General features: G+C 45.5%; 48 protein-coding genes and 1 tRNA gene (2 of these 49 only partly in view). 35 read left to right on the top strand and 14 right to left on the bottom strand.

Annotated features, from left to right (window positions below; all coding sequences use genetic code 11):
- From E0E47_RS13735 to E0E47_RS13720, 4 genes are all read right to left on the bottom strand, one after another.
- A protein-coding gene (locus E0E47_RS13735; protein WP_130893997.1) for a DUF362 domain-containing protein crosses the window boundary here: on the bottom strand, positions 1-113 show its beginning. Its footprint begins 907 nt before the window's first position; 113 of the gene's 1020 nt are visible here — the first part of the coding sequence; it begins with the start codon at positions 111-113; its stop codon lies beyond the left edge, outside the window.
- Positions 98-1186, bottom strand: coding sequence for an MBL fold metallo-hydrolase (locus E0E47_RS13730; RefSeq protein ID WP_130893996.1), 1089 nt, complete (start codon positions 1184-1186; stop codon positions 98-100). Before E0E47_RS13730 ends, E0E47_RS13735 begins: the two co-directional genes overlap by 16 nt.
- Positions 1187-1314: 128 nt before the next feature.
- Positions 1315-2043, bottom strand: coding sequence for an SDR family NAD(P)-dependent oxidoreductase (locus E0E47_RS13725; protein WP_130893995.1), 729 nt, complete (start codon positions 2041-2043; stop codon positions 1315-1317).
- A 77-nt stretch (positions 2044-2120) separates the two neighbouring features.
- Complete coding sequence (locus E0E47_RS13720) at positions 2121-2702, bottom strand: Crp/Fnr family transcriptional regulator (RefSeq protein WP_130893994.1); 582 nt, start codon at positions 2700-2702, stop codon at positions 2121-2123.
- Between the two features lie 800 nt (positions 2703-3502).
- On the opposite strand from E0E47_RS13720, the gene E0E47_RS13710 reads away from it, so the two are divergent.
- The gene (locus tag E0E47_RS13710; RefSeq protein WP_130893993.1) at positions 3503-4939 is read left to right on the top strand and encodes an alpha/beta hydrolase family protein; all 1437 of its coding nucleotides are present in this window, start codon (positions 3503-3505) and stop codon (positions 4937-4939) included.
- A gap of 33 nt (positions 4940-4972) precedes the next feature.
- Here E0E47_RS13710 and E0E47_RS13705 read toward each other — a convergent pair whose 3' ends face one another.
- Positions 4973-7195, bottom strand: coding sequence for a GH25 family lysozyme (locus tag E0E47_RS13705; RefSeq protein ID WP_232038452.1), 2223 nt, complete (start codon positions 7193-7195; stop codon positions 4973-4975).
- 152 nt (positions 7196-7347) lie between these two features.
- Here E0E47_RS13705 and E0E47_RS13700 point away from each other — a divergent pair, with 152 nt between their 5' ends.
- From E0E47_RS13700 to E0E47_RS13660, 10 genes are all read left to right on the top strand, one after another.
- Positions 7348-9345 (top strand): alpha-L-arabinofuranosidase C-terminal domain-containing protein, encoded by a 1998-nt coding sequence (locus tag E0E47_RS13700; RefSeq protein ID WP_008629648.1) that lies wholly within the window; start codon positions 7348-7350, stop codon positions 9343-9345.
- A gap of 222 nt (positions 9346-9567) precedes the next feature.
- On the top strand, positions 9568-10356 hold the full coding sequence (locus tag E0E47_RS17685; RefSeq protein WP_232038451.1) for a hypothetical protein: 789 nt from the start codon (positions 9568-9570) through the stop codon (positions 10354-10356).
- Entirely contained in the window at positions 10350-10811 is a 462-nt protein-coding gene (locus E0E47_RS17680; RefSeq protein WP_232038450.1) for a T9SS type A sorting domain-containing protein, read from the top strand. The genes E0E47_RS17685 and E0E47_RS17680 overlap by 7 nt, the downstream gene beginning before the upstream one ends.
- A 65-nt stretch (positions 10812-10876) precedes the next feature.
- Positions 10877-12007 carry a hypothetical protein gene (locus E0E47_RS13690; RefSeq protein ID WP_008629645.1) on the top strand — a complete coding sequence of 377 codons (1131 nt, stop codon included), beginning with the start codon at positions 10877-10879 and terminating at the stop codon, positions 12005-12007.
- 4 nt (positions 12008-12011) lie between these two features.
- Positions 12012-13199 (top strand): leucine-rich repeat domain-containing protein, encoded by a 1188-nt coding sequence (locus E0E47_RS13685; protein WP_008629644.1) that lies wholly within the window; start codon positions 12012-12014, stop codon positions 13197-13199.
- 4 nt (positions 13200-13203) lie between these two features.
- Positions 13204-17946 (top strand): C25 family cysteine peptidase, encoded by a 4743-nt coding sequence (locus E0E47_RS13680; RefSeq protein WP_130893992.1) that lies wholly within the window; start codon positions 13204-13206, stop codon positions 17944-17946.
- Between the two features lie 143 nt (positions 17947-18089).
- Positions 18090-19043: a methylenetetrahydrofolate reductase [NAD(P)H] gene (gene metF, locus E0E47_RS13675; protein WP_008629640.1), complete on the top strand. Its 954-nt coding sequence runs from the start codon at positions 18090-18092 to the stop codon at positions 19041-19043.
- Positions 19044-19047: 4 nt separating this feature from the next.
- Entirely contained in the window at positions 19048-20163 is a 1116-nt protein-coding gene (locus E0E47_RS13670; RefSeq protein WP_130893991.1) for a DNA polymerase III subunit, read from the top strand.
- A gap of 23 nt (positions 20164-20186) precedes the next feature.
- Positions 20187-21509, top strand: coding sequence for a PSP1 domain-containing protein (locus E0E47_RS13665; protein ID WP_008629631.1), 1323 nt, complete (start codon positions 20187-20189; stop codon positions 21507-21509).
- Positions 21510-21511: 2 nt separating this feature from the next.
- Positions 21512-21979, top strand: a complete 468-nt coding sequence (locus E0E47_RS13660; RefSeq protein WP_130894392.1) for a gliding motility lipoprotein GldH — start codon at positions 21512-21514, stop codon at positions 21977-21979.
- A 4-nt stretch (positions 21980-21983) separates the two neighbouring features.
- Here the strand turns inward: E0E47_RS13660 and rodA are convergent, their stop codons facing one another.
- Genes rodA through E0E47_RS13630 form a run of 6 tightly spaced genes read right to left on the bottom strand, consistent with a single transcriptional unit; the run spans position 21984 to position 28351 of the window.
- On the bottom strand, positions 21984-23462 hold the full coding sequence (gene rodA, locus E0E47_RS13655; protein WP_008629627.1) for a rod shape-determining protein RodA: 1479 nt from the start codon (positions 23460-23462) through the stop codon (positions 21984-21986).
- On the bottom strand, positions 23443-25290 hold the full coding sequence (gene mrdA / locus E0E47_RS13650; protein WP_008629625.1) for a penicillin-binding protein 2: 1848 nt from the start codon (positions 25288-25290) through the stop codon (positions 23443-23445). The genes rodA and mrdA overlap by 20 nt, the downstream gene beginning before the upstream one ends.
- 21 nt (positions 25291-25311) lie before the next feature.
- The gene (gene mreD / locus E0E47_RS13645; RefSeq protein WP_130893990.1) at positions 25312-25815 is read right to left on the bottom strand and encodes a rod shape-determining protein MreD; all 504 of its coding nucleotides are present in this window, start codon (positions 25813-25815) and stop codon (positions 25312-25314) included.
- Between the two features lie 9 nt (positions 25816-25824).
- Entirely contained in the window at positions 25825-26673 is an 849-nt protein-coding gene (gene mreC / locus E0E47_RS13640) for a rod shape-determining protein MreC (RefSeq protein WP_130893989.1), read from the bottom strand.
- A 3-nt stretch (positions 26674-26676) separates the two neighbouring features.
- On the bottom strand, positions 26677-27696 hold the full coding sequence (locus E0E47_RS13635; RefSeq protein WP_008629620.1) for a rod shape-determining protein: 1020 nt from the start codon (positions 27694-27696) through the stop codon (positions 26677-26679).
- Positions 27697-27751: 55 nt separating this feature from the next.
- On the bottom strand, positions 27752-28351 hold the full coding sequence (locus E0E47_RS13630; RefSeq protein ID WP_130893988.1) for an IMP cyclohydrolase: 600 nt from the start codon (positions 28349-28351) through the stop codon (positions 27752-27754).
- Between the two features lie 158 nt (positions 28352-28509).
- Between E0E47_RS13630 and E0E47_RS13625 the strand changes: the two genes are divergently transcribed.
- From E0E47_RS13625 to E0E47_RS13515, 22 genes are all read left to right on the top strand, one after another.
- On the top strand, positions 28510-29724 hold the full coding sequence (locus tag E0E47_RS13625; protein WP_130893987.1) for a site-specific integrase: 1215 nt from the start codon (positions 28510-28512) through the stop codon (positions 29722-29724).
- Between the two features lie 441 nt (positions 29725-30165).
- Positions 30166-31674, top strand: a complete 1509-nt coding sequence (locus E0E47_RS13620) for a transcription termination/antitermination NusG family protein (protein WP_130893986.1) — start codon at positions 30166-30168, stop codon at positions 31672-31674.
- 94 nt (positions 31675-31768) lie between these two features.
- Positions 31769-33331, top strand: a complete 1563-nt coding sequence (locus E0E47_RS13615) for an ATP-binding protein (protein ID WP_130893985.1) — start codon at positions 31769-31771, stop codon at positions 33329-33331.
- Positions 33332-33791: 460 nt separating this feature from the next.
- A complete protein-coding gene (locus E0E47_RS13605; RefSeq protein ID WP_130893984.1) occupies positions 33792-35042 on the top strand; it encodes a nucleotide sugar dehydrogenase in 1251 nt (416 codons plus the stop codon).
- Positions 35043-35138: 96 nt separating this feature from the next.
- Entirely contained in the window at positions 35139-35816 is a 678-nt protein-coding gene (locus tag E0E47_RS13600) for a lipopolysaccharide biosynthesis protein (RefSeq protein WP_130893983.1), read from the top strand.
- Positions 35792-36658, top strand: a complete 867-nt coding sequence (locus tag E0E47_RS13595; RefSeq protein ID WP_130893982.1) for a lipopolysaccharide biosynthesis protein — start codon at positions 35792-35794, stop codon at positions 36656-36658. The genes E0E47_RS13600 and E0E47_RS13595 overlap by 25 nt, the downstream gene beginning before the upstream one ends.
- Entirely contained in the window at positions 36646-37809 is a 1164-nt protein-coding gene (locus tag E0E47_RS13590; RefSeq protein WP_008628418.1) for a Coenzyme F420 hydrogenase/dehydrogenase, beta subunit C-terminal domain, read from the top strand. The genes E0E47_RS13595 and E0E47_RS13590 overlap by 13 nt, the downstream gene beginning before the upstream one ends.
- Entirely contained in the window at positions 37806-38954 is a 1149-nt protein-coding gene (locus tag E0E47_RS13585) for a polysaccharide pyruvyl transferase family protein (RefSeq protein WP_008628415.1), read from the top strand. The genes E0E47_RS13590 and E0E47_RS13585 overlap by 4 nt, the downstream gene beginning before the upstream one ends.
- Positions 38951-39916 carry an acyltransferase family protein gene (locus tag E0E47_RS17855; protein ID WP_008628414.1) on the top strand — a complete coding sequence of 322 codons (966 nt, stop codon included), beginning with the start codon at positions 38951-38953 and terminating at the stop codon, positions 39914-39916. The genes E0E47_RS13585 and E0E47_RS17855 overlap by 4 nt, the downstream gene beginning before the upstream one ends.
- 37 nt (positions 39917-39953) lie before the next feature.
- Positions 39954-41159 carry an O-antigen ligase family protein gene (locus tag E0E47_RS17820; protein WP_130893981.1) on the top strand — a complete coding sequence of 402 codons (1206 nt, stop codon included), beginning with the start codon at positions 39954-39956 and terminating at the stop codon, positions 41157-41159.
- Positions 41156-42175 carry a glycosyltransferase family 4 protein gene (locus E0E47_RS13570; RefSeq protein WP_008628412.1) on the top strand — a complete coding sequence of 340 codons (1020 nt, stop codon included), beginning with the start codon at positions 41156-41158 and terminating at the stop codon, positions 42173-42175. The genes E0E47_RS17820 and E0E47_RS13570 overlap by 4 nt, the downstream gene beginning before the upstream one ends.
- 5 nt (positions 42176-42180) lie before the next feature.
- Positions 42181-43095, top strand: a complete 915-nt coding sequence (locus tag E0E47_RS13565) for a glycosyltransferase family 2 protein (RefSeq protein WP_008628411.1) — start codon at positions 42181-42183, stop codon at positions 43093-43095.
- Between the two features lie 20 nt (positions 43096-43115).
- A complete protein-coding gene (locus E0E47_RS13560; protein WP_130893980.1) occupies positions 43116-44159 on the top strand; it encodes a glycosyltransferase in 1044 nt (347 codons plus the stop codon).
- A complete protein-coding gene (locus E0E47_RS13555; RefSeq protein WP_130893979.1) occupies positions 44156-45217 on the top strand; it encodes an acyltransferase family protein in 1062 nt (353 codons plus the stop codon). Before E0E47_RS13560 ends, E0E47_RS13555 begins: the two co-directional genes overlap by 4 nt.
- 28 nt (positions 45218-45245) lie before the next feature.
- On the top strand, positions 45246-46070 hold the full coding sequence (gene rfbF / locus E0E47_RS13550; protein ID WP_130893978.1) for a glucose-1-phosphate cytidylyltransferase: 825 nt from the start codon (positions 45246-45248) through the stop codon (positions 46068-46070).
- Between the two features lie 6 nt (positions 46071-46076).
- Positions 46077-46481: a polysaccharide biosynthesis C-terminal domain-containing protein gene (locus E0E47_RS13545; RefSeq protein ID WP_040602991.1), complete on the top strand. Its 405-nt coding sequence runs from the start codon at positions 46077-46079 to the stop codon at positions 46479-46481.
- 8 nt (positions 46482-46489) lie between these two features.
- Positions 46490-47569, top strand: a complete 1080-nt coding sequence (gene rfbG / locus E0E47_RS13540; RefSeq protein ID WP_130893977.1) for a CDP-glucose 4,6-dehydratase — start codon at positions 46490-46492, stop codon at positions 47567-47569.
- A 1-nt stretch (position 47570) separates the two neighbouring features.
- Entirely contained in the window at positions 47571-48461 is an 891-nt protein-coding gene (locus E0E47_RS13535; protein WP_130893976.1) for an NAD-dependent epimerase/dehydratase family protein, read from the top strand.
- 9 nt (positions 48462-48470) lie between these two features.
- The gene (locus tag E0E47_RS13530; RefSeq protein ID WP_130893975.1) at positions 48471-49454 is read left to right on the top strand and encodes a glycosyltransferase family 2 protein; all 984 of its coding nucleotides are present in this window, start codon (positions 48471-48473) and stop codon (positions 49452-49454) included.
- Between the two features lie 148 nt (positions 49455-49602).
- Positions 49603-50328 carry a WecB/TagA/CpsF family glycosyltransferase gene (locus E0E47_RS13525; RefSeq protein ID WP_130893974.1) on the top strand — a complete coding sequence of 242 codons (726 nt, stop codon included), beginning with the start codon at positions 49603-49605 and terminating at the stop codon, positions 50326-50328.
- 80 nt (positions 50329-50408) lie between these two features.
- Positions 50409-51320: an Rpn family recombination-promoting nuclease/putative transposase gene (locus tag E0E47_RS13520; protein ID WP_130893973.1), complete on the top strand. Its 912-nt coding sequence runs from the start codon at positions 50409-50411 to the stop codon at positions 51318-51320.
- 158 nt (positions 51321-51478) lie between these two features.
- Positions 51479-53797 carry a DEAD/DEAH box helicase gene (locus tag E0E47_RS13515; RefSeq protein ID WP_130893972.1) on the top strand — a complete coding sequence of 773 codons (2319 nt, stop codon included), beginning with the start codon at positions 51479-51481 and terminating at the stop codon, positions 53795-53797.
- 108 nt (positions 53798-53905) lie between these two features.
- Here E0E47_RS13515 and E0E47_RS13510 read toward each other — a convergent pair whose 3' ends face one another.
- The 3 genes from E0E47_RS13510 to E0E47_RS13500 form a co-directional block, all read right to left on the bottom strand.
- Positions 53906-54271 carry a helix-turn-helix domain-containing protein gene (locus E0E47_RS13510; RefSeq protein ID WP_130893971.1) on the bottom strand — a complete coding sequence of 122 codons (366 nt, stop codon included), beginning with the start codon at positions 54269-54271 and terminating at the stop codon, positions 53906-53908.
- A 4-nt stretch (positions 54272-54275) separates the two neighbouring features.
- Complete coding sequence (locus E0E47_RS13505; protein ID WP_008628396.1) at positions 54276-54569, bottom strand: type II toxin-antitoxin system HigB family toxin; 294 nt, start codon at positions 54567-54569, stop codon at positions 54276-54278.
- Between the two features lie 244 nt (positions 54570-54813).
- Positions 54814-54887, bottom strand: a tRNA-Met gene (locus tag E0E47_RS13500).
- A gap of 278 nt (positions 54888-55165) precedes the next feature.
- Here E0E47_RS13500 and E0E47_RS13495 point away from each other — a divergent pair.
- Together E0E47_RS13495 and E0E47_RS13490 are read left to right on the top strand one after the other, a co-directional pair.
- On the top strand, positions 55166-57067 hold the full coding sequence (locus tag E0E47_RS13495; protein WP_130893970.1) for an LptF/LptG family permease: 1902 nt from the start codon (positions 55166-55168) through the stop codon (positions 57065-57067).
- 14 nt (positions 57068-57081) lie between these two features.
- On the top strand, positions 57082-57671 hold the 5' portion of the coding sequence (locus tag E0E47_RS13490) for a bifunctional 3,4-dihydroxy-2-butanone-4-phosphate synthase/GTP cyclohydrolase II (protein ID WP_008628388.1). 625 nt of this gene lie beyond the right edge of the window; 590 of the gene's 1215 nt are visible here — the first part of the coding sequence; it begins with the start codon at positions 57082-57084; its stop codon lies off the right edge, out of view.

The raw sequence follows: 57671 nt of genomic DNA, 5'->3' as shown, positions 1-57671 counted from the left end.
CCCTGTCCCTTCACACTGGAAGCCCACAGGGAAAGACCTGCCCACGCGCAAACCGCGAATAAAAACAAACGTTTCATGACCCTATATTTTAAAAAACTCATTTCACACTCCATTCCACCACTTCTCCAATCATCGGACACAAGACTTCCAGCGTGCTGTCCTCGGCCAGTCTGCGTGCGTTCTCCAACGGTTCGTCCCAACGATGTCGTGCCAACGCGTACTTGGAATGGTGCACCGTGAGCACCCGTCGGGCACCCAAAGCTTCGGCTTCCGCATGCTGGTATTTGGGCAACGTGTGGATATAACGCCAGTCTACGTTGTACTGCCCGTTCTCCAACACGGCCAGATCTATCCCCGGAAAACGTTTCCCGATGTCAGCATAGTGCGCTCCGTAGCCGCCATCACCACCGATGTACACCTTACGCCCCGACGCTTCTACCAGAAAAGACGCCCACAGGGTACGGTTCGACCGCAAACCACGGCCGGAGAAATGACGGGCAGGCAAGCAATGTACCGTCACACCGCCGCCCAACGTAGCCGTCTCGTTCCAATCCAACTCCACCAACCGTTCCGGTTCGTAACCCCAGTACTCGAAATGTTCGCCCACACCCAAAGGGCACACCACCTTACGGACACGCCCCTTCAGGCGCGTCACCGTCCCGTAATCCAAATGGTCCCAATGGTCATGCGTAATCACCAGACAATCTATATCTGGCATATCTTCCGGACGGTAGATATCCGTCCCCGGAAAAGGCTTATTCAGGAAAGATACCGGAGCGGCACCGCAAAACACGGGGTCTACCAAAATACGCTTGCCGCCCAGTTGAAACAAATAGGAAGAATGCCCGAACCATACCAAAAACTCCCTATCCGAGTCGAGTGCACGCAAATCCGTCTTCACCGACGGAACCGGATGTTCCGGACGCAATCCTTCCGGCGACTTTTTGAAAACGAAATCCAGCATGGCCCCCCATTTCCCCTTTTCCGAAGTCATCAGGACGGTAGGTTCCATGTTACGGAACTCCCCGTCCCTGAAATTCGGTGACCGCTTGATACGTTCCAACCGTTCGCCACGCGGCAAACGCCCGAACGACGGCGTCTGAAGGAAAAGGACCACAGCCACAATCGCCACGGCAACGACACACAATATGACGAGCAATATCTTTATCATTTTCTTCCGATACATGTCTTTTTTTAACTTTATCTCCTAATGTCCCGACAAAGATAAGCGTTCGCCCGGAAATATCCTATACCTTTTTTACTTGATTTACAACCGGAATTACTTCCCGGCCTTCCGAATGCGGATTCCGGTCCTCATCCTTTCATCATCCTGACATACAGCCACCCCGGTATATGACGATACACCCAAGCAGCCAGCCTCCAGCGTCGGGTGACATATACGACCTTACGCCGCCGGTCGATACCTCGTGCGATTTGCCGACAAGCCTTGTCCACCGGAGCGACCCAAAACAGCCCCTCCCCCTTGGCCATGGCCGTATCCACAAAACCGGGACGGATGTCTGTCACCTCTATCGGCAGCCGCCGCGCGACCACACGCTGACGCAACCCTTCCAAATAATTCATCTGGAAAGATTTTGTGGCATTATAGGCCGGTGCCGCCCCACTGCCGCGCAGGCCGCCCACCGAGGTGACAGTTGCCAGATGCCCCTGTCCCCTGTTTTCAAAATACCGTATGGCCCAGTCCGCCACGCAAGTCCACCCCGTCACGTTCGTATCCAACGTGCAACGCTCTACGGCATAATCCAGCTCCGGATTCAAGTCTCCCGTCCCGGAAGAAAGTACCAGAATATCCACTCCTCCCAAGCGGGACGCCAAACGCTCCAATGCCACCGGAAGCGCCTCTGTGTCCGTCACATCACACACCTCTGCTTCAAACACATCCGGACGCGACGCACACAAGTCTTTCAAACGGCCCGACCGACGCCCCATCACTCCGATTTTCACCTCTCCGCGTTCCGCATACAAACGAGCCAATCCCTCACCGATACCGGACGTGGCTCCCACAATCAAAATTCTCTTCATTGTCGTTTACGTTTTATTTCCACTTTCGATTTTCGGGCAAAGTTAAAAGGGAGCCGCCGGATTTTCCTTGAAGTATTTCAAGAAATTCCGGACTTCAACAATTTTTTCCGGATGGCACTCACCGTTTCGGGCGTCACCCCGATAAACGAAGCGATTTCTTTCAGCGGACGCTGTTCTTTCAGTTCGGGATAACGCCTCATCAAGTCCATATAACGCTCTTCGGGCGTACAACAATAACTGTCCATTAAACGGCGGTAAGTCATGACGAACAGTTGCTCGGCCACGACGCGCCCCAAACGCTGATGTTCAGAAGACATTTCCCAGTAACGCCTCAGCTTTTCGTAAGGCAAGACGTAAAGCGTGCTTCTCACGATAGCCTGCACGTCCGCCAACGCCGGACGGCTACAAAGGCACGAGGTGTATTCGGCCACGAAACTGTCGCGGAAGCTATACCCGACGATATGCTCCCCACCTTTCGTGTCCGTCCGCACGAAACGGAACATGCCGTCTTCCACATAGGCCACACGCCCCGACCGTTCGCCTTGCCGCACAAAATAATCCTGCTTTTCCAATATCCGCCGCTCCCCTTGTTCCAAAAAAAACCGTTTCATAGCCGAAAGGTCCAGCTCTTCCATATAATAGTCATTTATCGCATCCATGCCGCAAAATTAATATTTTCCGCGTATACCCGCACATTTACCCCACCCGACCTATCAATTTGTCAGATTGTCAACATCTCCCGCACAAGACTGCGCCATTCAGGCACAAAGGAAGGCACGGACGGAAATACGCGATTCTCGCACGGCAGGGAGGAAGCCGGTGTGTCAGCATTTGCTTTTTTAGGCTTACTTTCTGACCACCGGGACATTCCGTCCTACGCACAAGTAAAAGGCTCGCGTCAACGAAACAGGGTATTTCCATGACATCATGCTTCCCCTTTTTTGTCCTCCGAAAGCCACCAATCAGTATCCAATAGGGTATCCTGCACACGTTTGTACGTTGCTTTCACCCCGTCTGTACACCGTCATGCGCAGTTTTCCGAAAAGTCCTGCGGAGAAAAAAAGTGTTTTTTCAGCCAAATGAAAAATGAATCGACTGAAATTGATTCTTAATTTTGCTTCAGGAAAGTGAAAAACAAGCCTAAAACCTTAAAAAGCGTGTATAAGTAGGACTGAAATCCTTCCTGAAAGTACTTTTCCATGCGCTCCCGTTCTTCTAAAAATTGCCACTTTACTTTCCTTTCGTCACCCATTTCCCACATTTCCCTTTCATTTATCCAAAAAGCACAAATCCACACGACCGACGGAAAACTGCGGGACATGCCGCATGAGACCTGCCTCAACATGCAGGGTAGCCTACTGGAAAGCCCTTATTCTAAAAAGGATTTTTTAACGCGAGCGGATTGCATATATTTCCCCAATACCTTAACTTTGAATATCGACTTTAAAACCTTTTCGCCATGAAAAAGATGATATTGGGATGGTTTTTGTATGGGACGGCCGTAGGATTATGTGCACAAGCCCCACAAGGAGACTTCAAAGGCTCAATACAAATAGGGCAAACGACAATGCCTATCGTGTTCCATTTCGGACAGCAGAACGGCCAACCGACAACCACCATGGACAGTCCTGCACAAGGCGTTTTCGGTTTCCCAGTACAATCGTCTGAATGTCTTTCCGACGGAGAATTAACCCTGAAAATCCCACAAATACAGTTCCGCTATGTGGGCAAAGTACGCAGCGACTCCCTGATAGAGGGGACGGTGACGCAAGCCGGGCAATCCCTTCCGCTGAATTTGGTACGCACGGCCCGGAAAAGCGGTGTGTCGTCTGAACCGGAAAGGCCCGGCACCCCAAAACCGCCCTTCCCCTACCGGGAAGAAGAGGTAAGCGTCACGACAAAAGACGGCATAAAATTATCGGGTTCACTGACTTTGCCCGAAGGGGAAGGGCCATTCCCTGCCGTGCTCCTTATTTCCGGCAGCGGGCCGCAAGACCGGAATGAAGAGGCATGGAAGTACAAACCGTTTCTCATGATAGCCGACCGCCTGACCCGGCAAGGCATCGCCGTACTCCGCATGGACGACCGCGGGACCGGCAAGTCCGGAGGCCGCTATGCCGACGCCACCTTGCAACTCGCTGCCACGGATGCGGAATGTGCCTTGGATTATCTTCTCCGACGGAAAGACATCCGATGCGATAAGACCGGACTGGCCGGACACAGCATGGGCGGCACCATCGCTTTCCGTATGGCCGCGCAACGTCCGCAAGACGTGGCTTTCGTACTTTCATTGGCCGGAGCCGCCATTCCGGGAAAAGACCTGATGATGCACCAATGCGAGAAGACCATCCTTTCGCAACTCCCCGCCGCCGCAAGCGACAGCCTGCGCACCCTGTACGAGGAACTGTACGGCACCATGGCGCTCCCCCTTCCGCTCGACTCCATACGCCACAGGAGCACTCCTCTCATGGTCTCCATTTGGCAGCATCTCGGCATAAACGAAGACACCTACCGGGAAAACCTCACGGACAGCATCCGCCGACGCAAGGCCCGCCAACTCACCGGACAAGCCATAAGTCCGGAAATAGCCAGTATCATACAATATGACCCGAGCCATGACTTAAGCCGGGTGCAATGCCCCGTATGGGCCGTCAATGGAGCAAAAGACCTGCAAGTATTGCCCGAAGAAAACCTGAAAGCCATCGAAACGCTCGCAAAAGGAAGCCCACAAGTCGTCACGCACATTTATCCCGGCCTGAACCACCTGTTCATGGAAGCCCCCACCGGGCATCCCTCGGAATACGGACTTCTACAAGGGAATTTCAGTCAGGAAGTGCTGCAAGACATGGCGGAATGGATCAGGAAAACCGTAGGGGCACCCCAAACGGTCTTCTGACACATCCCACAACCGTAAAGGCAAAAGCCCTGTTCACTTCACGGTTTGCGTCCGCAAATACCTCTTGAACTGTTCCTCCGAACCATTGAATACGTCGATGTCCACATCACCCTGGATACCGCGGACCCGGCCGTCGGGCGAGAGCTGCCAGTAGAGCAAATGCACGTATGGCTTGTATTCCCCGTAACGGGCCACCCATACGGGATAGGCTTTCAACTCTTCCGACGCGAACGGCATATAACGATTGACAAAATCCTGGCTCACATATATAATAGGTGTGGTGCCGCTCCGGCGACCTACCTCTTTCAACCATACTAGCATTTCACGGAACAGCACGTCACGGCCTCCCATCGCCGCAATCCGCCTGTCGGACAGCTCCACGTCGAGCATCGGCGGAAGGTCGCCTTTCCGCAAGCGGGACTTCTTCAGGAAATAGTCTGCCTGGCTCATCGCCGGACGGGTGGAAAAGAAGTGATAGGCTCCGACCGGAAATCCATACCGGCGTGCGGCACGCACATCCTGCGTATAATAAGGATTAAACACCGTCAGCCCCTCCGTGGATTTGATGTACACGAAAGAGACCGGATAGTCCACCGCTCCCAACGCATTCCGGTCTGCCGTATGCCCCAAACGTGTAATGCGTAGGTTCCTCCAGTCTATACCGTACACCCGCCGCTTGTACACATGCTGGTATTTGGAAATGTCGATGCCGTATATCCGTTCCGAATGGTACAGCATTTGTTCGCCCCGGAACCGTCCCTTCGCCCACACTCCGCACTTGACCACCTCGTGAGGAGCTACTGAAAAGCCGAAGCCGTCACGCCGCCCGTCCTTCCATTTCCCGACATAGTACCCTCCGTCGTTCGCCGTGAACTCTCCCTCGCCATGCTCTTCCATCCGTCGGTTGAAGAGACCTTCATACGTCCCCTCTTTTGCTCGAAGACGTCCGCGCCGCAAAGAATCCCCGCGCCAATATCCGCTGTACGTGCGCCCCAAGGAGTCGGTATACTCCCCGTATCCTTTCCGGATGCCCGCATGCCAACTGCCACGGTACACCCCGCCATCGGGATAACGCATCACCCCCTCACCTTCCGGGAAGCCACCGGCCAACTGTCCGTAGAACAGCGTATCCCGACGCGTATAAGTACCGTAGACCGGTCCTGTTTCCGACACGTCTTTTTCTCCGGTAAAGTCAAAACGGAACCCTGTGCGCCAACCGGAAACCCAAGCTTTCAAATCTTCCCATACACACTCCGGCCAAGACGCATGGGACAAACTCAAGGCATACAACCCGACAGCCGGATAAAAACGGCCACCGACCCACATACCGTTCAGATTCCTCCAAGACCCGAACACAGGAGCACCCTCAGCCCCCTGAATTAAAGGAATTTCCGGACAACCGTCTTTCATCCGGATGCTCACCGGCGAAGCTTCAGCTTTTTGCCTACGGGACGCTGCACCCGGCCATCCCCAATGCCCCCACCATGTATAATACGGCGAAAGGATATGAAACCAACCATACGGAAACGGATTCAACCGGAAACGACGGCAACCGTCGGGCAACTTACCGCCTGCCGCCTGCCACACGGACGGACCTCCCGGCCTTTGCGCCAACCGTCGGCAAACGACCGTCCCGCCACCCGCTGCACGGCCTGTTTCCGCATGGATGCGCAACGTCCGCTCCTCACGCAAATACCCATCTTCTCCCCCTGCGGCCAGCAACCTGTCCAAAGCTTGCTTGCAACGTGCCAGTTCTCCACACTGCGCCTTCACCCATTCGTTATGAGCCATGACTTCATGAAATCCTTCGTCCACCACCGAATGCGTCCGGCCATAATACTCCATTTCCTCCAACATTCTCCGAAAACCGGCCAAACGCACAGACAACAGCCGTGCCTCTTTCTGCAAGGCAGGGAGCAAGTCCTCACGGTTCAACCGCTCCGGTCTCGCCACGGAATCAGCAGCCGTCAGCAAACGGCCGGAATAGGAAATGAAAAAGGCATTGGCCCGAAATTCACACTTTGCCGTTTCACGCTCCGTAGAAAGCCCCGTTAACGTGGAATCGGCGCGCAAGGCATTAAAATACAAGGTGTCTCCTCCGGGTACTCCCAATTCATACCAAGACACCGTGACGGCTTCTGCCACGCCATCCCGGCATGCCTTTTCCGAAACAGGCCAAAAAAGCAGGCATCCGCACAAAATGATGCCTACCGTCGCCGCCCACGCCGTTCTCCTTTTATCCCATTTCCATTTCATACATTTTCCCACACGAAAAAGCCTCAGCACTTTTCTGTCTAATTAAAAACAAAAATACAAAAAGCATTTAAAAGATGTTGCGGTTTTAAAAGAATATAAGTATTTTCGCATCGACAAATCATTTATTAATTTAACTAACGTTCCATTGTATCATGAAAATCAACTCTCTGCTTGCAGGTGTAGCACTCATGGCAACTTCGTACACGGTTCACGCACAAGACAACACCGTGACCGTACAGACCAAGAAAATCGGGGCTGAAATACAACCCACGATGTACGGCGTGTTCTTTGAAGACATCAACTTCGGAGCCGACGGCGGCTTGTATGCCGAACTCGTCAAGAACCGTTCTTTTGAATTTGCTCCCGACCATTACATGGGTTGGAAAATGTTCGGCAACGTCACGTTGCAGGATGACGGCCCCTTCGACAAGAACCCGCATTACGTGCGTTTGGGATGTGCCGGACATGGCGACATGTGGACGGGCATACAGAACGAAGGTTTCTTCGGCATCGGCCTGAAGAAAGATGCCGAATACCGTTTTTCCGTATGGGCACGCGTGCCGGACGGCAAGCCGGTGACGCTGATGGTCCAGTTCATCGACCAGAACACGATGGATGACGCACAGCAATTTGTCAGCCAGGACTTGGTCATCAACTCGAAAGAATGGAAAAAATACACGATGGTCATGAAATCCAACCGTACCATCGCCAAAGCCAACCTGCGTATCTTCCTTTCCAATCCACAGCACCGTTCGGGCACAGGCACCGTGGATTTGGAACATGTGTCCCTCTTCCCCGTAGACACTTGGATGGGACATGAGAACGGCATGCGCAAGGATTTGGCACAAGCCTTGTATGACATGCGTCCGGGCGTGTTCCGTTTCCCCGGCGGCTGTATCGTGGAAGGTTCCAACCTGGAAACGCGCTACCAGTGGAAAAACACCGTAGGACCGGTGGAAAACCGGCCGCTCAACAAGAACCGCTGGGAGTCGACCTTTACCAACCGTTACTATCCGGACTATTTCCAAAGCTACGGTTTGGGATTCTATGAATACTTCCTGCTGAGCGAGGAAATCGGTGCGGCCCCGCTTCCCGTATTGAATGTGGGCATGGCTTGCCAGTACCAGAATTGGGACAATGAGAAAGCCCACGTGGCCTGCAATGCCGATGACCTGAAACCTTACATCGACGATGCCCTCGACCTGATCGAGTTCGCCAACGGTCCGACCGACACGAAATGGGGAAAGCTGCGCGCGGAAATGGGACATCCGGAACCGTTTAACATGAAATACTTAGGCATCGGAAACGAACAGTGGGACAAGTTCTATTTCGACCGCCTGAAATTCTTCGTGGAGGCTGTCCGCAAAGCCCATCCGGAAATCCTCATCATCGGTTCGTCCGGTCCCGACTCGGAAGGCAAGATGTTCGACCTCGGTTGGGAAGACATGAAGAAACAGAAAGTAGACCTTGTGGACGAACATTTCTACCGTCCGGTGGACTGGTTCAAGAACAGCATGAACCGCTATGACGACTACGACCGTAACGGCCCGAAAGTGTTTGCCGGCGAATATGCCTGCCACGACCATGGCAACCGCATGAAATGGAACCACGCAGGTGCTTCCATTTACGAAGCCGCCTTCATGACCACATTGGAACGCAATGCCGACATCGTGCACATGGCCACATACGCCCCGCTCTTTGCCCACGTGGAAGGTTGGCAATGGCGTCCCGACCTGATTTGGTTCGACAATCTCCGCAGCGTGAAGTCCGTAAGCTACTACGTACAGCAGATGTATGCCAAGAACATGGGGACGAATGTCGTACCGGCCACGCTCGCCACTCCCACTCCCAAAGGTGAGGACGGCTTGTTCACCAGTGCCGTGTTCGACAAGAACACCGGCGAATATATCGTGAAGGTCATCAACACGACGGATAAGGCGCAAACCGTGGACATTAAATTCGACGGCTTGAAGAAGATAGAAGGCAACGCCTCAACCCTTACTTTGGATTGCAGTGACTACACCTTAGACAACACATTGGACCATCCGAACGCCATCATTCCTCAGGACGGATGGGCAGCCGTAGAAGGCAACGTCATCAAAACCACCGTCCAAGGCAAGAACTTCGTCATCTTCAAGGTGAAGAAATAAAGCCTCGGTCACGAACCTCTATAACGTTTTTTTGCGGGTACTTCCTTTACCACGAAGGAAGTACCCGCAAACTTTTCACCCTACGCTATAAGAAAAATATCGGAAAACCTTGCATTTGTCTCCTCCGATTAACTTAGTTTAATACAGAATATTTGTATACCTGATAGAACCATCTTAAATTTCGAAAAATTTAATTGTATAACCTTTTAACACCTTATGAACATGAAAAAGTCAGTTACATTAATCGGTGTGTGTTTTGTATTTTCCGGGTTGCAGGCGCAAATCAAGATGTATTCCAATGGCAATGTAGGCATCCAATCCTCGGCGGTACCGGAGGCTGCGTTGGTCGTGGGAGGAAATGCAAGTAATAAAGGGACGGGATATAAGACTTACATCCGTTCTAACAATCATGCCCTGTACGTAAGACGCGAAGGCGTCCCTACGAACAATTCTACTTGGCTTATAGCCAATGAAGGTAATAATTGGGTAGATGGAGGGCAATTCTATATAGGGATAAAAGGCTACTCTATATATGGCAGTCCTTTGGGACGCGGTAGGGCATGGGGAGTATTTGGTGAAGCCGGAAATTCCACCAGTGGCTACAATTATGCCGTACACGGTAATTTGAGAGGCAACCAAAGAGGAGCTGCCATAGTCGGGACATTAGACAATGTAGATATAAATGTACCCGGTCGCTATGTCGGTTATTTTATGGGCGACATCCGTACCACAGGAAATATTTACGGTACGGTGCTGACCCCCTCGGCTTCCCGTTCCGCCTTGATGGGGCGTTCGGCGGTAATGCCCCTGTCGGCTGAAAGCGATGCCACGAACAGCATGTCAGTGGTAGAGAAACTTTCGCAGTTGACCGCCGTGCAATACAACCTGTCCGAACCACAGGCGGCACAGGCTTTTGCGGCATCGGGGGATACCGTGGCAGCAGCTCCCCGTTCCGTGACAGACGCGCAGGCATTGGAGAAAACACATTACGGACTGGATGCCGAATGCTGAAAGAGATCTACCCGGACCTGGTCTATGAAAGTCAGGAGGGAGACCTTTGCATCAACTACACGGAGATGATTCCGCTTTTGGTGCAGTCCGTCAGTGAACTCCGCGCACAAGTGGTATCGTTGCAAGGGGCGCAGACCTATAATGTACGTGCCCGGAACGGAAATGAAACGGGCATCGGCGGCAACGCATTGGATGTCCCGGCATTGGAGCAAAACGACCCGACCCCCTTCACGCAAACGACAGTGGTGCGCTACACGTTGCCGGAAAGCGTGAAGTCCGCATTCCTGTACATTTATGACTTGAACGGCACGCAGATAGACCAAAAGACGTTGCAGGACAGGGGTAAATCTTCCGTGACGCTTGAAGCCGGAAGCCTCGCCCCCGGAATGTACCTTTATGCTTTGGTGGCCGACGGCAAGGTGATTGACACCAAGCGGATGATTATCACTAAATAAGTAGGGAGGAGCTTATGAAAACGTTATTGATAATATGGACGTGCTGCTTGTGCACAGGATTGTGCATGGCACAGGCACCTGAAAGCAACGGTACGCATGTGACCGTACATGCCGGTGAAAACGCCTTGGAAACGTTGTTAACGGAGGAACAGAAACAATCGGTGAAATACCTGACGGTCACGGGAACGTTATTGGATGCAGACTATACCTTTCTTCGGGAAAGGTTGTACGGACAGTTGGATACATTGAACTTACGAGCTGCAAATATTGATACGTTGCCGGATATAAGGACGGAAGATATATGGGCATCGAGTCCTAACAAGATTCATCTTGTTCTACCCATGAACATAGAGCATATAGGAGCAAATTTCTTATCTCAATTTTCTAAGTATTACAGTTTAGAAGTGACAGAAAAATTTCCTACATTTGGAAACTCTACTCGATTTCCATCTTCTTATAACACAAAAGTCACATTAAGTGATGATAATTATTCTTATAGGACAGAAACATTTAGATTTCCAGAAGAATGGCAACCAAATACCTATACTTCTATATATTCATGGGATGGAAATATCTTTTATTATATGAATATAGGAGTTGAAGGGAAATATACGATTAAGGAAGGAACGAAAATTATTCATGGAACTGCTTTCAGGAATCTTCACCTTCCGACATTTACACTTATACTTCCGGCATCTTTGGATTCCGTTGGAGACAGTGCATTTGAACAAACAGAATGTCCAGCCCCAACAGGTTATGGCAGTGGAGCCGAAATAATATGTTATGCTATTGAACCGCCCAAATTAGGAAAAGATGTTTTTAAAAATAGTGTATTGGAAATTTCTGATTTATACGTGCACGAAGTAAGCATCGAGAAATACAAACAAGCAGACGGTTGGAACTGGGCATTAGATATTCGTGCCATAGAAACAATGGGGCAACCTCCCAGTCACGTCTATGAACAAATCCTTAAAAAGAATATATCTGTCGTAGCCATGCCGGATTCTTATGAATTGACTTTTACCCAAAAGCCGATCTATATGGAAATGTACAGTACAAATGGGATATTATTTACCAAACAAACTATTGATTCATACACTTTGTCCATAAGCCGAAACCAATTGATAAATCCCTATACTATTGCACGTGTGTACTTTGACAATTGCACCACTGAAACTATTAAACTAATACCATAGAGTTATGAAACGAAATGTAGAACAAAAACAAACAGCTATGAAAAGGATATTATTGCCTGCCTTGTTCATCATGGCAATGCTATGCAGGCTGCAAGCCCAAAACACAGAAACACATGTGACTGTACATGCCGGTGAAAACGCCTTGGAAACGTTGTTGACGGAAGAACAAAAACAATCACTGAAACATCTGACGGTTACGGGCACTTTATTGGACGAGGATTATGCTTTCCTGCGTGGCGGGCTGTTGGAGCTGCTCGATACGTTGGATTTGCGGGATGCGGAGATAGATACTATCCCGGCGGGTGCGTTGGGAGCGATGGAACTCTATTTGGTTTTGCCGAAAATGATAGAATGTATCGGGGACTATGCCTTTAAGGGAGTGTGTGAAGTAACCGGAAACTTTCCTTTTTTGGGAATATGTGAATATGAGAACACCAAACCAAAATTTATCATAACCCAAAATCATCCGGAACTTTTTTATGTACAGAATGAGACAACCTCTTTAATATGTTCTAAGGATAAGGAAACTGTTTTTTATTTCACCTATAAAGCTCCAATGTTTGCTGATAAAGAGCTTGTCATACCTGATGGTACAAAAATTATTGGTTCTTCTGCCTATAGAGGCGAGCATTTGTATTTAGAAAATAATATTGTGCTTCCAAAAAGTCTTGATTCTGTTGGGAGTTATGCTTTTTCAAATATTTTTCCGGAGATAAAGACAGAATATGCTATAAATAAAATGTATCCCAATGGCTGTGAGTATAACATAGGTTCTGTTATTTGTGAGGCCAAAACCCCACCGGCTTTTGCTAAAATTGGTGATGGAAATTTTATAGGAGATTTTTGCAACCTTTACGTACCGGAAGAGAGTATCGAAAAATATAAAACAGCTAATGGTTGGAAACGGTTTAGAGATATAAAAAGCCTTGAACGATTAAAAGGCTCATCCGTATCTTTTAGTTCGGCAAAATCATGCGTGATTATTTCCGAATTACCGGAGAGTTACATAATGGAATTTCCACGTCGTGTAAAAGACATGGCTCTTTTTGATATACAAGGACGTAAGTTCTTATGTTGTTCTGCAATAGATGTTAAATTTTCCATAAAGAAAAATCTCCTTCTTTTACCCTATACCATTGCTCATATTAAATATGCAGACGGAACGAATGAAACTGTCAAACTAATACCATAGAGTTATGAAACGAATAATACCTTTAATATTTCTGCTTTTGGCAGGATATATGGCTGTCCGGGCACAAATTAGTGGACAAGCCGAAGTGAATGTGAATGACCTGTCTTTTTCTAAACAAGACGGTTATGATGTGATCCGTTGGAACGGAGGAGATTATAAAATCCAACAAGCCGGCGCTCCTGAACTTCCTGTCATTCTCAAAACATACGTAGTTCCTTTAGAAGCTAAACTGACTAGGGTAGAGGCCTCAGTATCAAATCGCATGGCTGTAAATGGCAACTTTATGCCTTATCCCGTACAACCACCTATTCCCATAACCGAAAAACAGGATGAAGTGAAGTTCACACAACCGGATGCCTCTATTTATCAAGGTACGGAAGTTTATCCTAAAATCAAAGCTCAAATTGTGGCAGATTATAATGAGATGGGATACCATTTGGTCACCGTGCAACTCCATCCGGTAGAATATGACCCGGTTTCACAAAAGCTATTTGTTAGCCATTTGAATTTTGTTTTACGATACGATATGGTAGGTGTAGATGGTGTTCAATCACAAAAACAGAGTGTACGTCGAGCCAATGCCATTAAAAAAGTAATTCGTTCCATGGTGGATAATCCAGAGGATGTGGATGTTTTTACGAGCTCAAAAGTAAAATTGGTCGGGGAAGCAGTAATGGACGTACAAACTCGTGTTGCATCTGCTTCCATGCCAATAGATGTGATACAAGAGCAAATTCCGGACTATATAATCATTACCAATAATAAGTTGAAAGGTGAGTTCCAACGTCTTGCAGATTGGAAAACGCAGAAAGGTGTACCTACATTGGTTAAAGATGTGGAAAGCATTGGGAAAGAATACCAAGGTTCGGATTTGGCAGAGAAGATACATACCTATTTACAGGAATGTTATCATAAGTGGGGAGCCGGACTTTTTGTATTATTAGGAGGGGATACCAATATCATTCCGGCAAGATGTTACATCTATTCAAATGTAGAATATCCATCAGACGCTTATTATACAGACTTAGAAAGTGATTGGAATGCCAATAAAAATCATATTTATAAGGAAACGGGCGATGGTATGAATATGGATAGGCTTTGTTATTTGGGACGTGCGTCTGTAGAGGATATAGAGGAAGCCAAGACTTTTATTAACAAAGTACTTATGTATGAGAAAATGGAAAATGTGAGCACAGAATATTTAATGAATCATTTGGCTATTTCCGCATATATAAGCAAGGATGAATCTAAAGATTCGCTCTATAATGACGGAAAAGAAAGCATCAATGGTTATCTTTCCCATTATCCTCAAATCACCAAGTGGTATCTTTTTGACCATTACAATTGCACTTGCCCCCGTCATCATGATAAGACAATGTATCATTCCGGACAGGAACTGAATAAAGAGCATTTTCTTTCTGCCCTTCAGGACGGAGGTGACTCCGGACTGGATCATTTCCATATTGTCTACCACATGGATCACAGCCATCCCCGTGCATTGGGAGCTTCTTCCAAAGACAAACATGAAAGTATTTACATTCAGGATGTGAATAATTTGATCAATGGAGATTATCCATTAATAATGATTTCAGGAGGATGTAAGCCTGCAAAATTTACAGAAGATTGTATTGCAGAGCATTTCCTAACGAATCCTTTGGGAGGTGCTGTGGCTTTTATTGGAAATGCAAATGATGGTTATGCTGATGAAACTTATCAATATAATAACTTTTTAGCGGCACTATATAGGAAACATATTTATCATATAGGAACAATTCTTAACCAAATGATTAATTACAATGACTTTTCCACCATACATGAATATTACCGCCTCCACCTTTTAGGCGACCCGGAAATGCCGGTATGGTCTGCCGTGCCCCAAAAGTTAGAAGTCTACGTGACACCCACGCAGATAGCAGCCGGAACAAACACCATCACAGTGCAAATCACGAACCTTCCGGCAGGAGAAGAAGCCACAGTCTGCCTCATGAAAGACGCGGAAGCATACACCGTGGTGACGATAAACGACACAAAACCGCACAGCTTCACTTTCAACCCGAAGACTTCGGGAGAAATGAAAGTGACGGTGACCGCACGCAATTATATTCCCTTTGAGAAATCAATTCCGGTTTCACGACCGGAAGAGAACTTGATCACGATAGCAGAAATCCGAAACTTTTCAGGAACTTTAAGAACTGGAGGAACAGCGAATTTGGACATCTGCCTGAAGAATGACGGAAAAGACAGGGCTTTCGACGTGACGGCAAAGTTATCCACATCTTCCCCTTACATCACGATGATTAACGACTCCGTATATTATGGGGAAGTAAGCGGAACATATTATCCGGTACCGGGACAAACACAATTCAGTTTCAAGATTGCCGAGGATGCCCCGGAAATAGGACGCTATGAATGGAATGCCGTATGTTTCTACCTGACCATCAGCAGGCGGGGAACTGATGCCGTGAATGTGGATACGTTCAAGGTGGATTTGAAACAGAACAAGCAAAAACTGTTCCGTATTATGATCCGAAGGACTTCCGATGGGGATTTGATTCCCGAAGCAGGGGAAAAAGTAACCTTGTCCGTAGCCAAACGTACAGAAGGCATAACTTCGGACATGACATGTTCCGTCGTTTCTTTAGACACTACGACAGCCACGGTAAACAAAAGAAATGCCACGAGCACCACAGCCTTTATAAATATTTCCAACAAATACAAGACGGGGAATCCCATCCCTTTAAAAATCGTTCTTTACACGGCAGGCGTGGCACAAGACAGTGTCATAACGGACATCGCGGAAAAAGCCGTTCCCATAGACCTGTCCAAAGTACATACAGAATTGGGAAACAACTCCATCAGCCTGTATTGGGACAAGATGGGAAGTGAAGAACTGTACAATATATACCGGAGCAACCGGGAAGATGGTGGCTTTGTGCTACAGAACAAATATCCCGTGTCGACTCGTTATTATAAGGATGAGGGATTAGACCCTTTGACCACATATTATTACAAGTTAAACACATTGACTTCCGGCTATATAGAGGGGGAGAAGTCCGAAGCCGTCAGGGCGTGGACCATTTACCCCACCATGGGCATGTTCCCGCTTTCCATGGGGAAAAGCCTGCATTACACTTGTGAGGCGCACACGGCTGATTTCGACTATGACGGCCAGAAGGAGATATTCCTCACGGGATACACGGACGAGGGTACAGAAGGAATGGTGGTGGCTATCCGTCCGGACGGCACAGAGCCTTACGACCTCGATGGAAACGCCACTTCGTACAGCGGTTATGCCGAAATCCCATGGAAAGCGGAAGCCACTCCGGTGGTGGCCGACCTGTTGGGAAATGGGGAGCAATACATTATCTTATTGACTCGCAATTATAATAAGTGCGATGACTACGTAACATGTTATTCTTCATTAGACAAAGACGGAGACAAATTGCCTGACATGCTTTGGAGGACAAACATAGGAATGATGTCTTGCTACCGTCCACCTGTCGTGACAGACGTGGATGCACCGGACGGAAAAGGTGAAAAGGAAATTGTATTCAGAAGTGAATTCGAAAAGAAGCCTATCGTTATCATGGATGCCCATGGGAACATAAAGGCAAGTTTCGGCAATCTGTCAGGCGACTTTTTCGGAGAACCGGCCGTAGCCGACCTTGACGGTGACGGCTACAAGGAAATCATTTGCGGCTCTAGCGACGGACATGTATACGTATGGCAGCATGACGGTAAGCCTTATCTCCGTTCCCCGTTCTTCTCCCGTCCGGGACAGATGCTGAACTGCTCCCCCACGATTTGCGATTTGGACGGCGACGGTGAGAAAGAAATACTCGTCACTACGAGAAACACTAATTTGAGTTACATTTACGCCATCAGACAAGACGGTTCTTGCGTAGGGAATTTCGACAGTAATGCTTCCACTCCTGCTTGTATCCCTTATGTAAGCAACGGCATAGAGCATCCCTTGAGTGTGGGAGATGTGAACGGCGACGGCCGATTGGAAGTCGTGGCGTTAGGATATGATTGCGTCCGAATATGGTCTGATGCCGGCGAATTGTTAATAAACCGTTCTCTGCCGGGCTTGTTGACAGAATCTTATATCAACCTTACTTGTCCCCTTTTGGCTGACGTGGATGGCGACGATGCCATTGACATCGTGTTCCATCAGGACAATTTGATATACGCCCTGCATAATGACGGTACGGACATAACAGGGTTTCCTTTATCCACTGCGGACAAGATGGACAATGGCGTTTGCGTGTCGGACGTGGATGGTGACGGAAAAAACGAAATCATTGCGGCCGACAAAAGCGGCAATATCTATGCTTGGAAAACGAACGGTAAATCTACAGCCATAGAATGGGGTCGTTCCCGTTTCGACACGGGATTCACGGGGGAATACATTCCCCATTATGAAGATCCGAAAGTGCTCACCTCATCCACCGAATGGGGAGGTGGCGCGTTCACCAACGATATCATCGTACGCTCCGGCACATTCAAAATCCCGTCGGGCAAGACCTTGCAGATGCGCGACGGATACCGGATTTATGTACTCGAAGGCGGAACGCTGGAGGTGGACGGCGGCACCATCCAAAATGCCGATGTATTGGTGAAATCCGGAGGCACGCTGAACATTAAAAACAACGGCGGCATACACCTCAACCGGTACGGGAAACTCAATGCCGAGAAAGGTGCCATCGTGAACGCCTTGTACGGAGAAGTGCAAACCGCCCGTTAACTTGCAAGCCGATATGGGGAAGACGCATTTTTCCTGCCTTCGCGTCAACCCCATATCGGCTTTTGAAAAAAACATATTATTCCTTTCCCCTTTTTACCTGCATATTAAGATTCTTTGCGTATCTTTGTACAAACGAAGAAAGGATGAACGTCATTGATTTGATTCAGAACCATAAAGGAACGGCTTTTTCTTTTGAAGTACTGCCCCCGCTGAAGGGAGCAGGCATAGAGCGGCTATTCCATACCATAGATACGCTCCGGGAATTCAACCCGGCATACATCAACATTACCAACCACCGCAGCGAGTATGTGTACAAAGACTTAGGAGGAGGCATCATGCAACGCCTCCGCATCCGCCGCCGTCCCGGCACCATAGCCGTGGCTGCTGCCATCCAACGGCATTATGACATACACGTCGTGCCGCACATCCTGTGCAGCGGATATACCCGTGAGGATACAGAGTACATGCTGCTCGACCTGCAGTTTTTGGGCATCAGCGACTTGTTGGTGTTGCGCGGCGACAAGGCCAAGGAAGACCCGGCATTCCGTCCTACAGGCGACGGTTATTCACATGCCACGGAACTTATCGGGCACATCAACCGTTTCAATGACGGTTTCTTCGTCGACGGTTCGCCCATCAAGTCTCCCGGCACACCGTTTTCATACGGTGTGGCTTGCTATCCGGAAAAACATGAGGAAGCACCCAATCCGGAAGCCGACTTGGCCGTGCTCAAGCAAAAAGCCGACATGGGTGCCGCATACGCCGTCACCCAGTTGTTCTACGACAATGCGAAGTATTTCGACTTTGTGGACCGTGCACGCGGAGCCGGCATCACCATCCCCATCATCCCGGGCATCAAGCCGTTTGCCAAACTGTCACAACTCAGCGTAGTGCCTAAAACGTTCCATTGCGACCTGCCCCAGGATCTGGCTTTGGAAATAAGAAAATGCAAAACGGACGAGGAAGCCAAACAAGTGGGGATAGAATGGACGGTGGAACAATGCCGCGAACTGATCGGCCACGGCGTGCCGAGCATCCATTTCTACACCGTCTCGGCTGTGGACAGTATCCGCGAAATCGCACGCCAAATCTACTAAAGCCATGTTCAGCCGGGTTGTAGGACAAACAGATATCAAGGAACGCCTCCTTCAGGAAGCGCAAGCCGGGCGTGTGCCGCATGCCCTGCTCCTGAGCGGTCCTTCGGGATGCGGAAAACTGGCTTTGGCCGTGTCGTACGCCCAATACCTGCTATGCCACCGTCCGGGGGCGCACGATGCCTGCGGGGAATGCCCGTCATGCCGGGCTTTCACGCACTTCGTACACCCTGACCTCCATTTCGTCTTCCCCATCATCAAATACAAAACGGCAGAAAGCTCCGTATGCGACGTGTATATAGACACGTGGCGCAAACGGCTGCAAGCCGGGCTTTATTTTGACTTGAACGACTGGTTGGGCGACATGAAGGCTGAAAACCAACAGGCACTCATCTATGCTGCCGAAGCCGCCCAGATACAGCGGAAACTGGCCCTCAAGTCAACCTTGGGCGGACGCAAAATCCTAATCGTCTGGATGCCGGAGAAAATGAATGCGGAATGCGCCAACAAGTTGCTCAAACTCATCGAAGAACCGCCCGAACAAACGAATTTCCTTTTGGTGAGCGACGAGCCGGAGAAAATCCTGCCCACCATCCTGAGCCGCACCCAACAAATCGAGGTAAAGGGCATCGACCACGAAAGTCTGGTGGAAGCCCTCCGCAAAAGCCATCCCACGGAGGACGTGGAAGCTCTCGCACGCAATGCCAGAGGCAGCTACACCGCAGCACTGAAAAGCCTGGATGCAAGCCGGGACAACTTGCTCTTCTTTGACCTGTTCGTCATGCTGATGCGGTTAAGCTACCAACGCAAAATCAAGGACATGCGGAAATGGAGCGAACAGATTGCCGGCATGGGACGGGAAAGGCAAAAGAACTTCCTGACGTATTGCCAGAGACTGATTCGCGAGAACTTCATCTATAACTTCCGCAATCCGGAACTGAACTACATGACAACGCAGGAAGGAGACTTCGCCAAGAATTTCGCACGTTTCGTCAACGAACGCAACGTCATTAAAATCATGGATGAACTGAGCAACGCACAACGGGACATAGAGCAAAATGTCAACCCGAAAATCGTATTTTTCGACTTTGCCCTGAAAATGATCGTGCTGCTCATACAATAATATATTTCAAAAACCGACAACGAATGGAGGAAAAATTCAAACTGAACGGACCGTGCCGGGGACTTTGCGCCAAAGGCTGCGGACGACAAAATAAACAGCTGAACACGTACGACTACCTGGCAGACATCCCGGGTAACGCGGAGGCTACCGACCTCGTGGAAGTACAATTCAAGAACACGCGCAAGGGGTATTACCACAACAGCAACCGTCTGCCACTGGAGAAAGGCGACATCGTGGCCGTAGAAGCCACTCCGGGGCACGACATCGGCGTGGTCACCCTGACAGGAAGGCTCGTCCCCCTTCAAATCAAGAAGGCCAACCTGAAATCGGAACAGGAAATCAAACGGGTGTACCGCAAAGCTAAACCGGTGGACATGGAAAAGTACGAAGAGGCCAAAAGCCGTGAGCACGACACCATGATACGTTCGCGCCAGATTGCCAAGGAATTGGGACTGCAAATGAAAATCGGCGATGTGGAATACCAAGGCGACGGGAACAAAGCCATTTTCTACTATATCGCGGACGGACGCGTGGACTTCCGGCAACTCATCAAGGTATTGGCCGAAACTTTCCGCGTACGCATCGAGATGAAACAAATCGGTGCACGGCAGGAAGCAGGACGCATCGGCGGTATCGGCCCGTGCGGGCGGGAATTGTGTTGTGCCACGTGGATGAAGAACTTCGTTTCCGTCTCCACCGGAGCTGCCCGCTATCAGGACATTTCGCTGAACCCGCAGAAACTGGCCGGGCAATGCGCCAAACTGAAATGTTGCATGAACTATGAGGTGGACACTTACGTGGAGGCCGGAAAACGCCTGCCGAGCAAGGAAATCACATTGCAAACCCAAGATGCGGAATATTATTTCTTCAAAGCCGACATCCTGGCCGGATTAGTCACCTACTCCACCGACAAACATCTGGCGGCTAACTTAGTCACCCTCACTACCGCAAGGGTGTTCGAAATCATCAACATGAACCGCCGGGGCGAGAAGCCCCAACGCTTGGAAAGCGGGGAAGCAGCAGAACCGGCCAAAACGGCCGACCTCGTGGAACAAGAGAGCCTGACACGGTTCGACAAAAGGCGGAAAAACAAAGGCAAACGCAGAGACAACGGCAATCCTCGCGGCCCACAATCCTCCAAAGAGACTCAGGGCACGGAACGCAGGGAAGAGAATGCAGGGAAAGACCGCCGTAACCGCAGACGGGACAACAAAGAATACAAAGGGGAACAGGGAGGCAATCGCGAAAACCGCCCCGGCAAAGAAAAACGCAAAAGGGACAGGGGAAACCGTTCGGAAAAGCCCGTTAAACCCGCCCCAAGCACACCGGCCGAAAAGACGGAATGACCATGACCATCCTCCACGCTCCAAAGCTCATTGCAGCTATAAGTGCCCTCTTGTCGCTTACGGGCTGTAATGAGCATGTAATCTACCATTCATACCGCCACGTTCCCGGGTCAGGATGGAGCAGGCGGGACACACTCACATTCGACATCGACACGGTGCGGGCAGAGGCTACGTATCAGTTCGAATTGGGATTGCGCTCAACCGATTCATATCCGTACACCGTTATCTGGTTGGCAGTGGAACGGGAGTTTTCCCACCCGGACACCCTACGCCGCGATACGGTGAAATGCCAGTTGATGGATCCTGTCACCCACCGCATGGGCAAAGGCATTTATATGTACCAATACGACGTACCGGTTCCTCCCATGGCGTTATACCGTGGACAAACCGGACAAGTCCGCATCATACATCTCATGCAACGGGAAGTCCTTCCGGGCATACACGATGTGGGAGTTCTCATCTGCCGCTAAAGCCTTAATTCCTCTTGGCCAGATTGCGTCCGGCATCTATGCGCAGGAACACGAACAACAAGATGGTGAAGCCCCACAGGGATGATCCCCCGTAACTGAAAAACGGCAATGGGATACCGATAACCGGTGTAAGTCCCAACACCATTCCCACGTTGATAAACACATGGAACAGGAAAACACTCATCACGCAATAGCCATAGATACGCCCAAAGGCAAAGGGTTGCCGCTCGGCCAAATGAATCAAACGGAGAATGAGCACCAGGAACAACACCAACACTCCGGCGGCTCCCCAAAAACCTTCTTCTTCCCCGACCGTACAGAAAATGAAATCGGTATCCTGTTCCGGCACGTACTTCAATTTGGTTTGCGTCCCGTTCAGGAAGCCTTTCCCCCGTAATCCTCCGGAACCGATGGCAATTTTGGCCTGGTTGACATTATAACCGGCTCCCGAAGGATCGTCCTCCAACCCCAAAAGCACGTTGATACGCACCCTCTGGTGAGGTTCCATCACGCTGTTCAGCACGTAATCGGCCGAATAAAAAAACGCCATGGAACCCAACGCAAACAACGCGATATAGAAATAGCGCATGACACGCTCGCTCAAAGCCACATAGCACAAATACAGTATCATGGCCACACATACCGTAACCAAAATCCAGGTAATGTCGAAAGGTATGACAAAGCCTGAAAAACCAAGAGCCAATGCTATCACGCCCACCCCATAGAACAGGATGTTCCGTTCCACCGATACCTTGTCACAATAGACGTGCACCATACCGACCGTAAAAAGAATCACCATCATCATCACCAGAAACTCTCCGGCGCTAGTAGGGATATGCCCTAACATGACGTGCTCGAAACGCACGCCCACTACAAAGTAAGCCACAGCCGACACCCCGGTAAAAAGCACGGCTCCGGGCATCCCCTCCCGGTAAAGCATCAGGAAAAAGGCCAGATAGACCAAAGCCGAACCGGTCTCCCGTTGCAAGATAATCAAGACGATAGGCACGACAATGATGGCCAACGTCACCAAAAAGTCTTTCCACCGCGAAATATTATACCCGTAAGCAGACATGAATTTGGCCAAAGCCAATGCCGTGGCACATTTGGCAAACTCGGCAGACTGCAGGCTGAAAGGCCCTATCTTTATCCACGAATGGGAGCCCTTGATATCTCGTGCCAAAAAAGGCGTGACAAACAGCAAGACAAGCAACAGGGCATAAATGACGTATGCAAAGGTGTCGTACAACTTCCCGTCAAGCATCAAAAGGATAAAGCCCAATGCCAACGATGTCCCTATCCATACAATCTGCATCCCCGAACGGGAATCGAATGAAAAAATGTTCCCCTCCATGTCAAAATCGTAGCTGGCTCCGCAAATGCTGATCCATCCAAACGCCAACAAGGCCATATATATAAGGATGGTCCACCAATCCAATGAACGCCACACACCCTTTTCCTTTTCATCTGTCCGCCGTACCATAACCGATATGTCTTTGTTGATACATCTCCGCCAATTTCTCGCTTTCGGGCGAGAGCTTGCCGTTCAAATACTGTTCCATCATCAGCGCCCCGAGAGGCACACCATAGTCTGCTCCCCAACCACCATTTTCCACGTACACGGCAATGGCAATCTTAGGTTCGTTCATCGGGGCGAACCCCATAAACACGGAATGGTCGTGTCCACGGTTCTGTGCCGTACCCGTCTTGCCGCAGACTTCTATACCGGGAATATTAGCCTTACGGCAAGTCCCGGCCAACACGGCCCTCCGCATCCCCTGCGCCACCGTTTCGTAATGACGGGCTTCCACCATCGTATACCGCCGCCGGGTGTAAAGCGTGTCTATCTGCTCGTCTTGTATCTGTTTCACCACGTGGGGCGTGATAAAGTACCCCCGGTTGGCTATTGTCGCACCGAGATTGGCGATTTGCAAAGGAGTGGCGTTCACTTCGCCCTGGCCGATGGAGATACTGATCACGGTCAACCCGTTCCATGAACCACGATAGGCCTTGTCATAAAAGGGAGCATTCGGAATCAATCCCCGCTTCTCTCCGGGCAAGTCGATGCCGAGTTTATACCCGAACCCCATCGACACCATATAGTCTTTCCACACCGTCATGGCCTCCTGCACATTCTTGTATTTGGTCCGGTTGCCGAACATGTAATAAAGCCCCCAACAAAAATAAGCATTGCAGGAAGTCCCTATGGCCGGGACTAACTTGGCCGGTGCCGCATGTCCGTGGCATCCCACTTTCAGACCCCGATAGATAAAACCGTGGTAACAAGGATAAGCCGTCTCGGGAGTGATGATGCCTTCCTGAAGGAAAGTCAACGCCTGCGTGGTCTTGAACGTGGAGCCGGGGGGATACTGCCCCATGATGGAACGGTTCAGCAAGGGTTTCAACGGATTACGGCTCAATGCCAAATGGTTCTTTCCACGCTGCCGGCCCACCATCATACGGGGATCGTAAGTAGGCGAAGACACCATGCACAACACCTCGCCGGTAGAAGGTTCTATGGCCACGATACTGCCCAACTTGCCTTCCATCAGACGCTCGCCGAGTGCCTGCAATTCCAAGTCGAGTCCCAAAGTCAGGTTCTTGCCGGGCACGGTCTTGGTGTCCAGTTTGCCGTCCATATACCGCCCCTTGATACGCCCCCGGGCATCGCGCAAAAGAATTTGTATCCCCTTTTTCCCCCTCAACTGCTTCTCATACGCACGTTCCACGCCTTGCTTGCCGATGAAATCACCGTTCTGGTAATATTCATCTTCTTCCACATCTGCGGGCGACACCTCGCCGATGTCCCCCAAGACCAACGCGGCATACGGGGACTGGTATTGACGGATGGAACGGCGTTGTACATAAAAGCCGGGAAAACGGAACAGCTTTTCCTGGAACACGCAGAACTCCTCAGAAGACAACTGGCTCATGAAAAGCTGCTGGGTGTAGCGCGAATAACCGGGATTGCGGTGGCGGTCCTTGATTTCTTCCATCCGCCTGACATAGTACTCCTTGGTTATTCCGAGGCTTGCACACAAATCCAACGTGTCCACCCCCTGCTGCTCGTTCATGACCACCATGATGTCATACGATGGCTGGTTGTATACCAACAACTTCCCGTTGCGATCGGTGATGACTCCCCGCGACGGGTATTGGATTTTCTTCAGGAAAGCATTGGAGTCGGCATTCTTCTTATAATCGTCACTCATGATTTGCAAAGTGAAAAGCCGGACGATATAAATGAGGACGATGCCCGTAGCCACCGCCCCAATTACATATTTACGCTTTTCCCTATTATAATTAGCCATCCCTTTATCCGAAACTTCCAACTATTTATTACCGCGCATCCTCTCCAATGCCAATATCAGCACAATGGAAAGCGCACTGCTTCCCAAGTAAGTATAAAGCATGTCCAAAGCACTGAAGAAGGAAAATACCTCAAGCATCATAACGGATGCCTGCTGTAGCAGTACGAGCAACGTCACATACCCAATGTATTTCCATCCTCCCAACGTCCGGTAGCCCGGCACCATGTCTTCCAGACAGTCTTTGGGAGTAAACAACCGCAAAAGTTGCGGAGCGCACAAGGCCGTCAGAGTCATGGATGCAGCCCCCAAACCCGGTGTCTCGGAAAAGAAATCGGATCCTAACCCGACAGCAAATCCCCATAACAGCCACGCCCACCGTGAAGTGTTCAACGGCTGGAGACAAAGGATATACACATATATGACAGGAGTGGCATAACCGAAAAAATGGATATGATTGAATACCAATCCCTGAAAAACCAACAAGATGAATGCCCACAACAACCTGCTGAAAAAACTCTGCATCATACCTCTGCCTTATTTTTCTGTTTCTATCTTTTGCTGCAAACTGTCTATCTCCACCCGATTAGGTGTCGTGAGCACACACACATCCCGAAGCCGGGCAAAGTCCGTACTCAAATTCACCTGTAACTTATAGGAAAGCCCGTCTTCCGAATTTTCCACCTTTGTCACCTTGCCGACAAACAAGCCCGCCGGAAAAACCGCAGAGAAACCGCTGGTCTCTACCGTCATGCCTTCTTTCAGACGGGCATGGCGAGGTATATCGCCCAAAGAAGCATACAAAGGATGCCCGCCTTCCCAACGCAAGTAACCGAAATAATCCGTTCCCCGTACCCGGCAACTGATATTCGACTTTCCATTCAACAATGGCATGACAATCGCATAATGCGATGAAGCCTGATAGACGATCCCCACGACACCCGTGCCGCATACGACCCCCATCTCCGGCCTCACGCCATCCAATTCCCCCTTGTTAATGGTCAGGTAATTGTTATGCTTGTTCACGCTGTTGCCCACCACCTCGGCCGGCACCATACTGAAATCCGCCAACAACTCCTTTTGGCGCAGTTCCGTATAGGTGGAATCATGCCCCGCACGGTCCAACAACTCCGTCAATGCCCTGACCCGCTGTTCCAACACTAAGTTTTTCTGCATCAACTCCTTGTTCCGTTCACCCAAAGTGATATAGGACAAAAAGTCCGATTCCCACTCCAACACGCGACCGGATACCGCATTGGCAGAAGTGAACCACACGCTACCCTGATAAAGGTTGAAACGGAAAAGCAATAACAAACTGACTCCTTCCAATAAAATGAAAAGGAGCCAATAACTATATTTCTTCAAAAAATCCAATAAGCCCTGCACGGCTTACATCAGGAAAGAGAAGTTGTTCACATTCTTCAGGGCGATGCCGGTGCCTTTGGCCACACTGTGCAACGGGTCTTCGGCAATGTGGAACGGTATGTTGATTTTGTCGGTCAACCGCTTGTCCAACCCGCGCAACAAAGCCCCTCCGCCGGTCAGGTAGATGCCGTTATGCACGATGTCGGCATACAATTCCGGCGGCGTATTCTCCAACGCGCTCAAGACAGCCGTCTCGATACGGGCGATGCTCTTCTCCATGCAGTGCGCCACTTCCTGATAACACACCGGGACTTCCATCGGCAGGGCCGTAATGCGGTTCGGGCCATACACTACATAATCCTCCGGGGCATCCTCGCCCAATTCCGTCAGCGCAGCCCCCACGTGAATCTTGATACGCTCGGCCATACGTTCACTCACCTTCACATTATGTTGGCGGCTCATATACTCCTGGATATCGGCCGTGAGGTCGTCCCCTGCAATACGGATGGAGTTATTCGACACGATGCCGCCCAAAGAAATGACGGCGATTTCCGTGGAACCTCCGCCTATGTCCACTATCATGTTGCCCTGAGGAGCCTCCACGTCGATTCCGATACCGATGGCTGCCGCCATCGGCTCATAAATCAGATACACGTCCCGTCCCCCGGCATGTTCAGCCGAATCGCGCACGGCACGCAATTCCACCTCGGTAGAACCGGAAGGAACGCCTATCACCATGCGCAAGGAAGGGGAAAACAAGCGGCTACCCGTATGCACCATCTTTATCAGTCCGCGCATCAGTTGTTCGCAAGCATAGAAATCAGCGATGACCCCTTCGCGCAAGGGACGCACCGTCCGGATGTTGTCATGCGTCTTTTCATACATCAACTTGGCTTTCTCCCCCACGGCTATCATCTTGTCCGTGCGCCGGTCCAACGCCACCACGGAAGGCTCGTCCACCACAATCTTCCCGTCACTGGTGATAATGGTATTGGCCGTCCCCAAGTCCATTGCTATTTCCTGAGTAAAAGAAAAGAATCCCATCAGCCTTTCACTTCATTTTAATATTTCCAAATCCGTTACCTTAAACGCCTTCGTCTTACTTGCCACCATCGAAATAAGCATGTATGGCCGTATCGTAATGGCTGCTCACGCCGAACGCACGGGTGGCAAACCACCGGCGGTCTTCCACGTCAGTCTGCGCCCCTTTCCGGTTCAGCAAATCCAACAGCGGCCCATATTCAGCCTTGCTCGGCACGATTACCACATCCTTGAAGTTCTTGGCTCCGGCACGAATCAGCGAAATGCCGCCTATGTCTATCTTTTCAATGATGTCCGCCTCGCGTGCACCGCTCGCCACCGTATCCTCGAACGGATAAAGGTCTACGATGACCAAGTCGATTTCGGGTATTTCATATTGTTGCATCTGCGCCTGGTCTTCAGCCAACCCGCGACGCCCGAGAATACCGCCGAAAATCTTAGGATGCAACGTTTTCACGCGCCCGCCCAAAATGGAAGGATAAGTCGTCACCTCTTCCACGGCTTGACACGGATACCCTAACTCTTCGATAAACTTCTGGGTCCCTCCCGTGGAAAGGAACTTCACACCTTCTTCATGCAACTTTTTCAACAAAGCGTCCAACCCGTCTTTGTGGAAGACCGACACCAATGCGGTTTTGATTCTTTTCGTTTCAGCCATAGTCTTATTACTTATATACGTTTAAGGTGCAAAGATACGAATTTTATAGTGATTCTAAAGTGATTATCCTTAAAAAAATAGGCACTTATTGCTTCCTTTACGGACTTTATGAAAATCCAGAATATAATCCATATCCATTTTCTAAAACAAAAATCATTATGGCCTCATTCAAATTGAAATTCCGTCCTTCTACCCTGCCAGAGCAAGAAGGGACCTTGTATTTCCAAGTGATTCATCGCAGAACGGTAAGAATGATTCATACCGGTTTCCACATACGGCAGGATGAATGGAACGACACCACATCCTCCATCCGGATTGCCGGCACACCGGAAAGGCAAAATTTCCTGCGGCTTACGGCTTCCAAAATAAAATGGTACACCAATCAGCTTACGGCCATCATCACGGAGATGGAAACGAAAAGGGTGGAGTACGGCACAGAAGACATCGTATCGGCTTACAAACAGTTGCCCACCTGCCCGACATGGTTCGGTTTCATCCTCGACATGGCCGACCGGAAGGCAAAGGTCGGCCGCCCTGGGACAGCCAAGACCTACCGTGACGCACTGAGCAGCTTCGCCCGTTTCCGCCAAGGCACAGACATAGCCCTTGACGAACTGAACGCGGAAATGATGACCTTATATGAAGCATGGATGAAGAGCCGTGGACTTAAATGCAATTCATCCTCATGTTACCTGCGTACCCTTCGTACCCTTTACCGCAAAGCCGTCGAGATGGGCCTGACTACGGACAAAGGTATCTTCCGGCATGTGTTCACCGGTTTTGCCAAAACGTCCAAACGGGCCATCCCGTTAGAAGCCATCCGGACCATCAGGCTTCTCCGCTTGCCTGCAGGCTCTCCGCTCATTTTTGCAAGGGACATGTTCATCCTGAGCATCTACCTGCAAGGAATATCGTTCGTAGACCTGGCCTACCTGAGAAAATCCGACATCCGGAACGGCGTACTGCAATACGACCGTAAAAAGACGCGACAGAGCCTGAACATCGGTTGGGAGCCTTCCATGCAAGCCATCGTCGAGACGTATGCTCATTTGACAACCGAAAGCCCGTACCTGCTGCCCATCATCACCCATGCCGACGGGACGGAACGCCGGCAATACGAAAAAGCAGAACATAACATCAACCGGAACTTGAAGAAAATAGGCAGGATAGCAGGCTTGCGCATCCCACTGACAACATACGTGGCGCGCCACACTTGGGCCACCACTATGCGGGACATGGGCTATGACCTTTCGATTGTCAGCACAGGATTGGGACACGACAGCCTGAAAACCACACAAATCTACCTTTCATCAATCGACACTACTGTCGTGATGGAAGCCAACAAAAAGATGATTGACAAGATTTTGAAATAATCAAACCTACAAGGAATGCTTAGCAACCATGGCAGTTGTATAATATGAAACAGCCATTCAGCGGCAAAGTTAGTAAAAAGAACTGAATCCGATCCGTTTTATGCTTAGATTTTTTGAAAAACATGTTTCCAAACCTTCATTTGTTAGACGAACCACAAGAAAAGCCCCATAGGATAACTTTGATTTTAACCTGTTTGCAGAAAGTGGCTGTTTCATATTATACAACATTATGAAAACTGCCACTTAGAAAGGTTGAACAAACCATTTTAAACATGAATGATATGGCAAAGGATCTTATGAAGCGTGCAACGCTTCGTTCATCTCTTCCCATAAAAACGGTGGATATTCGTTGCTGAGGTTCTTCCAGGATACGACCGTTACGCCTGAAAAAGGCATTTCATAACTCTTATGCGTCCGGCATGAGGGGAAAATAAAGATTGCATGAAGCCACAGCATCATGACAAATTAAACAAGGTGGACTTCCGGTGGTTCGTCATCCGCACCCTTCCCCACCAAGAAAGGAAACTTACCGATTTACTTTCGGCCCATCTGCCGCAAGCCCCCAATATACTTGAAGCCTATTGCCCCACCCATACCACGGCAGACATAGGCAGCAAAGGCAGGGACGTGCAGCAGCCGTTATTTGCCGGTTACGTGTTCGTCCTTTCCACCCAGGAAGCCGTGGCAGACTTCATCGGCAAATACTACCCGGACGGCACCCTCTTGTATGAACGCAAAAAAGACGACAGGCACAAGGCCGGTTTCCTGACGATACCCGAAGAACAGATGCGCTTCTTCAAGGACTTCAATGAAAATTACGCAGAACACGTCATCGTATTGGAAAAGCCTTACAGTGACTACGCCTTCAACCCGAAAACCAATGAGCCGAACGAGATTGTCAAGGTTTTGGACGGCCCGTTGAAAGGGCGCGAAGGCTATCTGACCCGCTTCCACAGGGAACGGAGGTTGGTGTTCAACATGAAATCCATAGACTCGGAAGGGCACTTTGCCGTATCCATACCCAACATCTGGAACTTCCATGTGGTTCGCTTGCATAACACCGAAGGCGACCGCCAAACCATCGGCACACAAAAAGCACGAGCCGTCGATTTGCTCGTCGGCATGTTGGAAAGTTGCGGTCATGAAAGGGAAACGCTTCCGATGCTCTACGAAACAGTCGATTCGTTGGTGATAAAACCGTCGCTCGCCGAACTTCGCAAAGACTTGGCCCGCAAAGGGTACGAGGCACTGAGCCAAAAGACATCCCGAATGAACACCCGAGAGGCAGAACTGCTCTTGGACCTTGCCCGTTACGAGCGTGACAATCCCGGCTACGTAAGAATCCATTGGGACAAGCACGTCATCCGCCCGTTTCTCACCCCAACTTCGGGCGTGGATTTCGAAGACGGAAAAGACGAAGCGGAATTGCCCCACACGGACTTCACCGAAATCATCCGAAAGACGGACATTACGGAACGGGCCTACCGCCCCAGCAAAGGCGAAGAGGAATCCATAACCACCACTTACTACAGCCATATCGGCATCATGCCCGACACAGCCCAAGGCGGTTACATCCTTTTCACCAACTGGGACATGTTCTTGGACAAATATTTCCGAACCACAGGCAAGGCCAATGAACGCTTGGTAACAGGAACGGGCCTAAACGGAAAAGACGGCAAGACACAGGAAGAAAAACTCATCGAGTCGTTCCGGAACTTCGCCCCTACGCTCTACCGCGTACTGACTGACAAGGACTCTCCGGTAAAAGCCCTCCCCCGTCTCAAGATAGGGGTAGAAACCCTGAACGTGTTGGCCATCACGTCTCCGGACATCGACGGTGCAAAAGAACGACTGGCCACGACTTGCATCAACATCTGCAAGGAAATCAATGCCACCACCCATTTGGCCGTATGGCGCAGGTACTTGCAGACGGTGTGGCTGCACCAATAGGACATAAAGAAAAGTTTTCCGGCAAAACATTTGCATGGCTTTTCATTTTCAGTAACTTTGCACTTATACAAATTCAAAAAGTGAGGGTTCGACTATGCAGTACACAAGGCGAAAATATCCGATAGGGATACAGACATTCTCAGAAATAAGAAATAAGGCATTCCTGTATATCGACAAAACGGAATATATCCACCGTTTGGTGCATGCCGATTCGAAATACATCTTTTTGAGCCGCCCGCGCCGTTTCGGCAAATCCCTATTGACCAGTACCTTGGAAGCTTATTTCCAAGGGCAAAAAGACTTGTTCAAAGGTTTAGCCATGGAGCAGTTGGAAACGAAATGGACGGAATACCCCGTATTGCGCTTCGACATGAGCCTCGGCAAACACATGGAAAAGGAACAACTGGAACGTTATTTGGCTTCACAGTTGGAACCGATGGAGTATAAATACGGTATCCTCACGGAAAGTCCGGATGCCAACATACGCCTCACGAACTTGATCCGCCGCGCATACGAACAGACGGGCCGCCAGGTGGTGGTGCTCATCGACGAATACGACGCGCCCCTGCTCGACGTGGTGCATGAAGAAAAGGACCTGCCCGTCCTGCGTAACGTCATGCGCAACTTCTACAGTCCGCTCAAAGCCTGCGACCCCTACCTGCGCTTCGTCTTCCTGACGGGCATCACCAAGTTCTCGCAACTGAGCATTTTCAGCGAGTTGAACAATATTAAGAATATCAGTATGCTACCGGAATACGCTGCTATCTGCGGCATCACGGAGGAGGAGATGGCTACCCAGATGGACGAGGAACTGGATATTTTAGCCGGACGGTTGAACGTGAATCGCGAAGAGGTCGTAAAGAAACTAAAAGACCATTACGACGGTTACCATTTCGCATGGCCCTCGCCCGACATCTACAACCCTTTCAGCCTGCTGAATGCTTTCGCTGACGGGCGGTTGGACTCCTATTGGTTCGGTAGCGGCACGCCCACATACCTCATCGAAATGCTGAACAAATTCGGTGTATTGCCCTCCCGGATAGGAGGTAACGAGGCTGTGGCGGCTGATTTCGACGCACCGACCGAACGAATGGAAAGCATCACGCCCTTGTTGTACCAAAGTGGCTATGTCACCATCAAGGGGTACGATGAAATGTTCCAAATTTATACGTTGGACATCCCGAATGCGGAAGTAAGGATAGGCCTGATGCGCAGCCTCATACCTGATTATGTGACACGCGACACGCAGACGACCAATACCACGGTGGTCAATTTGGCCCGTGCCTTGGTGCGCGGCGACATGGAAGGGATGCTCCGCCTGTTGCAGACGTTCCTTTCCACCGTGCCTTATTGCGACCGCACGGACTACGAAGGCCATTACCAACAGATGCTCTACATCATCTTCAGCCTCCTCGGCGCATACGTGGACGTGGAAGTACGTACCCCGAGGGGACGGGTGGACATGGTGATGCGCACGGCCACCACGCTCTACGTCGTGGAACTGAAACTGAACCAATCTGCCGAGGCCGCCATGCAGCAGATTGACCTGAGAAACTACCCCGAACGCTTCGCCCTGTGCGGCCTGCCCGTGGTGAAAGTCGGCATCAACTTCGACATGGAACGGCATACCCTGAAGGATTGGGTAATCACGAGATGAAATATACTCTACCCTAAGAGTTTGCAAAAACATCCTTCATCTTTCAGGACGTATGGCAAGCCTCTATCATACAACACATTAGGAACTGAACGATAAAATCTCATCTTTCAGTTCCCTTCATGGCAGAAAGCCGTCAAACGTCCTGCGCCAAATGATTTTTCAATCTAAGCCAAGCGATTTTTCATTCTCCGCAGATTGATTTTTCGTTCTCTTCCAAAGGGAATGAAACACAGCTGAAAGATTCCTGAAACATCTTTCAGACTATAACATCTAAGTAATGAGTGGGTTAACATGCATCCTGAAGGATGAAGGATGTTTTTGGAAAAACTCCTGTGTAGGATTATTGTAACTGACAATATTTGAAAACCAACTCCAATTTTTGACTTATTTAAGAGGAAACCACTTTCCAGTGAATCTCCATATACCTTAGGTCAAAAATGGATGCTAACACTATAATCAAATGAAAAAGGATATGAAAATAGCCGTAGCCGGAACCGGTTACGTAGGGCTTAGTATCGCCACACTCCTAAGCCAACACCATCAAGTAACGGCCGTGGATGTCATCCCCGAAAAGGTGGACCTGATCAACCGACGTAAGTCGCCCATCCAGGACGAATACATCGAGAAGTATCTGGCCGAAAAGGAACTGAACCTGACAGCTACGCTTGACGGAGCCAAAGCCTACGCCGGTGCGGACTTCGTGGTCATCGCCGCACCGACAAACTACGACCCGGTGAAGAACTACTTCGACACCAGCCATGTGGAGGAAGTCATCGAGTTAGTGAAGGAAGTCAATCCCCATGCGATAATGGTCATTAAAAGTACCATTCCCGTGGGGTATACGGAAAGCGTGCGCAAAAAGTTGGGTACGGAAAACGTCATCTTCTCGCCCGAATTCCTGCGCGAGAGCAAAGCCCTGTATGACAACCTCTACCCTAGCCGCATCATCGTGGGCCGTCCCGAAGGGGATGCCCGGTTGGACGAGGCCGCACATGATTTTGCAGCCCTCCTGCAAGAAGGAGCCATCAAGGAAGACATCGACACGCTGTTCATGGGCCTGACCGAAGCCGAGGCCGTGAAACTCTTTGCCAACACCTACCTGGCCTTGAGGGTCTCCTACTTCAACGAACTGGACACGTATGCCGAGATGAAGGGTCTGGACACGAAAGCCATCATCAACGGCGTAAGCCTTGACCCACGCATCGGAAGCCATTACAACAACCCTTCGTTCGGTTACGGCGGCTACTGCCTGCCCAAGGACACCAAGCAACTGTTGGCCAATTATCAGGATGTTCCGGAAAACCTCATCCAAGCCATCGTGGAAAGCAATAAAACCCGTAAGGATTTCATTGCCGACCGCGTGCTGCACACGGCCGGTTACTACGACTACTACAACCGTGGGGACTTCAACCCGTCCGAAGAGCGGAAGTGTGTCATCGGCGTGTACCGCCTGACGATGAAGTCGAACTCGGACAACTTCCGCCAGTCGAGCATCCAGGGCGTGATGAAGCGCATCAAGGCCAAAGGTGCGGAGGTCATCATCTATGAACCGACATTGGAAGACGGCAGCACGTTTTTCGGCAGCAAGGTGGTGAACGACCTGGATGCTTTCAAGGCACAGAGCCATGCTATTATTGCCAACCGGTATGACGCCTGCTTAGATGATGTGAAAGAGAAAGTTTATACAAGGGATATTTTTAGGAGGGATTGACAACTTACAAAAATCATATACGAGAATGAATTGAAATAGGAAATAATACTTTTAATTATAACGACCTATTTTATACAGAATTTTTAATTTGATTATATGCAGAAGCATAAAAGTGCAAGCATTACCAAAAACACCCTATTCTTGTATATAAGAATGCTCTTCACTCTTTCTACAAGTCTATTTACATCAAGGGTCATACTTGATTCTTTAGGAGTTGAAGATTATGGAATTTATAACGTTGTGGGTGGATTTGTACTGATGTTTAATGTATTTTGTGCAGGCTTGTCCACTACAACACAACGTTTCTTAAGTTATGATTTAGGCAAAGGGGATGAAACAGAGCTGAATGAAACTTTTTCAGCATGTGTTCATATTTTCTTAGTTATGTCGCTACTGATAGTTCTTCTTGCTGAAATAGGGGGCATTTGGTTTCTTGAAAACAAACTGGTAATACCAAGCAACCGTATGACCGCAGCTAAATACGTATTCCAATTCAGTCTATGCACATTGGTATTTAGCCTAATAAGTGTACCTTACAATGCTTTAATTATCGTACACGAAAAAATGAAAGCATTTGCCTATATCTCTGTTTTAGAAGTAGCAGCAAAACTAATCATCGCATATTTAATATACCTTTGCCCTGTAGATAAACTGATCGTTTATGCTATCCTTTTAGCAATAATACAATTATTTATTAGGATAGTATATACGAAATATTGTCAACGGAACTTCAATGAGAGCCATATTTCATGGCATTTCAACATAAAAAAATAAAACAAATATATTCATTTGCCGGATGGGCAATGTTTGGAGGCCTCGCATCCATAGGTTTTACACAAGGGCTTAATATTTTGCTCAATATCTTTTTTGGCCCCACAGTCAATTCAGCCCGTGCTATCGCTGTACAAATACAAAATGCCATAAACTCTTTTGTATTAAATTTCCAAACAGCAATTAATCCCCGTATCATAAAGGCATATGCAGAAGAACAAAAGCCTTACATGTTTCAATTAGTTTTTGCAAGTTCTAAATTTTCTTTTATTCTCATCTATGCCCTATCTTTACCTATTATATTAGAAACACACCAAATTCTCACTTTATGGCTTAAGTCCGCACCCGATAACACTGAAACATTTATACGTATTATCATTCTAACTTCAATGGTAGACGCAATGGCAAATCCATTTATGCGTACAGCTGATGCCACAGGAAAAATTAAGACTTACCAATTGACAATAGGCACATTATTATTATCCATAGTACCTGTATCATACCTACTTTTAAAATGCGGCATGCCACCATATTCTGTATTCATCGTACATTTAGGTATCACCATTGTTGCTTTTATGGCTCGACTATACATCGTAAAGACACTAGTAAATTACTCAATTAAATCTTATATAAAATTAGTCGTCATAAAGGTATGTATAGTTACATCTCTATCCACAATCATTCCTTTTATATGTCTAAAACTTATGGAAGAAAATGTATGCAGACTTATTATAACAACCACCTCTTCATTAATCATGGTCGGGATAACTACCTATATTTTTGCTTTAACCCAATCTGAAAAAACGATAATCAATCAAAAGCTAAAAAGAATATGCTTGCAATAACAGATAAAGCAAAATGTTGCGGATGCAATGCATGCGTTCAGATTTGCCCACAGAAATGTATTGAAATGAATCCGGATTCCGAAGGTTTCTTATATCCAAAAACATCCAAAGAAAATTGCATTCAATGTGGACTGTGCGAAAGGGTATGCCCTCTAGGAGAACCAAAGTCTAAACGTGAACCCAAAGAAATATTAGCTGCCACTAATAAAAATGAACACATTTTAGATAAAAGTTCATCAGGTGGAGTCTTTTATGAATTAGCTTTGGAAACTTTAGCTAAAAACGGAGTGGTATTTGGGGCTATGTTTGACAAACAATGGAACGTAAAGCATTCTTATGTAGAAAACATATCTGATTTAGAAAAAATACTAACTAGCAAATATGTACAGAGTGAGATTGGAGATACCTATACTTTAGTACGTGACTTTCTAAAACAGGGTAGAGAAGTTTTGTTTTGCGGTACACCTTGTCAGATAGCCGGTTTAACAGGGTTTCTCCGGAATAATATATATTCCAATCTAATCATCGTAGATTTCTTATGCCATGGAGTACCAAGTCCTAAAGTGTGGAAGTTATATCTTAATGCAATCTGCAAAAAACCTTTTTATAGGGTGAAAACTATAGAAATCTCTACCATAAATTTTCGTTCAAAAAATACATCTTGGAGAAATTTTAGCTTTTTAGCTATTCAGAAAGGAGGCAAATTATTGCTCAATGAGCAGCATTGCAAAAACGCCTACATGCAAGGTTTTTTAAACGACCTGTATCTGAGGCCATCATGCCATGAATGCAAGTTTAAAAGGTTTCAAAGTCAAAGTGATTTGACATTGGCTGATTATTGGGGCATAGCTCGTGTAAACAGCAACTACGACAATAAAAAAGGCGTGTCAATGGTATTTATTAACACGACCAAAGGAGAAAGTTTACTCCACGGCATAAAAGACCGTTTTAAATATATCCAAACATCTTTCGAAGATACATTAAGCAACAATGGATTGAATGAACATACCCACCCTCATCCACAAAGAGCTTTCTTCTTTGCGAACCTGACTTCACATGAAAATAATATTATAAAACTTATCAATAAATGTATTGGTAAATCTGCATATAAAAATCTACTTAAAAAAGTAGCACATAAATTACATATATGAACATTGGAATACTCACCTTTTGGCAAACCAAAGACAATTATGGCCAGATGTTACAAAACTTTGCATTGCAACAAAAGTTAAGAATGCTTGGTCATCACCCCTTTCTTATACGATATGCACATTCCGAAGCACGACAAACGCATATTGAAGATATTGTGATGAATCTATTGCGAAGAATAAAACATTGGGATTTCAAAACACATAAACCTCTCCTTTTTACAACATCTGAAAAGGATAAACAGCGGATGTTTGAACAGTTTAAGGACAAGCATTTAGAAAAGACACCACGCATCTACTATTCACTCAAAGAGCTACAAAACTCCCCCCCAAAAGCTGATATTTATATAGTTGGAAGCGATCAAGTTTGGGCAAAGTTTTTATATGTAAAAGAGAATGAAGTTTTTTTCCTCAATTTTGGCCTACCTGAAACGGTTAGGTTATCTTATTCAGCAAGTTTTGGATGCACGACCTATCCAGATAAAATCAAAAACAGACTACGAAAAAATTTAAAACGTTTCCAAGCCATTTCGGTAAGAGAAGAAACAGGAAAAAGAATCATTGAAGATGTAGGAATGAACGCTAAAGTCGTAATAGACCCGACGCTACTTTTAAAATCATCAGAATATATATCATACTTCAACCTGTCAAATAAAATCAACAAAAAAGACCGTATATATATATATTCAGTGAATATCAACTCTCCCGAAGAAATAGGGTGGCAAGAGCTACAAAAAGAACTAAATTATGATACTTCAAATGTCGTAATCACCCCATCAAGTGGTTACGTAGACTCTGCTGAATTATTCGGAAAGAATGTAAACTACAAATACCCTACAATAGAAGAATGGATTGATTATATTCGTACATCTAAAATGGTTATTACTCCATCCTTTCATGGCATCGTATTTTGCTTAATTTTTCATACTCCTTTCATTTACATACCATTAGGAGGAAAAATGTCAAGTGGAAATAATAGAGTGCTTGATTTATTCCATAATCTTAATATTGAGGATAAAATATATTCAGACAAACGAACTTATCACGTACTCTTAACTGAGAACAATTTAAATTGGATAGATATTGACAGAAGATTGGAATCATTAAGAATGGAAAGTATTTCTTTCTTAGATAAATATATAAAATGAAGAACAGAGACAACAAATTTGATTTCATTAAAGGCATACTGATAATACTTGTTGTTATTGGGCATGCCATACAAGCATTGTACGGCATTGACAATAAGGAAGTGTGGTATAATCCTATATTTAACATAGTATACACATTTCACATGCCATTATTCATATTTATTAGCGGATACTTTTTTTCATCAAGCCTAAAATATTCGTTTTCAATCCTATTGGAGAAAAAGGCAACACGTTTACTTGTCCCCACTTTTATATGGTCAACAGTAATACTATTAATATGGGGTACCGCAACAGAGTGGCAGGACGTAAAACCGTTTAAAGTATATACTATATATAAATCATATTGGTATTTGATTTGCATATTTGTCTTAACATTCACATATTACATAATAGTTAAAAATAAGTTTATCAAGCTAATTATTCTTCTTATTTATATAGTTTCTGTGATATTTTATGACTATCTTCCATGGCCTATATTTAAAGATTGCCAAGTGATAAGGCAGTTTGCAATATTTGGGTTGGGAATACTTTACCAAAGTAAATGGAAAAATCTTATGGCACAATCCAAATTTTACAAGTATATCTTTTTAGCATCGGATGTTTTTACCATTATAGGCATAAGATATTTCTATGGATATAACATGATGGACTTTCCTCCAATCATCAGAATCATTGATGGCATATGCTGTTCTATGTTAGTTTTCATAATCTTATCAAATTCATATAACCCAATAAAGAACAATAAGATAATAAATGGTTTCGTATATCTTGGAAAGAATTCTTTAGCTATATATCTTATACACGTAGTAGCTTTTCGGTTTATCATATATTCAGGATATACATTTGAATACAATCTTATTTCTGCTATCAACCTAACAACAATACTAATAGGTACAAGTCTATTTTTAATGTTCATCATTAAATCTCTATTAAAAGAAAAATCTTATATCGTCGGCGTTTGAGTTTCTATAAAGACAATTAATAAAACAGATATACTATATGCTTCAACCAAAACTAGCAAACGCATTACTTATAATTCTACTTGCTATTCCTTTCCCCGCGCTATTTTGCGATATGTATATTTATAATGGAGTATGGGCTTTATATAATTGGATTGTTCGTATTGTAGCCTTTCTTTGTATTCTATATAGTATACGATTTAGAATTGGCATACTAAACAGAAACAACAAGATACTTTTCTTCATTTTTTTTGTTTATATGTTATATATAACATTCTATATACTTGAAAACAAGATTCCTTTAAATAACATGGTCGGCGTCCCGCAATCTTATTATAGTTTTATACTGTTAGCAATTACTATGATATTACTACTTGGAAGTAGCAATTATATTAGAAAAAAAGTTGACTACATCATTGTATCCAAATACATTTTAATAATTAATACATTTACTCTTCTACTTTATGTATTGAAAGGCAACATGGTCTTTTATCTAATTTATGATTCATCTTCAGATTTTGCAGCATTGAATATTTTATCTCCATTTAATATCTGTTCTTACGCTTCGCTATCAATATTTTCTGCTTTACACCTTTTAAGACATAAACCATCTAAATTCATAAGTACAATATCCATAACAGCAATACTATTTAGTCTAATCGTAGTTATGTTATGCAATAAAAGAGGCCCTATTATTTATATGACATTTACTATTTTAATATATGCAATTCATTTTTTATCAAAAAAAACGATTCTATTTCTACCTATGGTCGTATTAATCTATTTATTTGTCCAACACTTCTCCGAAAATAATGATATAGAATTATTCAGCCGCTTTGCAAACATTGAATCTGATGGTGCATCAGGTCGAGTTGGAGAATTTTCCATATATTCTTATGCTATCAGACAAATATTCGACCATCCTTTTTTAGGCTCACATTTTAGAATTTTGGAAGGCCCATTTAAAGGAACATACCCACACAATTTTTTTCTAGAAATACTTATGACTTTCGGAATTTTTTTTTCATTGTTTTTATGCGTTTTGATATTCCGCGCTTTATATAACAGTATACAACTTATCAAAAACAACGATATATTAATCCCAATGATATTTATATTCAACATATTGTTACTATTATCTACCGGTACAATTTTGGGAATGGAACTGTTTTGGCTACCATTATTTTTAATATACCCCAACAAACATTTAAAAAACATCTCATTACCAAACAAGCAACAACAATGAATATAGCTTATATTCTTTATCCAGAGGTTATAATTTCCGGGCAATCTAATGGAATACGTAGTCAAGCTGAGAATTGGGCTGTTTCCTTAAAAAGACTTGGACATAGCATAACTTTTATAAATAACTGGAAACACTATGATTGGAAATCATTTGATATAATACATCTTTTTGGGTGTAGCGGTTCATGGCACAACGATGTTGCATTTAGGTTAAAACACATAAACCCTAACATTTGTTTCTCGCCAATTATTGACCCAAAGCCTATAAAATTGGAAAATAAGTCCATTATTCTGAAGAACTACATAAGAATACTCTTCCCTTTTACAAGATTCTTAACTCAAGACAAATATGATAATTTCAAACTAATATTTGTGAGATCACAATGTGAAGCAGAGTATCTCACAAAAATAAAAGGAGTAGACATTTCTAAATTGGCTCACATCCCTTTGGCATACTCATACAAAGAAGGCTGTATAAGTGAAGGGGAACAGAGCAAACGAAAACCTTTCTGTTTACATATTAGCTCCATAACCCAAGAAAGGAAAAATGTCCTGAGATTAATAAAAGCAGCAAAGAAATACAATTTTGAATTGGTTTTGGCAGGGAATAAGGGAACTCCAGAAGCATATTATCATTTAGAAAAAGAAATTTCAGGATGTGACAATATTAAAGTTTTAGGATTTATATCAGAAGAAAAAAAATTAGAACTTTATAAAACAGCCAAGGTTTTTGCCCTACCTAGCTTATATGAAGGTGTAGGTATAGTTGCCGTAGATGCGGCTCTTTACGGCTGTGAAATTGTCATTTCTGATATTCCAGGCCCTAAAGAATACTATGCCGGTATGGCCTCATTAGTCAATCCATATAGTGTAGATGAAATAGGCTATGCTATAAAAGGATATTTAGACGGGAAAGTGACTACACAACCAATATTATCAGAACATATAAAAGAAACGTATTCACCAAGCCACATTGCAAAACAACTAGAGAGTGCATATTATTCATTAATGCAATAGCCGTTATGAAAAATAAAAAGAATGATTTGGTAAGTGTAATCATACCTACATTTTCCAGGCCTTATAACTTAGAACGTGCCATCAAAAGTACTTTGTCACAGACTTATAAAAATATTGAAATCATCATTGTTGACGATAATGGAATCGGTAGTAAATACCAGATAGAAACGGAGAAGGCAATACGTAATTATATAAAAAAAGGAGAAGTTAAATATATCAAGCACGACATAAATAAAAATGGAGCTACCGCTCGTAATACTGGCCTTAAAGCTAGCAAGGGAATATACGTAAATTTCTTGGACGATGATGACGAGTTCTTGCCAGACAAAATAAAAAATCAAGTTGATTTACTAGAAAAAAACATAAAATATGCAGCTTGTTGTTGTGATTCTATAATTCAATATCACCATCATCAAGATATAGTAAAATGCCAACAAAATGGGAATCTTATAGAAGCAATCTTAAGTGGTAATGCACACTTCAATACATCTTCCGTTTTGTTCCGACGAAACGCACTTGAAGAACTTAACGGTTTTGATGAGTCTTTCCGTAGACATCAGGATTGGGAACTATACATTCGTTTTTTCAGAAAATATCTCATGATTAGTACGTTCCAAATGCCATTATTAATTAAACATGTTACAACAACTTCAGTCATAACCAATGAACCGCTAAAACAAATTGAGTATTTAGAGTTCTTTTTAAACAAATATAAAATGGATTTTGAAACATATCAAAAAAAGAATGCAATATATCAATATTTATACCTAAACTTAGCAAACAGTTTAGTATATTATGGAAAATATAGAATTGGGTTAGAATACTTAAAAAAAGCTTACAGTTTCCAAAATCCTAAAATAAAAAATCTAATAGAAAATGTAGTTGTATTCTTAAAATCCTTCATAAGGAAACTACTGTAAATCCAATAAATATTTTCAGAATGAATAAGGCTAAAATCTCATTAATAGTACCGTGTTACGAGGTAGAACGGTATCTCGATGCCTGTATGAATTCTCTTGTGGAACAAACATTGGAGGATATAGAAATAATACTTGTCGATGACGTATCGCCCGACCGAGTGCCCGAAATGTGCGACAAATGGGCATCCAAAGACTATAGGATAAAGGTCATCCACAAAAAGACGAATGAAGGATTAGGTTATGCACGCAATTCGGGTCTTGACATTGCCACTGGTGAATATGTGGCATTCATTGATTCCGATGATTATGTGGACAATAAGATGTATGAGATGTTATACAATGAAGCAAAAACAAAAAGGCTTGATGCTTGTTGGTGTAACTATCGTTATGACCTTGGGGGAAAATTTGCAGAGTCACGCGAAATAAAGGAGACTTTCACTAAAGAGACTGCCGATGAAGTGAAAAAGTATATGATGGACATGATAGGACCACTGCCCGAATATCCATCGGACGTGAAGTATCTGGTATCAGCGTGGCGTGCAATATACAGCCGACAAATAATAGAAGAAAACAGCATACGTTTCGAAAATGAACGTGATAATGGGTCGGAAGACATCCCGTTCAACATGGATTTCCTGATGCATGCCACACGGATAGGATATATACCTTTCGTCGGCTACAATTACCGCTACAACCCATTATCATTATCACGCAACTATACCCACGCTAAATTTACAACCTACTGCCACCTGTTTGATGAAGTGAAGGAACGGTTTGAACACTGTTTGCCCGAAAACCAATATAAGTTGCATTACCAACGCTTCATTTTCTATTTCTTCCGTAACATCATCAAATATGAGGCTGTAAAAAACATAAATGGAAAGAAATACCAAAATATCAGGATGAGATGCAATGACAAACGCATGAAGGCCATTTATTCAGACTATCCATACCATCGCTTACCTTTGAAACAACGTGTATTTTTCTTCTGTATGAAACACAGCATAACCATGGCTTTGTATGCCATGTGCATATTGGAAAATAAAATCAGGAAAAACGTATGATAATATTATCTCAAAAACAAAGTAATAATATCAACTTACTTAAAGGTGTAAGTATATTATTGGTTCTTTTTATACATGCTAATATTAAAGATGCAATACCTAATCTTGACGACAAGTCAGCATTAGGCATGTGGACACAAGTAGTGACACGAATACTCGTGGATAATGCAGTTCCAATGTTTTTTCTTGTAAGCGGTTTTTTGTTTTTCTTAAGACCTGGTAGTATTATTGAAAAATGGGAAAAAAGAGTAAAGACATTGCTTATACCATATATATTATGGTGTATAGTGGGGTTTATTATCCCGTTCATACTACAAGAAGTACTTGGATTAGCACATTTGTTTTCAGGCAACTCCCTAAAGAAAATAGCTGACTTTGAGACCTTAGACTATATAAAGATGTTTTGGAATATCAGAAATGGCGCACCTATACTTAGTACAATGTGGTTTCTTAGAGATCTTATTGTGATTATAATGCTGACTCCTGCCATCCGTCTGTTGGTAAAGACGATGAAATGGTCATTCCCCTTATTACTTATATGCGTATATTTGTTTTACTCTTTTAACGTAACTGGCATGTCGAGCAGTACATTGTTTTGGTTTGGTATGGGTTCTTGGTTTGCTATAAAAGGGAAAAATTTATTTGCATGGATTGAATGTTTTAACGGGAATTTACTTCTTGTTGTATGGATATCCACATTAATTACTACCATAATTTCATTCTACTATGATTGGCACTATGAGACAGTACATGCCATATTCGGTATCATACACTTTGTGGCAATATACAAGTGCGTCTCGGTAATATCAATAAGTGGCATCCAATGGCTCACGGCTGTATCGACAGCTTCGTTTTTCATCTATGCCTTCCATGAGCCTTGGATGGGATATGTATTAAAGATTTCCTACAAGGCATTGCATCCTTCAGGTCTCATACTTTACATCGCGCCATTCATTTTAGTTGCTTTCGCCACTGCCTACAGCTATGCCGCTTACGCCCTGTTAAAACGATACGCCCCTCGCTTACTCAACCTGTTAACTGGAGCAAGGAGCAAATAGGGAAACAACAATATAAAAACACAACACTATGAAAGTAGTCCTTTTAGCCGGTGGCTTCGGCTCGCGCATAAGCGAAGAAAGCCAATTCAAGCCCAAGCCCATGATAGAAATCGGTGGAATGCCCATACTATGGCATATCATGAAAGAGTATGCCTATTACGGACATACGGAGTTCATAATCTGTGCGGGCTACAAACAAGAATACATTAAAGAATGGTTTGCCAATTACTTCCTCCATAATTCTGATGTGACTTTCGACTACCGCAGCGGGAAAAATGAGATGAGCGTACACAACTCTAACATGGAACCGTGGAAAGTAACAGTGGTAGACACTGGTTACAACACCATGACCGGAGGACGCATAAAACGCATACAAAAGTATGTTGGCAACGAAACATTCATGATGACCTATGGTGATGGCGTTTGTGACGTGGAAATAGACAAGTTGTTGGCTTTCCACCAAAGCCATGGCAAACTGGCAACCCTGACAGCCGTAAAAATGGCACAAGACAAGGGTGTGTTAGACATATCTGAGAACAATTCCGTCCGATCATTCCGAGAAAAAAACACCTTGGACGATAGTCCCATCAATGCAGGATACATGGTGTTGCAGCCAGAGATATTCGAGATGCTCGACGGTGATGACTGCGTATTTGAGAAAACGGCACTTGTAAAACTTGCGGCTGAAGGAGAATTGATGTCATACATTCACAAAGGTTTTTGGCAATGCATGGATAACATACGAGAAAAAAACATGCTTGAAAAATTGCTCTCTGAAGACAAAGCCCCATGGAAACGATGGGAACGTGCAGTGCCAAGTATAGAGGCAAGAAAACAAACTGGAAATATTTAAATGTATATGGAACAAATAGAACAAGTCAAAATAATCCCTCGTCGACTTATCTCTGATGAAAGAGGATGGTTTTTAAAGGCTATTACAGGTACAGAAGAGGGAATACCCCAACATACCGGAGAGGTTTATCTAACCATGGGCAAGCCGGGACAAGCCAAAGGAGGACATTATCATCCCAAAGCGGTAGAATGGTTTACCATTATTGAAGGTAACGCTATTCTAAGACTCGAAGATGTGGTAACGCATAAGCGCAAAGACATTGAAATGAGTCTGGAAAAAGCCATTACGGTCTTTGTCCCTAACAATGTTGCACATGTGGTAATCAATAATTCTGATAGGGATTTTATATTGTTGGCATATACAGACTTGCTATATGACCCGAAAGACACAATTGCATATAATATAATGTAGTATTCAAAATGATAGATATATTTAATAATTTTTTCCGTGGAAAACGAATACTTGTAACGGGACATACTGGATTCAAGGGTTCTTGGCTTTCTATTTGGCTTCACGAACTTGGAGCCAATGTCATAGGTGTAGCCCTTGACCCTTATAGCGAAAAGGACAACTACACCCTTTCCGGCATCGGGGACAGGCTGTTGGCAGACATCCGGGCAGACATCCGCAACGGAAAGCTAATAAAAGAGATTTTTGCCAAATACCAACCTGAAATCGTATTCCACCTTGCGGCTCAACCGCTTGTAAGGCTAAGCTACGAAATCCCCGTTGAAACCTATGAGGTGAACGTTATGGGTACGATTCACGTAATGGAAGCGATCCGTGCTACAACATCGGTAAAAGTTGGTATTATGATTACCACAGATAAGTGCTACGATAACAACGAACAAATGAACGGCTATGTAGAAACGGATCCATTTGGTGGTTACGACCCATATTCGTCCAGTAAAGGGGCAGCTGAAATAGCCATCCAAAGTTGGCGCCGTTCTTTTTTCAATCCAGATGACTACGGCAAGAAACATACCGTATCGTTGGCCAGCGTACGTGCAGGCAATGTCATCGGAGGAGGTGATTGGGCACTTGACCGAATAATTCCCGACTGTATACGTGCATTGGAAGCCGGACAGGAGATCAACATACGTTCGCCTAAATCCATACGTCCTTGGGAACATGTGTTAGAGCCCTTGTCTGGCTATATGCTATTAGCTATGAAAATGTGGAACAATCCGACTAGGTATTGCGAAGGTTGGAACTTTGGCCCCGAAAGCGAGTCTGTATCTACTGTTTGGGAGGTTGCAATGGAATTAGTCAAGAATTTTGGACACGGAGAATTAAAAGACACATCTGACCCGAACGCCGTGCACGAAGCGAAACTTCTTATGCTAAATATAAATAAGGCAAAGACCGAACTCGGATGGCAACCAAGAATGAATATGCAGCAATGCATGAACCTTGTAGCTGATTGGTATAAAAGATATAAAACAGAGAATGTCTACCAACTCTGCATAGAAGAAATTAACAAGTTTACATCATATTAAAATGAAATACTCAATATTAGGAACCAACGGATTCCTTTCCACAGCTATCGCCCAGTATTGTAACGATAAAGGGTATGAGTTGGATATGTACGGGCTTGACAAGCCAATGGAACATAAGTACGACAACTTCCATAAAGTGGACTTAATGGACGCAGACTTGGATTGTAGCAAGTTACTGTCAAGCGATGTGGTGATATATGCTATCGGTGCGGGCATACAATCAAACTTGAAAGAAAATTATAATCTTATTTATAATCTGAATGTAACAGTTCCTGTCTTAATTTGCAATAAATTAAAAGAATTAGATTATAAAGGACGTTTTATCACATTCGGCAGTGTGTTTGAAATGGGCGAGACAGAAGAAAAACGTTTCTTTACCGAAATGGATCTGCTTACATCTACATGTCCTGCCCCTAACGATTATACGGTGAGCAAAAGGATGTTGAGTAAATTCGTGGCTTCCTATAAACATGACTTTATCCACTGGCATTTTTATATACCTACGATTTATGGAGAAAGGGAAAATCCCCAACGACTTATACCTTATACGGTTCATGCCATTCGCAATGGCGAAGAATTGCATTTTACGTCAGGAGACCAGACACGACAGTATATCTATGTTCACGAAGTGCCACGCATGATAGCTCTCGCAATAGAACAAAACTTGCCTTCAGGTTTGTATAATATAGAAGGTAAAGAAACCATGACCGTAAAGGAGATTGTGACAAAGATACATCATTTTATGGGGAAAGAAACTCCCAAAGGATGCTTTGGTTCTGCACAACGCACTGATACCGGCATGAAGTATCTCGCTTTAGATGGTAAAAAACTACGCGTTCTTACTGGATTTTCAGCATGTACAAAGATAGAAGATGTAATTGATAAATATTAAAACAACAATATGGCAACAATACTTCTATCAGTAGTACTTCCGACATATAACAGGAAAGACTATTTAAAGTTAACACTTGATGCTTTTGCACCTCAAATTGAAAGACACAGAGACGAGGTGACTTTTTGTATATGTAACAATGCATCAACAGATGGTACAGACAGATTCCTCGAAGAGTATTGCAACAAACATAAGTGTTTTGACTACATAAATTTCACGAAACACGTAGATGTAGGCTACAGCATTAGCCGTGCCAATAATACAGCAAAAGGAAAGTATATCTTAATGTGGGGAGACGATGATATACCAGTTCACTATTTAATAGACATTCTTCTCAACACGATAAAAGAGCATAAAGATGCAGGACTAATACATTATAACCGCCTCATTGGATATGACGATCATGTCTTATACATCAACAATTTGAAAGTTAATGACAAGCATACATTGTGTACAATGGAAGAATTCAACAATACAAATGAATTTCTAAGCCACCATGCCCTTGACATCACCTTCCTCTCATCATTCATATTTCTTAACTCTTTATGGCATCAAAATACCGTAGTAGAAGAAGTAAAAACAGATACCCACTTTGGATACGAGTTCCTCGGAAAAGTTCTATACGGCCTCAAAAACCATAAAATTTATTACATTACCTATCCTCTATGCATCCAACGCAAACCATTTAACAGACCTTGGATGAACCGCTCCCCGTACTACCGCTTTATAGGTATACCCAATATGTATGCGGACTTTGAACGATGGGGTATAATAACATCGGCACAAGATCTATGGAACAAACAGGGCAATGGGAAAAGAGATTTTTTTGCTATTATGTCGCAAACTAGCATATTCAAAAAAGACTACCGGCCAATTTGGCGGCAAATGCTGAAAAGCCAACCTTCAACAACCAGAAAACTATGGACGTTAGTTTTTATCTTCTTGTTTCCAGGTTTTATTTATAAACTCACAAGAAAGTTAGTCTTTAAATAAAACAGATAAATAATAGAGTTTATACAGAATAAGAAACAGGGTGGTTGAAAATCAACACCCTAAAACCTTATTCGATATATTGTCTAATACAGACAAAAATTTATTTAGCTGCTCCCCTAAAAACAAAGGGGATTCAATAAATAATATTATGACGCTAAGACTGAAAGACCTTGCTATCATAGAAAGCAAGGTCATTTTAGCAATGTTGCCTGAAGGCAAACTTTTGATAAACACCATCAACGCGCATTCTTACAACACGGCTTTGAAAGACGAGGCATTCGCCGAAGCTTTGGCGAAAGGCGACGTGTTGATTCCCGACGGGGCGAGCATCGTGAAAGCGTGCAAATGGCTCAAGGCAAAATCACAACCGAAAGAAAGGATTGCCGGATGGGATTTGTTCGTGCTTGAAATGGACAAGCTGAACAGTAAGGGCGGGAAATGCTTTTTCATGGGAAGCAGCCCGAATGTGTTGGAACTGGTAAAGAAAAGGGCAGCCACAGATTATCCCAACATTACGGTAGAGACGTATTCGCCTCCCTATAAGCCAGAGTTCAGCAAGGAGGACAATGAGGCCATCATCCATGCCATAAACCAAGCCTGTCCGGACTTGCTTTGGATTGGCATGACTGCTCCGAAACAGGAAAAATGGGCATTTGAGCATTGGGACGAGCTGGACATCCATTGCCACTGTGGCACGATAGGAGCCGTATTCGACTTCTTTGCCGGTACGTACCAACGTGCCCCCAAATGGTGGCAGGAGCATTCGTTGGAATGGCTTTACCGCCTGATAAAAGAACCACGCCGCATGTGGCGCAGGTACATTATAGGCAATCCCCTTTTCCTTTGGAACATAGGAAAAGAGAAAATGGCATAAAAAACACAAAACATATTGCTTTGCCGCAAAGATTTTCTACCTTTGCAAAAACTGGTAGTAATATTTAAAACCGATGAGCCATGGCTAACTATATCCGTTTTGACTGGGCTATGAAACGCCTGTTGCGCAACAAGGCCAATTTCAGCGTGCTTGAGGGATTACTCACCACGCTATTAGGCGAGAAGATCACCATCCGTGACCTTTTGGAAAGCGAAAGCAACCAGGAAGAGGAGTTCGACAAATACAACCGGGTGGACATGCTCGCGGTAAACTCCCGTGGAGAACTGATTCTCATCGAAGTGCAAAACAATAATGAATATGCCTATTTCCAACGTATGTTGTTCGGAACCTCCAAATTGGTAACGCAATATATCAACCGTGGAGAAAGTTACGAAAAGGTACGCAAGGTGTACAGTGTGAATATCGTTTATTTCTCTTTGGGACATGGCAAGGACTTTGTCTATCACGGAAAAACGGAATTCCGTGGCATCCACGAAAATGACTTACTGGAGTTGACCCCGTTCCAACGCCAGACCTTTAATGTGGACGAGGTAAGCCAACTCTACCCCGAATATTATATCTTGAAAGTGAACGATTTCAACAAAGTGGCCAAAACGCCGTTGGAAGAATGGATATACTATTTGAATACGGGAAATATCTCGGATACGGCGCATGCACCGGGGTTGGCAGAGGTTCGTGAGCGATTGAAAGTGGACAACATGACACAAGGTGAACGGGATGCTTACTACCGACATCTGGACAACATCGTGATTCTGCGCGACAACATTTACACAGAGCGAGCCGAAGGCAGAGCGGAAGGACGTGCAGAAGGACGTGCAGAAGGACGTGCAGAAGGACGTGCAGAAGGCATAAACATCGGCGAACAAAACAAAGCTTTTGAAATTGCGCGCAAATTGAAACAGAAAGGTTATACAACAGCTGAAATTACCGAATTAACAGGATTGTCGCCTGACGATATAGCTTCTGCCTAACGGCAATACTTTCGGCCAGTTTTTCAACGAACAACCGCCAACTCATTAAATACTTTAAAAACCGGACCTGATTTTTAAAGTATTCCCTAAAAAGAAACCGCCCACCAGGCGGCTTCTTTATAATTCCATTATTCTTTTTTATTTCGCTTTCATTTCCCATGTCCAAGAACAATTTGGGAAAAGAACTTTCGTTAAGAGACTACCAAAAAAACATCAAGCAACGTGTCTTCGATGCGTGGCGCAACCATGCCAGTGTCATGGTGCAGATGCCGACAGGTACGGGGAAAACCCACTTGTTGGCATCCATCATTTATGACCTCTTGAGTGCGGAACAGGATTTGTGCGTCTGGATTATCGCTCACCGGCGTGAATTGGTGGAACAAATAGAAGACACCGTCGCACGATATGGTATCCGTAAGGAGGACGGACGGGTAAGGGCAATGTCTATCCAATGGTTGTCACGCCACTGGGACGACATCCACAATACGCCGGCACTGATAGTCATCGACGAGGCCCATCATGCCTTGGCCGAAAGCTATAAGGAACTTTGGACGCGTTACCCCCATACCAAGAAATTGGGCATGACAGCCACTCCGTGCCGGCTGAACCGCAGAGGATTCACGGACTTGTTCGATACGTTGGTCATGTCTGACAGCATTGCCGACTTCATCAGCAAGGGGTGGCTTTCGGTCTTCGACTATGCCTCCATCAAACCGGACAGCGACGACCAAAAGCTGATTGACAACCTGAGTAAACGAAGTTGGAACGGAGACTTCCAAATCAAGGAAATGGACACCATACTCAACAAAAGGCCGACCATCGAAAAATTGTACGAGAGTGTCAGGCATTATGCTGACGGAAAGAAAGGCATCGTCTATGCCATCAGTATCGGACATGCCCGAAATATCGCTTCTTACTACAGCGAGCATGGAATGAATGCCGTGGCGATAGACAGCAAGACACCCGCCCTGCAAAGAAAACAATTCGTGGAGGATTTCAAGCAGGGACGGATACAGGTGTTGGTCAACGTGGATGTATTCAGCGAAGGATTCGATTGTCCGGACATCGAGTTCGTACAAATGGCACGCCCTACCCTTTCGTTGGCCAAATATTTGCAGCAGGTGGGACGCGGATTGAGGAAGAGCAAGGGCAAAGAATACTGCATGCTGATAGACAATGTGGGACTCTACCGTATGTTCGGCCTCCCCTCTGCAAACCGTGACTGGCAAACCATGTTCGAAGGACGATTAGCGGGAAAGGGGAATGCCCATAGCATCGAAACGGGATATTATTGTGCCGCCGAAAGCTTAACGGCAAATGACACCATACGCCCCAATGACACCCTTGAGTTGGTAATGACACACGATCGGCTCCCGGATTACTTGACCAACGCAAAAGACAGTTTGGAGAGTCTCCTTAATCATAAAATCCTGAATGCTTTCAAAGACAGGGTATATGGCTTGTACGGATTGAAAATCGAAAATAAAATAACAGCTCCCCCACAGTATGTTTCGGTATTCGATACAGATGACGGTTTTGCAGCCGTACGTTTCAAAAACTGGTCTGTCGGAGTCGTAAACGAAGTCGGCGAAATAAAAATTCAGCTGGAATGTTTCAGGAAACTAAAGTTTCTGAAGGACAAACTTCTCGCTGCTACAGACAACAGAGGCAAAATGTCCTATATCGACCTGAGGAGCGGAAAGTCATATAAACAAAAACCTAAGGTACTGACTTTCGGCAAGGTGCAGATGCTGGAAGTTGACGGTATTTGCTATAGCCGGACAAAGATATTGTATAAGAAAGAATTGAATACGAGCCTGCAACAGGTGTGTCAGCATGGTTTCTGCCTGAGATTTTATGATTTTCTGACTACGCCCCAATGCAGGCAAGTAGACAAGGAAGATGACACATCGGGGTATGACAGCGTATGCCTGCTCGCAGACGATTACGAAACCTATTACCATTTTTGCGGAATGTTGCCAGACGGTAGTATAATCGTTGAAGACAATGAAGGTAAATATTATCTCGTCAAAGAAGGAGAAGGCAAGCAATACATCGCACACGAAAAGCCCCAAACGGAAGAAGAAACCTTTGAGGTGGTCATACCTCGCCTGAAAGCTGAAGCCGCCCAACGCGCCGCCCAACGGAAAAGCATAGAAAAACGGGAAAAAATCCAAAAACGTAAAGAACGATTAAACAGGATCCAACATGCAAAACCGTTCAAATCAGGACTGAAATGGGGATTGAAACAGGGGGACAAGGTGATTGTACCACCAATTTACCGTAACCTTCAAACACCGGTAGGCAACTACTGTGCCTTTGAAGGTAATCCTCGCCTATGGGGTATCATCATGTTGGACGGTAAGGTCGTGGTTGAAGCACGATATATCAACGTGGAAATAAAAGAAAACGGCACGGCCCGCCTGACCATCATACCAGGAAAAACAAAAACAGTGAAACTACATGGGAACGATTAAAATAAAAAAAGCACTCAAGAGTGGAAGCCTCTCAAATGCCCATAAACTTTAAAATATAATATTTGTGCAATTTTCGTGCAAATGGTCGTTTTTAAAACGAATTTCTCATCAGATACCTAACACTATATTCGCATCAATATTGAGTTTCCGGCTCATTTCACGAGCTACTTTAAGGGTAGGCTCGCAACGTCCCGTAAGATAGTCGCTGACACGTGAAGGACTTACTCCAAGAAGTTCTGAAAGTTTCACCTGATTCAATCCCATTTCATACATACGAAGTTTTATCACATCCACTAAAGAAGGTGATTTTATCGGATAGTGTTCATCTTCATAATCCGCAACAAGTTCTGACAACAAATCCAATTCTATCAGATTCTTGTCATTTAAAGGCGTATTGTCATCAACCAATGGCAGAAGTTCTTCTATTCTATCCATTGCTGCCTTATAAGCTGTTTCATTCTGAATCTTTGCCATACGTCTATATATTTTTAGCGTCAATTACATCATATTCGGCATGAGTACCGATAAAGCGAATCAAGACTGTTTTTATCGTAAACTTGATTACTACAATCAACCGATAATTGTTTCCTCTGATATTGAATACATAGTGTTGGTTGCCTACATTATCCACACTGTTAAACATCTGTTTCATATCAGCAAAACAAGTCCACTCTGCTTTCTTCACTTTCTGATACCAGTCTTCGAGTGCAGTTTCCGCGTCAGGATGCTCGGTATAATACTCGATTATTTTGCTTCTCGCTATGACTCTCATGCCTTTTATTGTTTATGCAAAAGTAAAGCTTTTGTTTTGGAATACAAAATATTCTACTGAATTTCAGAACAAACATATTCAATGTTACCTTAAAATATTTCCAAAACAATACTGTATTACCTTACGATTTCATTGATTATCCGTTATTTATCGGGAAAACCATGCAAAATCTGTGCAAATACCCATAAAAATAAAAAAAGCACTCAAGAGTGGAAGCCTCTCAAATGCCCATAAACTTTAGAAGTAGCGGGACCCGGGATTGAACCGGGGACCTCATGATTATGAATCATGCGCTCTAACCAGCTGAGCTATCCCGCCATCCTTGCGTTTGCGGTTGCAAAGGTACGCATTATTTTCATTCCACCAAAAGAAAATTCTACTTTTTTTCATTTTATCTTCAAAGAGCCTTTTAAAAAGCACTTTGTACAGTCAGGTTCCATTCTGTTTTCTCTCAGCACAGTAAAGTTTAACCCACTTGTAGGAGCCACCGAAAAGTCTCTTTTATAGAACACTGTTCCATAAAAACATCTAAAATATAAGGCTACAATATTTTTTTATACTAACTTTGTCCGTTAATTCGTACGAACAACAATGGGATGAAGTTCATTAAGAAAATAGACATATTCGTATTCAAAGCCTATTCTTTGCTCTTCGTTGGCACGTTTTTCATCTGCCTTTTCATTTTCCTGATGCAATTCATGTGGCGATACGTGGACGAGCTCATCGGGAAAGGTTTGACATTGGACGTCCTCGCACACTTCTTTTATTATGCTAGCCTGACACTCATCCCCATGTCCTTACCTTTGGCCATTCTTTTAGCCTCGCTCATTACTTTCGGTAACCTCGGCGAGCGTTTCGAACTGCTTTCCATGAAAGCTGCCGGCATTCCGCTCGTCCGCATACTGCAGCCCATTATCATCTTTAATATCCTACTTTGTATCGGTTCATTTTATTTCCAGAACATAACCGGCCCGGAAGCCCAAAAGAAGTTTTATACGCTCATCTATTCCATGAAACAAAAATCGCCTGAACTGGAAATCCCGGAAGGTATTTTCTACAGTGAGATTCCTGGATATAACATTTTCGTGGAGAAGAAAGGAAAGGAAAACGGTATGCTCTACGGAGTCATGATTTATAGTACGACCGACGGGTATGAAGATGCACAAATCGTATTGGCCGACTCCGCAGAACTCAAAACGACGGCTGACGAAAAGCATCTTATGCTGACGATGTACGCCGGAGAACGTTTTCGTAACATGCAAGCCCAAGGCAACATGATGGCTCGTGCCAACGTGCCTTACATGAGGGAGACATTCATCCAAGAAACCGACCTGATTCCGTTCGACAACAATTTCAACATGATGGATGCCAATGTATTCAGTGGAAGCGCACAAACCAAGAACTTGCGGGAAATTGAAACGGGACTCGATTCTCTGGCGCATAAAAGCGACAGTATCGGACGCTCGCTTTTTGCCTATTTGCAGAATACGACTTATCGAAGGAAAGTAAACATAGCCTCACAAGACTCCGTCAAGATAGCCCGCCAGACGTTGAACTTCGACACCTTATACAGCAAACTGACCGTCAGCCAACAACAGGGCGTATTACGGAACGCCATGCAAAAAAGTACGATAGCCACTAACGAATATGAATTTCGCGGTTTGATTTCGAAAGATATAGACCAGTCCACCCGGACACACTGGGTGGAATGGCACAAGAAGTTCACACTCTCATTAGCCTGCCTGTTCTTCTTCTTTATCGGCGCCCCTCTTGGAGCCATCATCCGCAAAGGAGGTTTGGGTGTACCGGTTGTCATATCCGTCACCATTTTCATCTTCTATTATATCATCAACGTGTCAGGAGAGAAAATGGCAAAAAGCGGGGAATGGATTCCTTGGTTCGGCGAATGGCTTAGCTCCATGGTACTCTGCCCTATCGGCATTTTCCTGACTTACAAAGCCAATAAAGACTCGGCCGTATTCAATATCGAAGCATATATCAATGTGATACGCAAGATTCTGGGACTCCGCATATCCCGTCATATCGCCCGTAAAGAAGTCATCATACACGACCCAGATTATCCCGTTGTAAAAACGGAACTCACGGCTTTGTCGCAAGAATGGCAAGCATACGCACAAAAGAGCAGGTTACGTCTGCCGCCCAACTACCTGCACATTTTCTTCCATAATATAGATGACCATGAGGTTATCAGCCTGAGCCGAAAAATGGAAAACCTCATCACCATACTGTCCAACAGCCGGGACGCGGCAATCTTGGATGCCCTGAACAAGTTTCCTATCGTGCCTACACATGCACATACGCGCCCCTTCCATAATTATAAGTGGAATATGGTGTTAGGCATCATATTCCCTGTGGGCATATTCTTTTATTTCCGAATCTGGCGATACAGGTTGCGTCTTTACAAGGATATACAACAAATAAAAAAATACAGCGCGTTTATCGCCGAACGAATCGAGAAGATATCAGAAATCGAATAAAACATCATAAAGTCATGGATACATTTAAACTGAACACAATAGAAGAAGCCATTGCCGACTTCAAAGAAGGCAAGTTCATAATAGTAGTGGATGACGAAGACCGTGAGAATGAAGGCGACTTCATCACGGCTGCGGAAATGATTACGCCTGAAAAAGTAAATTTCATGCTTCAGGAAGGAAGAGGCGTGCTCTGTGCACCGATTACCATTTCACGTAGTGAAGAACTGGACTTACCTCATCAGGTCAGCACCAATACTTCTATCTTAGGAACCCCTTTCACCATAACCATAGACAAACTGGAAGGCTGTACCACCGGGGTTTCCGCACATGACAGGGCCGCCACCATCCGCGCATTGGCCGACCCGTCTTCCCGCCCGGAAACCTTTGGCCGCCCGGGACATATCAACCCGCTGTATGCGCAAGACAAAGGCGTACTGCGCCGTGCCGGACATACAGAAGCCGCTGTCGACCTGGCACGTCTGGCCGGCCTGCAACCGGCTGCCGCCCTCATCGAAATCCTGAACCCGGACGGTACCATGGCCCGCATGCCTGAATTACAAAAGGTGTCCGCACGCTTCGGAATCAAAATCATAGCCATACGCGA

The organism is Paraprevotella xylaniphila YIT 11841 (assembly GCF_900683745.1).
GTDB lineage: Bacteria > Bacteroidota > Bacteroidia > Bacteroidales > Bacteroidaceae > Paraprevotella > Paraprevotella xylaniphila.
The sequence above is the reverse complement of the archived record's forward strand: the minus strand, read 5'-3'. Positions and strand labels throughout refer to the sequence as shown.

What these genes read in the sequence shown, in the direction of transcription:
- rodA (WP_008629627.1), bottom strand. Translation starts at nt 23,462, where the DNA reads ATGGTACGGCGGACAGATGAAAAGGAAAAGGGTGTGTGGCGTTCATTG.
- E0E47_RS13530 (WP_130893975.1), top strand. Translation starts at nt 48,471, where the DNA reads ATGGCAACAATACTTCTATCAGTAGTACTTCCGACATATAACAGGAAA.
- E0E47_RS13720 (WP_130893994.1), bottom strand. Translation starts at nt 2,702, where the DNA reads ATGGATGCGATAAATGACTATTATATGGAAGAGCTGGACCTTTCGGCT.
- E0E47_RS13630 (WP_130893988.1), bottom strand. Translation starts at nt 28,351, where the DNA reads ATGGCTGAAACGAAAAGAATCAAAACCGCATTGGTGTCGGTCTTCCAC.
- E0E47_RS13660 (WP_130894392.1), top strand. Translation starts at nt 21,512, where the DNA reads ATGACCATCCTCCACGCTCCAAAGCTCATTGCAGCTATAAGTGCCCTC.
- E0E47_RS13685 (WP_008629644.1), top strand. Translation starts at nt 12,012, where the DNA reads ATGAAACGAAATGTAGAACAAAAACAAACAGCTATGAAAAGGATATTA.
- E0E47_RS13635 (WP_008629620.1), bottom strand. Translation starts at nt 27,696, where the DNA reads ATGGGATTCTTTTCTTTTACTCAGGAAATAGCAATGGACTTGGGGACG.
- E0E47_RS13585 (WP_008628415.1), top strand. Translation starts at nt 37,806, where the DNA reads ATGAACATTGGAATACTCACCTTTTGGCAAACCAAAGACAATTATGGC.
- E0E47_RS17820 (WP_130893981.1), top strand. Translation starts at nt 39,954, where the DNA reads ATGCTTCAACCAAAACTAGCAAACGCATTACTTATAATTCTACTTGCT.
- E0E47_RS13615 (WP_130893985.1), top strand. Translation starts at nt 31,769, where the DNA reads ATGCAGTACACAAGGCGAAAATATCCGATAGGGATACAGACATTCTCA.
- E0E47_RS13700 (WP_008629648.1), top strand. Translation starts at nt 7,348, where the DNA reads ATGAAAATCAACTCTCTGCTTGCAGGTGTAGCACTCATGGCAACTTCG.
- E0E47_RS13670 (WP_130893991.1), top strand. Translation starts at nt 19,048, where the DNA reads ATGTTCAGCCGGGTTGTAGGACAAACAGATATCAAGGAACGCCTCCTT.
- mrdA (WP_008629625.1), bottom strand. Translation starts at nt 25,290, where the DNA reads ATGGCTAATTATAATAGGGAAAAGCGTAAATATGTAATTGGGGCGGTG.
- metF (WP_008629640.1), top strand. Translation starts at nt 18,090, where the DNA reads ATGAACGTCATTGATTTGATTCAGAACCATAAAGGAACGGCTTTTTCT.
- E0E47_RS13590 (WP_008628418.1), top strand. Translation starts at nt 36,646, where the DNA reads ATGCTTGCAATAACAGATAAAGCAAAATGTTGCGGATGCAATGCATGC.
- E0E47_RS13515 (WP_130893972.1), top strand. Translation starts at nt 51,479, where the DNA reads ATGTCCAAGAACAATTTGGGAAAAGAACTTTCGTTAAGAGACTACCAA.
- E0E47_RS13730 (WP_130893996.1), bottom strand. Translation starts at nt 1,186, where the DNA reads ATGTATCGGAAGAAAATGATAAAGATATTGCTCGTCATATTGTGTGTC.
- E0E47_RS13605 (WP_130893984.1), top strand. Translation starts at nt 33,792, where the DNA reads ATGAAAAAGGATATGAAAATAGCCGTAGCCGGAACCGGTTACGTAGGG.
- E0E47_RS17680 (WP_232038450.1), top strand. Translation starts at nt 10,350, where the DNA reads ATGCTGAAAGAGATCTACCCGGACCTGGTCTATGAAAGTCAGGAGGGA.
- E0E47_RS13600 (WP_130893983.1), top strand. Translation starts at nt 35,139, where the DNA reads ATGCAGAAGCATAAAAGTGCAAGCATTACCAAAAACACCCTATTCTTG.
- E0E47_RS17855 (WP_008628414.1), top strand. Translation starts at nt 38,951, where the DNA reads ATGAAGAACAGAGACAACAAATTTGATTTCATTAAAGGCATACTGATA.
- E0E47_RS13560 (WP_130893980.1), top strand. Translation starts at nt 43,116, where the DNA reads ATGAATAAGGCTAAAATCTCATTAATAGTACCGTGTTACGAGGTAGAA.
- E0E47_RS13525 (WP_130893974.1), top strand. Translation starts at nt 49,603, where the DNA reads ATGACGCTAAGACTGAAAGACCTTGCTATCATAGAAAGCAAGGTCATT.
- E0E47_RS13625 (WP_130893987.1), top strand. Translation starts at nt 28,510, where the DNA reads ATGGCCTCATTCAAATTGAAATTCCGTCCTTCTACCCTGCCAGAGCAA.
- E0E47_RS13545 (WP_040602991.1), top strand. Translation starts at nt 46,077, where the DNA reads ATGGAACAAATAGAACAAGTCAAAATAATCCCTCGTCGACTTATCTCT.
- E0E47_RS13680 (WP_130893992.1), top strand. Translation starts at nt 13,204, where the DNA reads ATGAAACGAATAATACCTTTAATATTTCTGCTTTTGGCAGGATATATG.
- E0E47_RS17685 (WP_232038451.1), top strand. Translation starts at nt 9,568, where the DNA reads ATGAAAAAGTCAGTTACATTAATCGGTGTGTGTTTTGTATTTTCCGGG.
- mreD (WP_130893990.1), bottom strand. Translation starts at nt 25,815, where the DNA reads ATGATGCAGAGTTTTTTCAGCAGGTTGTTGTGGGCATTCATCTTGTTG.
- E0E47_RS13535 (WP_130893976.1), top strand. Translation starts at nt 47,571, where the DNA reads ATGAAATACTCAATATTAGGAACCAACGGATTCCTTTCCACAGCTATC.
- rfbG (WP_130893977.1), top strand. Translation starts at nt 46,490, where the DNA reads ATGATAGATATATTTAATAATTTTTTCCGTGGAAAACGAATACTTGTA.
- E0E47_RS13505 (WP_008628396.1), bottom strand. Translation starts at nt 54,569, where the DNA reads ATGAGAGTCATAGCGAGAAGCAAAATAATCGAGTATTATACCGAGCAT.
- E0E47_RS13555 (WP_130893979.1), top strand. Translation starts at nt 44,156, where the DNA reads ATGATAATATTATCTCAAAAACAAAGTAATAATATCAACTTACTTAAA.
- rfbF (WP_130893978.1), top strand. Translation starts at nt 45,246, where the DNA reads ATGAAAGTAGTCCTTTTAGCCGGTGGCTTCGGCTCGCGCATAAGCGAA.
- E0E47_RS13570 (WP_008628412.1), top strand. Translation starts at nt 41,156, where the DNA reads ATGAATATAGCTTATATTCTTTATCCAGAGGTTATAATTTCCGGGCAA.
- E0E47_RS13565 (WP_008628411.1), top strand. Translation starts at nt 42,181, where the DNA reads ATGAAAAATAAAAAGAATGATTTGGTAAGTGTAATCATACCTACATTT.
- E0E47_RS13690 (WP_008629645.1), top strand. Translation starts at nt 10,877, where the DNA reads ATGGCACAGGCACCTGAAAGCAACGGTACGCATGTGACCGTACATGCC.
- E0E47_RS13725 (WP_130893995.1), bottom strand. Translation starts at nt 2,043, where the DNA reads ATGAAGAGAATTTTGATTGTGGGAGCCACGTCCGGTATCGGTGAGGGA.
- E0E47_RS13520 (WP_130893973.1), top strand. Translation starts at nt 50,409, where the DNA reads ATGGCTAACTATATCCGTTTTGACTGGGCTATGAAACGCCTGTTGCGC.
- E0E47_RS13495 (WP_130893970.1), top strand. Translation starts at nt 55,166, where the DNA reads ATGAAGTTCATTAAGAAAATAGACATATTCGTATTCAAAGCCTATTCT.
- E0E47_RS13620 (WP_130893986.1), top strand. Translation starts at nt 30,166, where the DNA reads ATGAAGCCACAGCATCATGACAAATTAAACAAGGTGGACTTCCGGTGG.
- E0E47_RS13710 (WP_130893993.1), top strand. Translation starts at nt 3,503, where the DNA reads ATGAAAAAGATGATATTGGGATGGTTTTTGTATGGGACGGCCGTAGGA.
- E0E47_RS13665 (WP_008629631.1), top strand. Translation starts at nt 20,187, where the DNA reads ATGGAGGAAAAATTCAAACTGAACGGACCGTGCCGGGGACTTTGCGCC.
- E0E47_RS13595 (WP_130893982.1), top strand. Translation starts at nt 35,792, where the DNA reads ATGGCATTTCAACATAAAAAAATAAAACAAATATATTCATTTGCCGGA.
- E0E47_RS13705 (WP_232038452.1), bottom strand. Translation starts at nt 7,195, where the DNA reads ATGAAATGGAAATGGGATAAAAGGAGAACGGCGTGGGCGGCGACGGTA.
- E0E47_RS13510 (WP_130893971.1), bottom strand. Translation starts at nt 54,271, where the DNA reads ATGGCAAAGATTCAGAATGAAACAGCTTATAAGGCAGCAATGGATAGA.